General features: G+C 66.4%; 40 protein-coding genes and 1 tRNA gene. 23 read left to right on the top strand and 18 right to left on the bottom strand.

Features of this window, described 5'->3' with window-relative positions; all coding sequences use genetic code 11:
- Positions 1-373 precede the first annotated feature (373 nt).
- The 3 genes from acnA to AAHB16_RS30780 all read left to right on the top strand — a co-directional run bounded on the left by acnA (position 374) and on the right by AAHB16_RS30780 (position 4,688).
- Positions 374-3,079: an aconitate hydratase AcnA gene (gene acnA, locus AAHB16_RS30790; protein ID WP_150371095.1), complete on the top strand. Its 2,706-nt coding sequence runs from the start codon at positions 374-376 to the stop codon at positions 3,077-3,079.
- A 147-nt stretch (positions 3,080-3,226) separates the two neighbouring features.
- Positions 3,227-3,361 (top strand): hypothetical protein, encoded by a 135-nt coding sequence (locus tag AAHB16_RS30785; RefSeq protein ID WP_258307836.1) that lies wholly within the window; start codon positions 3,227-3,229, stop codon positions 3,359-3,361.
- A 124-nt stretch (positions 3,362-3,485) separates the two neighbouring features.
- Positions 3,486-4,688: a DUF2863 family protein gene (locus tag AAHB16_RS30780; RefSeq protein WP_150371094.1), complete on the top strand. Its 1,203-nt coding sequence runs from the start codon at positions 3,486-3,488 to the stop codon at positions 4,686-4,688.
- On the opposite strand, the gene trmB is transcribed toward AAHB16_RS30780, so the two are convergent.
- A complete protein-coding gene (gene trmB, locus AAHB16_RS30775) occupies positions 4,677-5,384 on the bottom strand; it encodes a tRNA (guanine(46)-N(7))-methyltransferase TrmB (RefSeq protein WP_342052770.1) in 708 nt (235 codons plus the stop codon). The genes AAHB16_RS30780 and trmB overlap by 12 nt on opposite strands.
- Positions 5,385-5,494: 110 nt before the next feature.
- Here trmB and AAHB16_RS30770 point away from each other — a divergent pair, with 110 nt between their 5' ends.
- On the top strand, positions 5,495-7,090 hold the full coding sequence (locus tag AAHB16_RS30770) for an ABC transporter substrate-binding protein (protein ID WP_342052769.1): 1,596 nt from the start codon (positions 5,495-5,497) through the stop codon (positions 7,088-7,090).
- Between the two features lie 33 nt (positions 7,091-7,123).
- Here the strand turns inward: AAHB16_RS30770 and AAHB16_RS30765 are convergent, their stop codons facing one another.
- Both AAHB16_RS30765 and AAHB16_RS30760 read right to left on the bottom strand, forming a co-directional pair.
- Positions 7,124-8,020, bottom strand: coding sequence for a spermidine synthase (locus AAHB16_RS30765; protein ID WP_342052768.1), 897 nt, complete (start codon positions 8,018-8,020; stop codon positions 7,124-7,126).
- A 36-nt stretch (positions 8,021-8,056) separates the two neighbouring features.
- Complete coding sequence (locus tag AAHB16_RS30760; protein WP_150371090.1) at positions 8,057-8,818, bottom strand: tetratricopeptide repeat protein; 762 nt, start codon at positions 8,816-8,818, stop codon at positions 8,057-8,059.
- A 205-nt stretch (positions 8,819-9,023) separates the two neighbouring features.
- Here AAHB16_RS30760 and AAHB16_RS30755 point away from each other — a divergent pair, with 205 nt between their 5' ends.
- From AAHB16_RS30755 to AAHB16_RS30745, 3 genes are all read left to right on the top strand, one after another.
- Entirely contained in the window at positions 9,024-9,515 is a 492-nt protein-coding gene (locus tag AAHB16_RS30755; RefSeq protein WP_342052767.1) for a hypothetical protein, read from the top strand.
- 275 nt (positions 9,516-9,790) lie between these two features.
- The gene (locus AAHB16_RS30750; RefSeq protein ID WP_342052766.1) at positions 9,791-10,072 is read left to right on the top strand and encodes a hypothetical protein; all 282 of its coding nucleotides are present in this window, start codon (positions 9,791-9,793) and stop codon (positions 10,070-10,072) included.
- A 49-nt stretch (positions 10,073-10,121) separates the two neighbouring features.
- Positions 10,122-11,357, top strand: a complete 1,236-nt coding sequence (locus tag AAHB16_RS30745) for an MFS transporter (RefSeq protein ID WP_342052765.1) — start codon at positions 10,122-10,124, stop codon at positions 11,355-11,357.
- Between the two features lie 7 nt (positions 11,358-11,364).
- Here the strand turns inward: AAHB16_RS30745 and AAHB16_RS30740 are convergent, their stop codons facing one another.
- From AAHB16_RS30740 to AAHB16_RS30720, 5 genes are all read right to left on the bottom strand, one after another.
- Positions 11,365-11,784, bottom strand: coding sequence for a type II toxin-antitoxin system HicB family antitoxin (locus AAHB16_RS30740; protein ID WP_150371086.1), 420 nt, complete (start codon positions 11,782-11,784; stop codon positions 11,365-11,367).
- Positions 11,785-11,842: 58 nt separating this feature from the next.
- Positions 11,843-12,028: a type II toxin-antitoxin system HicA family toxin gene (locus AAHB16_RS30735; RefSeq protein WP_342052764.1), complete on the bottom strand. Its 186-nt coding sequence runs from the start codon at positions 12,026-12,028 to the stop codon at positions 11,843-11,845.
- A 277-nt stretch (positions 12,029-12,305) separates the two neighbouring features.
- Positions 12,306-12,806: a DNA-deoxyinosine glycosylase gene (locus AAHB16_RS30730; protein ID WP_342052763.1), complete on the bottom strand. Its 501-nt coding sequence runs from the start codon at positions 12,804-12,806 to the stop codon at positions 12,306-12,308.
- 32 nt (positions 12,807-12,838) lie between these two features.
- Positions 12,839-14,740, bottom strand: coding sequence for a molecular chaperone HtpG (htpG, locus tag AAHB16_RS30725; RefSeq protein ID WP_342052762.1), 1,902 nt, complete (start codon positions 14,738-14,740; stop codon positions 12,839-12,841).
- Between the two features lie 102 nt (positions 14,741-14,842).
- Positions 14,843-16,267: an aminotransferase-like domain-containing protein gene (locus tag AAHB16_RS30720; RefSeq protein WP_342052771.1), complete on the bottom strand. Its 1,425-nt coding sequence runs from the start codon at positions 16,265-16,267 to the stop codon at positions 14,843-14,845.
- A 189-nt stretch (positions 16,268-16,456) separates the two neighbouring features.
- On the opposite strand from AAHB16_RS30720, the gene AAHB16_RS30715 reads away from it, so the two are divergent.
- The 10 genes from AAHB16_RS30715 (at position 16,457) to AAHB16_RS30670 (ending at position 25,295) form a co-directional block, all read left to right on the top strand.
- The gene (locus tag AAHB16_RS30715; protein ID WP_150371081.1) at positions 16,457-17,143 is read left to right on the top strand and encodes a VOC family protein; all 687 of its coding nucleotides are present in this window, start codon (positions 16,457-16,459) and stop codon (positions 17,141-17,143) included.
- A 30-nt stretch (positions 17,144-17,173) separates the two neighbouring features.
- Entirely contained in the window at positions 17,174-17,902 is a 729-nt protein-coding gene (locus AAHB16_RS30710) for an alanyl-tRNA editing protein (RefSeq protein ID WP_342052761.1), read from the top strand.
- Positions 17,899-18,537: a LysE family translocator gene (locus AAHB16_RS30705; protein ID WP_150371079.1), complete on the top strand. Its 639-nt coding sequence runs from the start codon at positions 17,899-17,901 to the stop codon at positions 18,535-18,537. The genes AAHB16_RS30710 and AAHB16_RS30705 overlap by 4 nt, the downstream gene beginning before the upstream one ends.
- Before the next feature lie 22 nt (positions 18,538-18,559).
- Positions 18,560-19,567, top strand: coding sequence for a DMT family transporter (locus AAHB16_RS30700; RefSeq protein WP_342052760.1), 1,008 nt, complete (start codon positions 18,560-18,562; stop codon positions 19,565-19,567).
- A 10-nt stretch (positions 19,568-19,577) separates the two neighbouring features.
- Positions 19,578-20,033, top strand: a complete 456-nt coding sequence (locus tag AAHB16_RS30695) for a RidA family protein (RefSeq protein ID WP_150371078.1) — start codon at positions 19,578-19,580, stop codon at positions 20,031-20,033.
- 47 nt (positions 20,034-20,080) lie between these two features.
- On the top strand, positions 20,081-21,268 hold the full coding sequence (locus AAHB16_RS30690) for an aminotransferase-like domain-containing protein (RefSeq protein WP_342052759.1): 1,188 nt from the start codon (positions 20,081-20,083) through the stop codon (positions 21,266-21,268).
- A 95-nt stretch (positions 21,269-21,363) separates the two neighbouring features.
- Positions 21,364-22,008, top strand: a complete 645-nt coding sequence (locus AAHB16_RS30685) for a glutathione S-transferase family protein (RefSeq protein ID WP_150373715.1) — start codon at positions 21,364-21,366, stop codon at positions 22,006-22,008.
- A gap of 264 nt (positions 22,009-22,272) precedes the next feature.
- The gene (locus AAHB16_RS30680; RefSeq protein ID WP_150371076.1) at positions 22,273-23,949 is read left to right on the top strand and encodes an L-lactate permease; all 1,677 of its coding nucleotides are present in this window, start codon (positions 22,273-22,275) and stop codon (positions 23,947-23,949) included.
- 235 nt (positions 23,950-24,184) lie between these two features.
- Positions 24,185-24,874, top strand: a complete 690-nt coding sequence (locus AAHB16_RS30675) for a DUF1120 domain-containing protein (RefSeq protein ID WP_191002177.1) — start codon at positions 24,185-24,187, stop codon at positions 24,872-24,874.
- A gap of 46 nt (positions 24,875-24,920) precedes the next feature.
- Positions 24,921-25,295, top strand: a complete 375-nt coding sequence (locus tag AAHB16_RS30670) for a hypothetical protein (RefSeq protein WP_342052758.1) — start codon at positions 24,921-24,923, stop codon at positions 25,293-25,295.
- A gap of 1 nt (position 25,296) precedes the next feature.
- On the opposite strand, the gene AAHB16_RS30665 is transcribed toward AAHB16_RS30670, so the two are convergent.
- Both AAHB16_RS30665 and AAHB16_RS30660 read right to left on the bottom strand, forming a co-directional pair.
- A complete protein-coding gene (locus AAHB16_RS30665) occupies positions 25,297-25,713 on the bottom strand; it encodes a response regulator transcription factor (RefSeq protein WP_191002176.1) in 417 nt (138 codons plus the stop codon).
- Between the two features lie 299 nt (positions 25,714-26,012).
- Complete coding sequence (locus AAHB16_RS30660; RefSeq protein WP_342052757.1) at positions 26,013-27,623, bottom strand: DUF342 domain-containing protein; 1,611 nt, start codon at positions 27,621-27,623, stop codon at positions 26,013-26,015.
- A gap of 260 nt (positions 27,624-27,883) precedes the next feature.
- Here AAHB16_RS30660 and AAHB16_RS30655 point away from each other — a divergent pair, with 260 nt between their 5' ends.
- Positions 27,884-28,789 carry a class I SAM-dependent methyltransferase gene (locus AAHB16_RS30655; protein ID WP_342052756.1) on the top strand — a complete coding sequence of 302 codons (906 nt, stop codon included), beginning with the start codon at positions 27,884-27,886 and terminating at the stop codon, positions 28,787-28,789.
- Here AAHB16_RS30655 and AAHB16_RS30650 read toward each other — a convergent pair.
- The gene (locus AAHB16_RS30650) at positions 28,780-29,352 is read right to left on the bottom strand and encodes a DUF1415 domain-containing protein (RefSeq protein ID WP_342052755.1); all 573 of its coding nucleotides are present in this window, start codon (positions 29,350-29,352) and stop codon (positions 28,780-28,782) included. The genes AAHB16_RS30655 and AAHB16_RS30650 overlap by 10 nt on opposite strands.
- A 113-nt stretch (positions 29,353-29,465) precedes the next feature.
- Between AAHB16_RS30650 and AAHB16_RS30645 the strand changes: the two genes are divergently transcribed.
- Positions 29,466-30,752 carry a TIGR03862 family flavoprotein gene (locus tag AAHB16_RS30645; RefSeq protein ID WP_342052754.1) on the top strand — a complete coding sequence of 429 codons (1,287 nt, stop codon included), beginning with the start codon at positions 29,466-29,468 and terminating at the stop codon, positions 30,750-30,752.
- A 9-nt stretch (positions 30,753-30,761) separates the two neighbouring features.
- Here AAHB16_RS30645 and AAHB16_RS30640 read toward each other — a convergent pair whose 3' ends face one another.
- Together AAHB16_RS30640 and AAHB16_RS30635 are read right to left on the bottom strand one after the other, a co-directional pair.
- Positions 30,762-32,381 carry an NAD(P)/FAD-dependent oxidoreductase gene (locus AAHB16_RS30640; protein ID WP_150371070.1) on the bottom strand — a complete coding sequence of 540 codons (1,620 nt, stop codon included), beginning with the start codon at positions 32,379-32,381 and terminating at the stop codon, positions 30,762-30,764.
- Complete coding sequence (locus tag AAHB16_RS30635) at positions 32,341-32,751, bottom strand: hypothetical protein (protein ID WP_150371069.1); 411 nt, start codon at positions 32,749-32,751, stop codon at positions 32,341-32,343. The genes AAHB16_RS30640 and AAHB16_RS30635 overlap by 41 nt, the downstream gene beginning before the upstream one ends.
- 176 nt (positions 32,752-32,927) lie before the next feature.
- Between AAHB16_RS30635 and AAHB16_RS30630 the strand changes: the two genes are divergently transcribed.
- Together AAHB16_RS30630 and AAHB16_RS30625 are read left to right on the top strand one after the other, a co-directional pair.
- On the top strand, positions 32,928-34,373 hold the full coding sequence (locus tag AAHB16_RS30630; RefSeq protein WP_342052753.1) for an aminotransferase-like domain-containing protein: 1,446 nt from the start codon (positions 32,928-32,930) through the stop codon (positions 34,371-34,373).
- A gap of 130 nt (positions 34,374-34,503) precedes the next feature.
- Complete coding sequence (locus AAHB16_RS30625) at positions 34,504-36,009, top strand: sensor domain-containing diguanylate cyclase (RefSeq protein WP_223851390.1); 1,506 nt, start codon at positions 34,504-34,506, stop codon at positions 36,007-36,009.
- Positions 36,010-36,027: 18 nt separating this feature from the next.
- Here AAHB16_RS30625 and lpxO read toward each other — a convergent pair whose 3' ends face one another.
- From lpxO to AAHB16_RS30610, 3 genes are all read right to left on the bottom strand, one after another.
- Complete coding sequence (gene lpxO, locus AAHB16_RS30620) at positions 36,028-36,930, bottom strand: lipid A hydroxylase LpxO (RefSeq protein ID WP_342052752.1); 903 nt, start codon at positions 36,928-36,930, stop codon at positions 36,028-36,030.
- A gap of 126 nt (positions 36,931-37,056) precedes the next feature.
- A complete protein-coding gene (locus tag AAHB16_RS30615) occupies positions 37,057-37,386 on the bottom strand; it encodes a hypothetical protein (protein ID WP_150371066.1) in 330 nt (109 codons plus the stop codon).
- Between the two features lie 57 nt (positions 37,387-37,443).
- A complete protein-coding gene (locus AAHB16_RS30610; RefSeq protein WP_342052751.1) occupies positions 37,444-38,907 on the bottom strand; it encodes a DUF2252 domain-containing protein in 1,464 nt (487 codons plus the stop codon).
- Between the two features lie 196 nt (positions 38,908-39,103).
- Here AAHB16_RS30610 and AAHB16_RS30605 point away from each other — a divergent pair, with 196 nt between their 5' ends.
- Positions 39,104-39,403, top strand: coding sequence for a hypothetical protein (locus AAHB16_RS30605; RefSeq protein ID WP_150371065.1), 300 nt, complete (start codon positions 39,104-39,106; stop codon positions 39,401-39,403).
- A 51-nt stretch (positions 39,404-39,454) separates the two neighbouring features.
- Complete coding sequence (locus AAHB16_RS30600; RefSeq protein ID WP_150371064.1) at positions 39,455-39,712, top strand: hypothetical protein; 258 nt, start codon at positions 39,455-39,457, stop codon at positions 39,710-39,712.
- Positions 39,713-39,899: 187 nt separating this feature from the next.
- On the opposite strand, the gene AAHB16_RS30595 is transcribed toward AAHB16_RS30600, so the two are convergent.
- Positions 39,900-39,976 (bottom strand) — tRNA-Met (locus tag AAHB16_RS30595).
- Positions 39,977-40,069: 93 nt separating this feature from the next.
- Positions 40,070-40,384, bottom strand: a 315-nt coding sequence (locus AAHB16_RS30590; RefSeq protein ID WP_342052750.1) for a hypothetical protein, incomplete at its 5' end; no start/stop codon positions are given.

Raw genomic sequence — 40,384 nt, 5'->3', positions numbered from 1 at the left:
TGCCATACCGCCGACTTGCCGGCGGGCGGCCCCGCGCCGACCGCCGCCGGCGCGCTGCGCGCGCCGGTGGCCACGCCGCTGCTGGCCGCCCCGGCCGCACCGCAGGCCGATGCCCAGCAGCAGCAACCGGCCGCCCAGGCACAGCCTGCGGCCCTGGTTGCCCCGAAGCAGTAAAGAAACGCCATTACCGTAGCGTCTCGCCGTCGTGATTGACGATCACGATGGCCTGCAGCGTGGCAGAGTTTCTTCGCCTCGCGCACAATAAGTGTTTGCTGTGACGGTGCGCGCCCCGTGACGAACCTCGGGCGCGCGCCGGGGTCTCTCAAGAACAAGAAGCCGTAGCACCGCGTCATTCCTTCATTGGAGCCAGGTAATGCCCCACAATCTCAAAAATACCCTGAAGTCGTTCAAGATCGGCCGCAACGGTAGCGGCCAGTTCTATTCCCTGCCCCAGCTGGGCAAGGAGCTCGGCGTCGCGATCGAGCGCCTGCCTGTGTCGATTCGACTCGTGCTCGAGTCCGTGCTGCGCAACTGCGACGGCAAGAAGGTGACCGAGGAACACGTGCGGCAGCTGGCTCACTGGAAGCCCAACGCCGATCGCGTGGACGAGATCCCGTTCGTCGTGGCCCGCGTGGTGCTGCAGGATTTCACGGGCGTGCCGCTGCTCGCCGATCTGGCCGCCATGCGTAACGTGGCCGAGAAGATGGGCAAGAACCCCAAGAAGATCGAGCCGCTGGTGCCGGTGGACCTCGTGGTCGACCACTCGGTGCAGATCGACCACTTCCGCGAGAAGAAGGCGCTCGATCTGAACATGCAGCTCGAGTTCCAGCGCAACAACGAGCGCTACCAGTTCATGAAGTGGGGCATGCAGGCGTTCGACACGTTCGGCGTGGTGCAGCCCGGCTTCGGCATCGTCCACCAGGTGAACCTCGAATACCTGGCCCGTGGCGTGCACAAGAAGGGCGATGTCTATTATCCGGACACGCTCGTGGGTACCGATTCGCACACCACGATGATCAACGGCATCGGCGTGGTGGGCTGGGGCGTGGGCGGCATCGAGGCCGAGGCCGGCATGCTGGGCCAGCCCGTGTACTTCCTGACGCCGGACGTCGTGGGCGTGGAGCTGAAGGGCCGCCTGCGCGAGGGCGTGACCGCCACCGACCTCGTGCTGACGATCACCGAGATGCTGCGGCGCGAGAAGGTCGTGGGCAAGTTCGTCGAGTTCTACGGCGAAGGCACCGCGAACATCGCCGTGCCGGACCGCGCGACCATCGGCAACATGGCGCCCGAATACGGCGCGACCATGGGCTTCTTCCCGGTGGACGAGAAGACCATCGACTATTTCAAGGGGACGGGCCGCACGGACGAGGAAATCGCCGCGTTCGAAGGCTACTTCCGCGCGCAGGAACTGTTCGGCGTGGCCGGCCCGGGCGAGATCGACTACAGCGTGAACCTGACGCTGGACCTCGGCTCCGTGGCCCCGTCGCTGGCAGGCCCGAAGCGTCCGCAGGACCGCATCGAGATCGGCCACGTGAAGAGCACGTTCGCGTCGCTGTTCAGCAAGCCCGTCTCCGAGAACGGCTTCAACAAGAAGCCCGAGGAACTGACGGCGCAGTACGAGACCTCCGACGGCGTGAAGGTGAAGAACGGCGACGTGCTGATCGCCGCCATCACCTCGTGCACGAACACGTCGAACCCGAGCGTGCTGCTGGCCGCGGGCCTGCTCGCGAAGAAGGCGGTGGAAGCCGGCCTGACCGTGGCGCCGCATATCAAGACCTCGCTCGCCCCGGGCAGCCGCGTGGTCACCGAGTACCTGACCAAGACCAAGCTGCTGCCGTACCTCGAGAAGCTCGGCTTCGGCGTGACGGCCTATGGCTGCACGACCTGCATCGGCAACGCGGGCGACCTGACCGCGCCGCTGAACGAGGCCATCGTCGAGAACGACCTCGTGGCCGCGGCCGTGCTGTCCGGCAACCGTAACTTCGAGGCGCGCATCCACCCGAACATCCGCGCCAACTTCCTGGCCTCGCCGCCGCTGGTCGTGGCCTACGCGATCGCCGGCACGATGACGCGCGACCTGATGACCGAGCCCGTGGGCAAGGGCAAGGACGGCCAGGACGTCTGGCTCGGCGATATCTGGCCGACGTCGGAAGAAATCCACGGCCTGCTGAAGTTCGCGCTGGATGCCAAGGTCTTCAAGAACAACTACGGCAAGGTCAAGGATCCGAGCCCGCTGTGGGCGAAGATCAAGGGCACGACGGGCCAGGTCTACGACTGGCCGGACTCGACCTACATTGCCGAGCCGCCGTTCTTCCAGGACTTCGACATCGAGCCGAAGGCCGCGAGCGCCAGCGTGCGCGGCGCCCGCGCGCTGGGCGTGTTCGGGGACTCCGTGACGACCGACCATATTTCCCCGGCCGGCTCGATCAAGGACACCTCGCCGGCGGGCAAGTACCTGCTCTCCCACGGCGTGCTCAAGGCCGACTTCAACAGCTACGGTTCGCGCCGCGGCAACCACGAGGTAATGATGCGCGGCACGTTCGCCAACGTGCGCATCAAGAACCTGATGATCCCGCCGAAGGCCGACGGCTCGCGCGTGGAAGGCGGCATTACGCTGCATCAGCCGACCGGCGACGAAATGTCGATCTACGACGCCGCGATGAAGTACATCGCCGAGGGCACGCCCACGGTGGTGTTCGGTGGCGAGGAATACGGCACCGGCTCGTCGCGCGACTGGGCGGCCAAGGGCACGCAACTGCTGGGCGTGAAGGCCGTGATCGCGCGCAGCTTCGAGCGGATTCACCGTTCGAACCTCGTGGGCATGGGCGTGCTGCCGCTGCAGTTCAAGGGCAGCGACAGCGCACAGTCGCTGGGCATCGTCGGCAGCGAGACGTTCGACATCGAGGGCATCGAGGGCGAACTGAAGCCGCAGCAGGATGTGGTGCTGGTGATCCATCGCAGCAATGGCGACACCCAGCGCGTGCCGGTGCTGCTGCGCATCGATACGCCGATCGAGGTGGACTACTACAACCACGGCGGCATCCTGCCGTTCGTGCTGCGCCAGCTGCTGGCGGCTTGATCGACCGCTGATCGACCGCTGATCGGCCACGGCGGCCACGGATCGGGGATTTTCTTAAGGGATTTCCCCGATCCGCCCCGTAAGTTCCACGCAAGCCGGCACTGCCAGACTGCCTCCTGACAATATAACGATTAGCCAGGAGACAGCATGGTCAAGATTGTGATCGCATTCGTGGTCGTCGCGGGCGCCGCCCTCTATCTGCTCACCAAGGGCGGAGACGACGTGTCCATCGCCGGCGAGCAGCACGGCACCGAAACCCACGCCCCCGCCACGCAGAAATAACCGCGCTGGCTGCCATCGTGCGGCATCCCCGCACTCGCGGATACACGAGAGGCCCGACTGGGGCCTTCTTTTGCCAACGCAGCGAGTAGAATACCGTTTTACGCAAAACAGACGGTTTCTATCTATGGCAGGTTTTCGTCCCAAGGCTTCCCCCCGACTCTCGCCCGACGCCGAACGGCTCGTGGCCGATGCACTGGCGCTCGACGCCTCGGGCAGCCGCATGGAGGACGGCTATTGGGAGCGCCGTCTCTCTCAGCGCCTCGGGCGTCTGTTGAAAAATGGCAGCCAGACCGCGCTCGACGCGGCGCTCGAACACCTGTTCAAGCACAATGCCGACGCCTCCGACGTGCTCGCGGAACAGGCCGAGACGCTCGCGGAGTCCGCGACGATCGAGGTGGACGGCGTGCGCTACGACGCGCTGCTGATCGCCGCGCCGATCCTGGCCCATACGCGTTATGCGATTCCGTCGGGCGCGCTCAAGGGCGACGTGGCCCAGACGCTGTCCGTGCATCTGCAGGCCCACGTGCTGGCCAACGGCACCAAGGTCGCGCTGTCGCCTTACCTGTACAGCATCGACCAGCTGCCGCGCACGCATAGCGATACCTTCGCACTGACCCACAAGCTGGCCGCCGCCGCGCTGGCGGGCGCCGTGCCCAAGGTCGATCTGCGCGACCTGCCGGAAACCGCCCCGATTCTCGCCGATCCGCGCTATCTGCTGGCCGTGGTCGTCGCCCCGCACGAAGGCGCGCTGTTCCGCTGGCAGGAAGACGCCAAGGAGCACCACGCCGAGCGTTCGGTCTGCCTCGAACAATGGCGCACGCAGGTGCAACCGTCGGTGGCGATGATGCTGCCGGGCTGCGAATTCGAGCTTCTGCTGCCGGACGCGTTCTTCCTGTCCTGCCGCGAGTCCGACAAGAGCATTCGTCCGCTGACCGTGCGCGCGGCCGTCAACTACCTGAGCGGCACGCTCGATATGCCGGCCGGTCAGCTGGCCGCCGTGGTCGCGTCGTTCGGCGAGGAAGTGGTCGAGGAATACCGCGTGGGCTTCACGATCCGCGGCGAAAAGGACGTGATCTACGGCATCGTCTGGCCCGTGTATGGCCGCGAGGCGGGCGAGGTGGATGCCGAGGAAAAGGGCAATCCGCTCGAGCAGATCTGCGAGGAACTGCGTAACGTCGGCGTGGAAGACATCTTCCGCCACGCCGCGCTGTTCGATCCCGAGTACTGCGAGGACTGCGGCACGCCGCTCTACGCCGATCGCACCGGCGAGATCGTGCATGCGGAACTGCCCGAAGACGCGCCGACGCAGCAGCCGTTATTTCACTGAGCCGCTCGGTGGGACCTTCGGTGGGCTGCTCACGCAGCGCCACAGATCGTGGCCCGATGCGCCGTACTTGCGCTCGAACGGCGTCATCGGGACGGCGGGCAGCCACGGTTCCGTGACCGCCGGGCGGCCCACCATCTCCAGCGCGGCCGCGAACTCGTCGATATAGATCTTCCAGTTGCTGCGGCATTCGAGATAATCGCCCAGCGCCGCCAGCGCGGGAAACACCGCGTGGCCCTGCCAGCGCCGCCCCAGATGCCCGATCTTCGGCCACGGGTTCGGGTACAGCACGTAATGGCGCGCCACCGGCACCCCCTCCGCCACGAGCATGCGCCAGACATCGACGAGGTCCGCGCGCGCCCAGTGGTAATTGCCGGGCATCTTCCCTTCCCACCAGTCCTTGCCCGCGGTCAGCCGTTTTTCGGATTGATCGACGCCGATCACGAAGTGGTCCGGATAGGCGCGCGCGAGGCGCAGCGTGCTCTCGCCGACGCCACATCCGGCATCGAGGATCAGCGGCCTATCCCCTCCCCCACCGCCCGCGCGGCGCCATGCGGACAGCGCCTCGTCCATGGCGTGACGGCTGGCGTCGCCGATGGGCTTGCGGAACGGCTCGGCGAGGTGGCGGGCCACGCGCGCGGCCAGATGATCGTGGATATCGGTCTGCGCGGAGGCGATGGTGCGGGAATTGGCGAACATGGGCGCCGATTTTACTGGCAACCGGCGGGCATTCGTAACTGGCCGGCGCGCTCGCGTCGATGTAAGTTTGGCGGCACAATGCCGAGTTGACGACCGCAGAGGAGCTTCCGATGAAGATCTATCACCAAGTTGGCCAACGGTTCGCACGCGCCGCCGCGGCACTCGCGCTCGGCACGGCCCTGCTGGTCCCGGGCCATGCGGCCCTGGCCGAAGACCTGCGCGTGGGCCTCGCCGCCGACGTCACATCGATGGATCCGCAATGGAACAACGCGGGCCCGAACAATGCCATCGCGCTGCATGTGTTCGAGTCGCTCGTGTTCATGGACAAGAACGCACGCTATATCCCCGGCCTCGCGCTGTCGTGGAAGCCCGTCAATCCCACCACGTGGGAGATCAAGCTGCGGCCGAACGTCAAATGGCATGACGGCTCGCCGTTCACGAGCGCCGACGTGAAGGCCTCGCTCGAGCGCCCCGAGAAACTCGTGAACAGCCCCGGCACGTTCACGAGCTACACCAAGCCCATCAAGAGCATCGACACGCCCGACGCGCTCACGGTCCGGCTGACGATGAACGTGCAGAACTACGCGAACCTCGCCAACGACCTGAACAGCGTGCCGATCCTGCCGAAGGCGGTGGCCGCCACGCTCACGCAGGCGGACTTCGACTCGGGCAAGCTGATGATCGGCACGGGGCCGTTCAAGTTCGTGCGCTTTGCGCGCGGGCAGGAAATCGTGATGCAGCGTAATCCCGATTACTGGGGACCGAAGGTCGACTGGGACCGCGTGACGTTCCGCATCCTGACCGACAACGGCGCGCGCACGGCCGCCCTGCTCTCTGGCGATGTGGACGTGATCGAATCCGTGCCGGCGGCAGACGTCGCGCGCCTCAAGCAGAACACCAAGTTCCGCATCGAGCAGCAGGTATCGTGGCGCACGATCTTCTGGCAGATGGACCAGTCGCGCGACAATCCGCCGTTCGTCACCGACAAGGCCGGCAAGCCGCTGGGCAAGAATCCGTTCAAGGATGCGCGTGTGCGGGCCGCCATCAGCAAGGCGCTCAATCGCGATGCGATCGTCAGCCGCATCATGGAAGGGCTCGCGGTGCCGGCCTCGTCGATCGTGTCGCCGCAGATCTTCGGGCATCCGGGGACGAAGCCCGATGCGTACGATCCCGAAGGCGCGAAGAAACTGCTCGCCGCCGCGGGATATCCGAATGGTTTCGGGCTCACGCTGCATGCGACCAACAACCGCTATCTGAACGACAACGCGGTGGCGCAGGCCACGGCCGCGATGCTGACGCGTATCGGCATTCAGACCAAGGTGGAAACGATGCCCGTGGCCGCGTACTTCACGCGCGCGCGTCAGGGCGAGTTCTCGTTCCAGATGCTGGGATGGGGCTCGGCGGCCGCGGACGTGGCATTGCGCTCGATTACCGGCACGCCGAATCCGCAGACGGGCTACGGCACGTGGAACTGGGGCAAGTACAGCAATCCGCAGCTGGACAAGCTTATCGAGACCTCGCTGACGACGGTCAGCAGCGACAAGGCGCGCGAAGAGAACGCGCGCGCGGCGGCAAGGTTCGCGCTCGACGACCACGCGATCATTCCCTCGCATAGCCAGCTGGCGATGTGGGCGATGCGCAAGGGCGTTCGCTACGAGGCCCGCACGGACGAGTGGTCGCTCGCGCAGTTCTTCCACAAGGAGTAACGGCGAAGGTGCCCGCGCGGGGCACCCTTTCCGTCAGATCACGAGCCGCGCTTCCTGCCGCGCATTCGCCGCGCGCAGCTTCTTCACCCAATCCTTCGCGGGCAATCTGGTCGTCGCCTCGACGACCTCGGCCCGTGCCTCGATCGTGTCCCACGACACATCGATACGCGGGCCGTTGAAAGCCATCGCGATGATGTTGCCGTCGTGGACTTCCGGAAACACGAGCACGCGATTGTCGAAGGCTTCGCAGATGCGCACGATGTTCTTCGGAAAACTCTCGTGGTCGCCGAACAGGTTGATCGTCATCACGCCCGGCGCCTTGAGCACGCGCCGGCATGCGTTGTAGAACGCGGTGGTGTCGAGCACGGGGCCGCGCGCGGTGGCATCGTACAGGTCCACCTGCAGCGCGTCGATGCTCGCGATGTTCGCGCGATCCATCACGAAGTCCCACGCGTCCTGCTCCCGCACGGTCAGACGCGCATCGTCCTCGCGCAGGCCGAACATGCTGCGTCCCGCGATGATCACCGCGGGATTGAGTTCGACGGCCGTCACCTTCGCGCGCGCGAAATGGCGATGGCAGAACTTGGTCAGCGCCGCGGCGCCAAGCCCGAGCTGCGCCACATGGAAGCCGTCGGCGGACGGCGACTGGAACAGCAGCCACGCCATCATCTGCTGCGCATATTCGAGCTCGATGGCATCGGGCTTGCGCAGGCGCATCGCACCCTGCACCCACTCGGTACCGAAATGGAGATAGCGCACGCCGTCCATCTCGGAGAACGTCACCGGCGCGAAGCGCGGCGTCATGCGGGATTCGTCGCCGAAGTCGTGGCGCGCGGCGCGCGGTTCGCGCGTACCCTCGCTGGAGCGGGTGCCCCGGGCGGGACGGCGGGAGGCCACCGCCTCGATCGATTTGCGTTTCAGAAGCGTCATATTGCGGAGGAATGCGCCAATGGCGCGTGAAATCATTCAGCCCAGCGCCGATTGCGCGCGCTGCAGCCATTCGCGATTGTGCTCGCGGGCATGACGCGGCCAGTGGCGCGCGTCGTGGACGATCTCGGTATAGAGCGCCTTTGCGCGTTCCCGGTCCGCTGCGTCGGGCTGTTTGGCCAGCCAGTCTGCGAACAGGCAACGTGCCGCCACGTCGCTGGCGCTCGTCAGCGCCTGCTCGAAGGCAGCCCGGGTGCCATCGGCACCGAGCACCGCGAGCGTGCGCGCATAAAGCAGTGTCGGATCCGACTGCTCGCGCGAGATCGGATTGACCTCGAACAGCCGCTCCAGCGTCTGCCGCGCGGCCGCGTGCTGGCCCGTGGCGAACTGGGCGCGGCCCAGGCCGAGCAGCAGCGCCGGATCGGCGGCGAACGGCCCGTTCGCGGCGGCCTGGTAGTGCTCGAGCGCCTCGGCCGGATTGCCGGCATCGAGCAGCGCGGCGCCCAGGCGCATACGGGCATCGACGGTGGGGGCGCGATCGAACGCGTCGCGCGCCTCGCGCACGGCACGGTTCGGATCGACGATCTGCCGGATGGCGCGGCCGGCCGCCCGGGCCCCGCGCGTCTGGCGCAGGCTCGGCAGATAAATGGCGAAGCAATACACGATGCTGCCGAGGCCCGGGAAAATGAACAGCAGCAGCAGCCAGTACATGTTCTGGTGGGTACGCACGGCATGCACGGCGAAGAAGATCGCCACGATGACATGCAGGCCGATACCACCGAATCCGAGGTAAGAAGACATGGATCAATCCGAAATCGGGTTTAGCACGCGGCGCGGGTCGGGAAGACGGAATGCGGCGCCACGGACGCGATTGTGACAGATGCGGGCCGGCTGGCTCTCGCCGGGCGCGGCACGCCCCTGTCTTTGGTCTCTCGGTGGCCACTAAAGTTTTCGCAGTTTCGTGCCGTTCTCCGTGACAGGCTCTTCCCTCGACAGGATTACAGCAATGACCAGCGTCTCCGGCACCAGCCTCGCCAACATCACGCCACAGGTCCTGACGCCGCGCGACACCATCGCCGCGCAGCAGGCCTCCAATAAGTCAGCGGCCACTTCCACCCCGGACGCCGCCACCGGCACCACCACGGGCGAAGCCGACCGCAGCGGCCGCATCCAGGGCCCCACCCTCGCCGGCGGCGCAGCCTCGGCCGGCGGCGCGGCACAGGGGACCGAGGACGACAGCAACGAGTCGGTCACGATCAAGACGATCAAGGAGATGATCGAACAGATCCAGAAACAGCTGGCGGTGGTGCAGCAGCAGATCCAGAGTATCCAGTCGAGCGACATGGACGAACGCCTCAAGGCGACGCAACTGGCCGGCTTGCAGGGGCAGGCCAACACGCTGCAGGGCGCGTTGAAGGCGGCCATGGCGAAGCTGGCGGAGGCGATTCAGCAGGAAAGTGGCAGCATGGTGGGGAACAACGTCGATACGACGGTCTGAATCCGCCCCCCCCCCTTCGACCCGCCTCGTCCCGCCTCGACCCGCCTTTTCCGATCCGGCCCTACGGATCCTTGCGCGGCGCCAACCACGGCGCCGCGTAGCCCCGCCCCCGACCTCCCCCCTCCCTCGCCAGCCATTTCAACTTCCGTTGAACCGCTATCGCTGCGCGCCTCTGCGTTTCTTAAGCTGATCAGGCAGCCGTAGTGCTGCGTCGGGGCGTGAACACCGCGTCCCATTGCCGCCCCCTTCCTGTTCACGCCAAAGGAGCGCCTTCCATGGGCCAACATCGACTCAATGCCGAAGTGCTATGCGATCACGCAACACCGGACCAGATGTCCGCGTTCCGCATGCATATGGACCTGACCTTTCCCGTCGAAGACCTGGGCATGCTGCACGGCCTGCTGAAGGACGACCACTGGGAAGCATTCTCCGACTATTTCTGCAGGCGGTATCCACAGCACCGGCAACTGATCGAAACCTGGTGCGCGGGCAGCGCGCGACGCCGCGCACAGGGCCGGCATGGCGCCGATGCCGCCACGATGGCTGCCGCCGTCTGACACGACGCATGCATGCGCCGCGGCGAACGACGTCCCGGCGCGTGTCGCCATGCCTGCCATGTCCAGCCATGTCCCAATGCCGCGCGGCGCAAGCGTGGCGCTCGCCTGCACCTGCCTGTACCTGCGCATCATTCTCGTAACGGTCCTCTTCGAAGTCCTGCAACCGCTCCTCCCTCTCATCGGCCGCGATCTCGCCCTCGGCCCGGACTTGCTGCAATCGCTGCTCTCGGCGGCAACGATCATGACGGCGGGTGTCTCCCTGCTTGGCCACCCGATTGTCGACCGTGTGGGCCGACGGACAATGGTGACGATGAGTGCAGTGCTCGTTTGCGCGCTCGGACTGCTGAGCACGGCGGTGACTTCCGGCCTTGGCTACGCCGTTATCTTGCCTGCCATACTCGTCGTGAACGCCATGGGCTCAATTGCCGCACGGGCGTTGCTGCGCGACCTATCCGGCGCGGAAGGTTATGGAAAGGTATATGCATACGGGCAGGCCGCGCTGGAAACGGCGTGTACCGTGGCACCGCTTGCCGCGGGTGTCATGGCAGTCGCGTGGGGCTGGCGTACGACCTTCGCCGTGTTCTGTATCGCGTTGCTGCTGATCGTGCCGATGATCGGATGGTTCGTCCCCGCGCTCGCAGGGACGAGAGAGCGCACTCGCACATGTCGCGCGCGACGTCACGGCACCGGGCAGGTTTGGTGGCACCATCCATCGCTCCCGCCGATCGCGCTGTTATGCGCAACGCATGCCGGCTACACCGCGCTGCTGGTGGCCGCACCATTCCTGTTGATGGACCGCTTCGACATGTCCGTCGTTGCAGTCGGTGCTGTACTGTCCGGCTTCGCCTGCGTCGGCGTCACCGGCTACCTCGCCACTGGCGCACTGATGGCGCGTATCGCCCCGCTTCGCTGCATGCGCGCCGGCGTGTTCCTGCAGGGCGTATGCGCATGCGCACTGATCGTGCTGACCGTGCAGCCACACGTCTCGCTACCGCTGTTCATGCTCGCGCTCGCGACCGCACAACTCGGCTTTTGCATGGTCGTACCCACAGCAAACGCCCGAGCGATGGATGTGCCGGAAGACAGTCGCACCGCCATCGCAGGCACGCTCAACGGATTTCTGGCACTGGTCGGCGGTGCGGCGGCGCTGGTTGCCAGTCTGGCATACGACGGTACGGCGGCATCGCTTGCCATCGTGTATGCCGTCGCGGCACTGGCGGCGGCCGGCGTGCTTCGCATGGGATTCAGTCAAGCACATCGAGCGCCTGACGAAGGCGCTCACTGAATCGTGATCAGACGAGGCTGACTTCGAGATGCCGGCCTAGCGTACCAAGGGCCGTTTCCAGCGATTCAACACGCGTCGCGTGGTTCATCTTCAGCATTCGGTCCACCTGGACTTGATTGATGCCCATTCGGCGTGCCAGGTCGGATTTGCGTACTTTCTGCGCCAACATTTCGTTAGCGAGTAGCACCTTGGTGGCCGTCAGTACCGGCAACTGGACCACCCGCTGGCCTCGCTTCGGCTTGGAGGGCATAGGGATAGGCCGCTTCTCCGCGAAATAGATCTCGAAGGCCGCTTCCAGCGCATCCAAGGCTTGTGTCAGTGCATCGTCTTCCGATTCCCCTGCCGTGATGGCTTCTGGCACGTCCTTGAAGGTAACCAGCAGCGTGCCATTGTCATCGGGCGTCAAATTCACTGGATACGCAAACATGGGAACTCCTGTCGTGGATGGCGAAGAACTGCCGCAAGAACGAGGGGCGAGCATCGCGTCATTTGATCCCGAGCTGCTTCTTGATGGCTTCGACGAGGCCGGTACCGATTTCCTTGGCGCCGTGATCAGGGAAGATCGTTGTCTTGCCATTCAGGGTGACTCGGTAGTGGCTGGAACCAGCCTTGTGCTTCTCGAACGTCGCACCCTGCCTGGCCAGCCAGCGTCGGAACTCGCTGTACTTCATGTATCCCCCGTTTGATGTGGGGGCTAGCGGATAATACAACACCTATGTTGTATTACGCAAGACGCGACAACCCATCAGGCGGAGCAGTGTGCTCCATCATTTTGCGGGGAGATGTGGTTCGTGACGTCATGCGGGCCGCTGCCGAGCACCGCTTCGGCACCGGTGTGAAAGCTCAGCGGAGATCGAATGGCTGATGGGTTGCCGCGATCCGCGCGCAGAGGGCGGAACAGTAAAACTACTGACAACGGTGTCTAGGGAAAGCAGCCGTACCGTCGCGTCACGCGGCAAGGCACGCTCGCAGGCGAAGCCATTCCGACAGCTTCGCCTGATAGGGCACCGCCGCGTAAGCGGGACTACTGGACGGCAACCGCATGACCCGATAGCGCTCCGTCAGCGACCCGAGCGCGCGCGTGCCGATCTTCTCTGCGGTGCCGCCATTGAACGCAATCACTTCCAGCTTCGGCAATGTCTCGATCAACGCGACCAGGTCATTGCTCGCATGATTGCGAATGCTGCTGTCCAGACTGCCTGTGCGCTGCGCTTCCGCTACCACGTCCCAAAGCCCGATGCGATGCTGCAAGAGCGTTTGAAGACGGCTTGCGTACTCCATGCCGACGAGATCCCGTTCGAGGATCTCGCTCATCAGATGCCAGAAGCGGTTCTGCTTGTGCGCGTAATACTGGCTCTGCGCGAGCGAGACTTCGCCCGGCAGGCTGCCGAGGATCAGGACGCGTGTGTTCGCGTCCACCACCGGGGGAAAGCACCGTTTGGTCGTCAATGTGCCCTCACCCCGGCGTTCGTTCCGCTACCTCAGGCCAGCAGACGGTTCACGCGTTGCACGTACGCCGCCGGATCGTCCAGCATCCCGCCCTCCGCCAGCAGCGCCTGATCGAACAGCACCCGCACGCGGTCGCCGAAGGCTTCGCCGTCGGGGATGTCGCGCAGCTTCTTCACCAGCGCATGCTCCGGGTTCAGCTCGAGGATCGGCTGGGCGTCGGGGGCCTTCTGGCCGGCCTGCTTGAGCAGGCGTTGCAGATAACCGCTCATGTCGCCGTCGTCGGACACCAGGCACGAGGCCGATTCGGTCAGGCGCAGCGTCACGCGCACGTCCTTGGCCTTGCCCTCGAGCACGGTCTTGGCGCGGTCTACCACTTCCTTCCATTCGGTCTCGGCCTTCTCCTGCTCGGCCTTCTCCTCGGCATCGGCCAGCGAGCCGAGGTCGAGGTCGCCGCGCGCGACGGAGACGAGGTCCTTGCCATCGAACTGGTTCAGGAACGACAGCATGTATTCGTCCACGCGCTCGGTCAGCAGCAGGACTTCGATACCCTTCTTGCGGAACACCTCGAGGTGCGGGCTCGACTTGGCCGCGGCGTACGTGTCGGCCGTGACGTAGTAAATCTTGTCCTGCCCTTCCTTCATGCGGCCCACGTACGCGGCGAGCGACACCGATTGCTCGGCCGTCTCCGCATGTGTCGACGCAAAGCGCAGCAGCCTGGCGATCCGCTCGGTGTTTGCATGATCCTCGCCCGTGCCTTCCTTCAGCACCTGGCCGAACTGTTCCCAGAACGTCGTGTACTTGGCGCGATCGGCTTCGTCCTCGCTGTCCGCCAGCGACTCCAGCATCGACAGCACGCGCTTCGTGCAGCCTTCGCGAATCGCCTTCACATCGCGCGACTCCTGCAGCAGTTCGCGCGACACGTTCAGCGGCAGGTCCGCCGAGTCCACCACGCCCTTGACGAAGCGCAGGTACGCCGGCAGCAGCTGGTCCGCATCGTCCATGATGAACACGCGCTTCACATACAGCTTGAGGCCGGCCTTGTGATTGCGATCGAACAGATCGAACGGCGCACGCGCGGGAATGTACAGCAGCTGCGTGTATTCGCTGCGCCCTTCCACGCGATTGTGCGTCCACGTCAGCGGCGCCTGGTTGTCGTGCGACAGGTGCTGATAGAACGCCTGGTATTGCTCGTCGGTGATATCGCTCTTGTTACGCGTCCAGAGCGCGCTCGCCTGGTTCACGCTCTCCCACTCGCCCGTGACCTTGTGCGTGCTCGACTCCGCGTCCCACTCTTCCTTGGGCATGCGAATCGGCAGCGAAATATGGTCCGAGTACTTCTGGATGATATGGCGCAGGCGGTAGGCGGACAGGAAGTCGTCCTCGCCCTCGCGCAGATGCAGCGTGATGGTGGTGCCGCGCTCGGCGCGCGAGATCGCGTCGATCGTGAATTCGCCATCGCCCGCGCTTTCCCAGCGCACGGCCTCGTCGGCCGCCAGGCCCGCGCGGCGCGTTTCCACCGTGACCTTGTCCGCGACGATAAATGCCGAATAGAAGCCCACGCCAAACTGGCCGATCAGCGCCGCATCCTTTTGCTGATCGCCCGAGAGTTGCTGAAAGAACTCCTTCGTGCCCGAACGCGCGATCGTGCCGAGGTTGCGAATCGCCTCGTCGCGGCTCATGCCGATACCGTTGTCGGTGATACGAAGCGTGCGCGTGGCGGCGTCGGCTTCGATGCGAATGGCCAGATCGGCGTCGTTCTCGAGCAGCGACGGATTGGCAATGGCCTCGAAGCGCAGTTTGTCGGTGGCGTCGGAGGCGTTGGATACCAGCTCGCGCAGGAAAATTTCCTTGTTGCTGTACAGCGAGTGGATCATCAGGTGCAGCAGCTGCTTCACTTCCGCCTGGAAGCTCATCGTCTCGTGCGGCGCGGTCATGGTTCTCCTCTTGAAAACGAAACAATCGACAGGTCAATGCCCCGGCCGGTCAAAGCAGCGCGGGGTCGATGTGCGGTGAAATAGGGACGCGGCCCGGGGATTTCAAGGCCGGCGGTCGAGCTGGCCGGCCAGAAACCGCAGCATCCCGGGATCCGAACTGCTGGCCACGTTGAACCGCATCCAGCCCGACGGCAGCTGCGACGGCGAGAACAGGCTGCCCGGCGCGAACAGATACCCCTCCTCGTGGCCGGCCGTGGCAATGGCATTGGTGTCCACGCCCGTATCGGCCCACAGGTACATGCCGGCCGACTGCCCCGGGAACATGCGCAGGCCCAGATCCTCGAGCGCGCGCCGGGTCTCGTCCCGCGCGCGGTCCAGCCGCATGCGCACGCGTTCCACGTGCTTGCGGTAGTGGCCCTCGGTCAGCACCTTGTAGAGCACGCGCTCGTTGATCTCGGGCGTGGCCATGCCGGTCAGCAGCTTGCTGTCGGTCAGCGTGACCGCGAGGTCCGGGCTGGCCGCGATAAAGCCCACCCGCAGGTTGGCCGCGAGCGTCTTGGAAAAACTGCCGAGGTAGATCACGCGGCGCAACTGGTCGAGGCTGGCCAGCCGCGTCGCCGCATGGCCGGGCGGGCACAGGTCGCAGTAGATGTCGTCCTCGACGATCAGGAAGTCGTACTGCTCGGCCAGTTGCAGCAGCCGGAACGCGCGCGCCGCGGAAAGCGAGGTGCCGGTCGGGTTGTGCAGCACGGAATTGACCACGAACAGCTTGGGCCGATGCGCCTGCACGATGCGCTCGAGCGCTTCCAGATCCGGCCCATCGGGCGTGTACGGCACGCCGATCACCTGGGCACCCTGCGCGGCAAAGCGCGCGAACATCACGAACCACGCGGGATCGCCCACGAGGACCGCATCGCCGGGATGCAGGAACTGCCGCGCGATCAGGTCGAACGCCTGCGTGATGCCCGACGTCATGACGATCTGCTCGGGTGTGACCCCGATCTCGAGCTCTTCCAGCCGCGTCCGCAACTGCTGCCGCAGCGGCAGAAAGCCCTGGGGCGTGCCGCTGGCGAGGAAGTGATTGCCGGGCTGGCGCCCCAGACCGCGCAGCGCGCTGCCGACGAGCTCGCCGTCGAGCCAGTCGTTGGGCAGGAACCCCCACCCGGGCGCCTTGTGAGGCTCCGCCGAGTGGAACATGCTGCGCAGCAGCCATGTGACGTCAATGGCACGCGAGGTCGGCGGCGTGGCCGCGATGGCCGCCGCATGCTGGCTCGCGCGCTCCCGCACGTAAAAGCCCGAACCGCGGCGCGACTCGAGGTAGCCGAGCGCGACCAGCCGCTCGTAGGCTTCCACCACCGTAAAGCGGGAGATGCCCTTTTCCTGCGCCAGTTGCCGGATGGAGGGCATGCGCATGCCCGCGCGGAACACGCGCTCGTCGATGCGCAGCCGGGCCCATTCGGTCAGCTGCTCGACCAGCGTCATCTGGGCCGATGGCACCGGGTCGGGCAGGCGCTCGGTCCCGGGCATGACGAGACGCAAGGATCGGGCGCCAGCGCTAGCTTTTCCGGCGCCTTTTTCACTATCCTTGCGGTCTTGGCCGGCACGCTCGGTGCCGTCCTGGATGCTTTCCATGTGGTGCTCCCGCAACTGTACAGAATACGATCCGCAGAACTGTACCGGTACTGTACCGAGAACCTTGTCTACCATCAACCCACGATGACACTCGCCCTCGACCACCTCGTGATTGCCGCGCCGGACCTCGACACCGGTGCCGACTACGTAGCCGCCGCGCTCGGCGTTGCGCCGGCCGGCGGGGGCGCCCATGCGCGCATGGGCACGCACAACCGCGTGCTCGGCATGTATGGCGGCGTCTATCTCGAAGTCATCGCCATCGATCCCGCGGCAACGGGCCAGCACGCGCCCGAGCGGCCACGCTGGTTCGGTCTCGATGGCGAACTCGTGCAGCAGCGCCTGCGCGACGGCCCGTTCCTGCTGCACTGGGCTGCGCGCGTGGAACGCCCCGCCGACCTGTCGCGCTGGCAGGCGCAGTATCCGGACCGCATCGCCCCCGCCATTCCCATGTCGCGCGGCCATCTGCACTGGCGCCTCACGGTGCCGGACGACGGCTCGCTGCCCGCGTGGCGCGGCGAGGCGGCCAGCGCCGGCGAGGGCGTGTTCCCGACGCTGATCCAGTGGGACGTGGCCGACTATCCCGGCAGGAGCCTGCCGCGACAGGACCTCGCCCTGCGCAGGCTGCACGGCAGCCATCCGCATGCGGAACTGCTGCGCCAGGGCCTCGCGTGGATCGGCGCCGACCACCTGATCGCGATCGAACAGACCGATGGCGTGCCGTTGCTGCGCGCCGAGATCGAAACCCCGAACGGCGTGAAGACGCTGCAGTAGCCCCAGCACCCAGAAGAACGGAGACCCCGGATGTCCGCCCCCACCCGCAAGCGCTTCGACGACGATGCCTACCTGACCTCGTGCGAGGCCACCGTGATCGCCGCGAGCGACGACGGCATCGAACTCGACCAGACCGTGTGCTACGCGCGCAGCGGCGGACAGGCTGGCGACACCGGCACGCTCACGCTCGCCGACGGCAGCACGCTGGCGATCGCCGATACGGTCTACGCCGACGATCGCACGCGCATCGTGCACGTGCTGGCATCCGATTCCCCCTCGAACCCAGCCCGCCCCGCCGTGGGCGATCGCGTGACGGTGACCATCGACTGGACGCGCCGCCATCGCCTGATGCGCCTGCACACGTGCCTGCATCTGCTGGGCTCGCTGATTCCCGTGCCCGTGACGGGCTGCGGCATCTCGCCCGACTCCGCGCGCATCGACTTCGATCTGCCCGAGTCGACGCTCGACAAGGCGGACCTGACCACACGGCTCAACGCCCTGATCGACGCGCAGACGGAACTGCGCATCGACCGCATCACGCCGGAAGCGCTCGCCGCGCAGCCCGACCTCGTGCGCACGATCGGCGCCGCGCCGCCGGCCGGTACCGAGACCATCCGCATCATCGAGATTCCCGGCGTCGATCGCCAGCCGTGCGGCGGCACGCATGTGGCCAACACGCGCGAGATCGGCGCGATCGTCGTCACGAAGATCGAGAAGAAGAGCCGCACCAACCGACGCGTGGTCGTGAATTTCGCATGAACAACGCCTGGCTTGCCGGTCTGCCCCCCGAACAGTTTCTCGCGCTCGTCACGCTGCTGGTCGTCGGTACGTTCACCCCCGGCCCGAACACGACCATCGCCGCCGTCACCGGCGCGAACTTCGGCGCGCGCGCCACGTTGCCGCACAGCCTCGGCGTATCGATCGGGTTCGCGAGCATCGTCGCGCTCTGCGCGGCCGGTGTCGGCGCGCTGATTCTCGCAAGCCCGTGGCTCGCCACGCTCATCCACGTGGCCGGCGTGATCTATCTGCTGTGGCTCGCGGCACGCATCGCACGCGGCACCAGGCTCTCGGAGAAGCAGGTCCTGCGCCCGATGACCGTGTGGCAATCGGCGGCGCTGCAGTACGCGAACATCAAGGCGTGGATGCTGTCGCTGGCCGTCGCCGCGTCCTATATGGCTGGCGCGCCCTCGACGCTCCATCGCGCGGCGCTTGTCAGCGCGGTGTTCGCGACGCTCGGTTTTATCAGCAACGGGTTCTACGGCGTGCTCGGCGCGTCGCTGCGCCAATGGCTCTCGCACGGCAACCGCGTGGCGTGGTTCAACCGGATCATGGGACTCGCGCTCGGCGCCACGGCGCTGTGGATCGCCATGGGCGCCCGCCCCGGTGCCCATTAGCACGACGACGGAGACCTGCGCCATGACACAACACACGAACACCCCCGCCGGCGGCGGCATGCTGCTGGGATTCATCGGCGTGGCCATCTTCAGCCAGACGCTGCCGTTCACGCGCATGGCCGTGGCCGAGTTCGATGCGCTATTCGTGGCGCTCGGGCGCGCGGTCATCGCCGCCGTGCTCGCACTCGGCCTGCTGGCCCTGCGCGGCGCGCTGGCGGCGGACCGGCGGCCGCGCGGCCGGCAATGGGCGCGGCTGATCGTCACGGCCGTCGGCGTCGTGGCCGGTTTCCCGGTGTTCTCGTCGCTGGCCATGCGCGAGGTACCCGCCGCGCACGGCGCGATCGTCATCGGCCTGCTGCCGCTGGCCACGGCCGTGTTCGCCGCATGGTTCGGGCAGGAGCGCCCCTCGTTCGCCTTCTGGCTGTCCGCGCTGGCGGGCAGCGCGCTCGTGGTCGGCTTTGCGCTGTGGCAGGGTGCGGGCGGCCTGCAGCACGCCGACTGGTATCTGTTCGCGGCCGTGGTGCTCGGCGCGCTCGGCTATGCCGAAGGCGGCAAGCTCTCGCGCGAACTCGGCGGACTGGAAACCATCAGCTGGGCGCTCGTGGTGTCGCTGCCGCTGCTGCTTCCCGTGGTGGGCTGGCTCGCGCACGCGGACGCCGCCGCCATTGCCGCCGCGTCTCCGCGCGCATGGCTCGGCATGGCCTATGTGTCGGTGTTCTCGATGTTCGTCGGCTTCCTGTTCTGGTACGCCGGACTGGCAAAAGGCGGCGTGGCCCGCGTCGGCCAGATACAATTGCTGCAACCGTTTCTTACACTCGCGGGCGGCGCCCTCATTCTGGGCGAGCCGCTCGACGCCGCGACGATCGGTTTTGCCATCGCGGTCATCGCCGTGGTGGCGCTGGGCCGGCGGGCGGCCGTGGGCGGCGCGGCCCCGGCAGGCCAGCCAGGTCCTGGCCCGGATGCCAGACCGAATACCAGCCTGAACACCCGCCTCGATACCCGGCCCACGGCCCCGGGACGTTTTCACTGAAGGAGAATGCATGTCCGTCTATGACACCCTCTCGCGCCTCGGCGTGGAACTGCCCACCGCGGGCGCACCGGCCGCCGCCTACGTGATGGCCGCGCAGACCGGCAACACGGTCTTCCTGTCGGGCCATATCGCGAAGAAGGATGGCAAGCCCTGGGTCGGCAAGCTCGGCAAGGACGTCGATACCGAAACCGGCAAGGCCGCCGCGCGCGCGATCGCCATCGACCTGCTCGCCACGCTGCACGCCCATGTGGGCGACCTGAACCGCGTCACGCGCATCGTCAAGGTCATGAGCCTCGTCAACTCGACGCTCGAGTACACCGAACAGCATCTGGTGACCAACGGCTGCTCGGAATTCCTCGTGGAGGTGTTCGGCGACAAGGGCAAGCATGCGCGTAGCGCGTTCGGCGTGGCGCAGATTCCGCTCGGCGCCTGCGTCGAGATCGAAATGATCGTCGAAGTGAAGTAACCTAGCACCCCCACACGATTCACCCCCACGACCAGTAGAGACACATCATGAAATGGGCTATCTCCCGCCGGGCACAGCAACTGACCAGCTCGGCCATCCGCGAAATCCTGAAGGTCACCGAGCGTCCGGAAGTCATTTCCTTCGCCGGCGGCCTGCCCTCTCCGGCATCGTTCCCGGTAGCGGCAATGGAAGCCGCGGTAGCCCGTGTATTCGCCGACAACCCGCAGGCCGCGTTGCAGTACGCCTCCACGGAGGGGTATCTGCCGCTGCGCGAGTTCGTGGCGAAGCGCTACAACGTGGGGGTGGAGCGCGTGCTGATCACGACCGGCTCGCAGCAGGCGCTCGACCTGATCGCGAAGGTCATGATCGACCCGGGCAGCCCCGTGCTGGTCGAGACGCCGAGCTACCTCGGCGCGCTGCAGGCCTTCTCGCTGTTCGAACCCGAATTCGTGTCGGTGCCGACCGACGAACGCGGCCTGCTGCCCGAGGCGCTGACGCGTGAACTGACCAACGGCGCGCGCTTCCTGTACGCGCTGCCGAACTTCCAGAACCCGACCGGCCGCCGCCTGCCGCTCGAGCGCCGCCAGGCGCTGATCGCGCGCGCGAAGGAACTGGACCTGCTGATCGTGGAAGACGATCCGTACGGCGAACTGAGCTACACCGGCGACCAGCTGCCGACGCTGCTGTCGATGAACCCGGACGGCGTGATCTACATGGGCTCGTTCTCGAAGATCCTGGCCCCCGGCCTGCGCCTCGGCTTCGTGATCGCCCCGCCCGAGCTGCATTTCAAGCTATGCCAGGCCAAGCAGGCCTCGGACCTGCACACGCCCAGCTTCACGCAGCGCCTCGCGTACGAGAGCGTGCGCGACGGCCTGCTCGAGCGCCATATCCCGACCATCCGCGACCTGTACGGCAAGCAGTGCGAGTGCATGCTCGACGCGCTGACGCGCCATATGCCCGCGGGCGTGACGTGGAACCGCCCCGAAGGCGGCATGTTCATCTGGGTTGAGCTGCCCGAAGGCCTGGACAGCATGAAGATCCTCGAGGAAGCCGTGCGCCGCAACGTGGCCTACGTGCCGGGCGCGCCGTTCTATGCGGGCGCGCCGCGCAAGAACACGCTGCGCCTCGCGTTCGTGACGGTACCGCCGGAACGCATCGAGCAGGGCGTGACGATCCTTGGCGAGCTGTTCCGCGAAGCGATCGCGCAGGCCGCGCCGCAGGCCCGCGCGGCCTGATCGAACGATCGACCGATCGACCTCACATAGCGAACACGGGAACCCGCGCGATGGCACAGCCAGACTTCGGTGCAGACGACGGACAGGGCCAGGGCATGCTCCGCATCTGGGGCCGGCTCTCGTCGATCAACGTGCAGAAGGTGGTCTGGTGCGCGCGCGAGCTGCACCTCGACCACGAACGCATCGATATCGGCCACGTGCGCGGGGAGCTGGACACCGAAGCCTATGTGCGGCTCAACCCGAACCGCCTGATTCCCGTGATCGAGGATTTCCGCGGCACGGACGTCGGTGGCGAACCGTTCGTGCTGTGGGAGTCGAACGCGATCGTGCGCTATCTGTGCGCGCGCTATGGCGAGGGCACGCTGTGGCCCGCCGACGTCAAGGCGCGCGCGTCCGCGGACCGGTGGATGGACTGGCAGACGACCGCTTTCAGCCCCGCCATGGGGCCGGCCTTCCTGAACCTCGTGCGTGCGCCGGCCGACGCCCGCGACGACGCCGTGATCGCGGCCTCGTGCGCCCGTACCGAGCCGCTCGCGGCCATGCTTGACGCCGCGCTCGAAGGCAAGGAATTCATCGGCGGCGACCGCTTCACCATGGCCGACATCTCGCTCGCCTGCGCCGCCCATCGCTGGTTCGGCACACCCGCGCCCCACGCCGCGCGACCGCATCTCGAGCGCTGGCTTGCCGCCATGCGCGCCCGCCCGGCCGCAACCGGCATCCTCGTCCTCCCCCTCCAGTAATTTCCCTAGAAATCGAACGCGCGTTTGAGGTGTACCCTCCCGTTGGGTCCCAGGAACGTGCGTCGCGATGCCCTCGCTCCCCCGAGCAAACCCTGATCCCTGAATCCGATTCACGGAGTCCGTGACCGGAATTTGGGCCGTTCGCGATAGACCGCTCCTTAAAATCCGACATTTGCCATACAAGCGGCGGTCGCCGCACGTGGCAAAACGGTCGTCCAGGCACAAAGAGGCAAGGCGGCCGCCAACACCAGAGGAGGAGTCATCGTGTGGAGTCAAGTCTATGACCCGCTAGGCAATATGGCGCTGTCGACCATTGCCGCGGGTGTCCCTGTCGCCGTGCTGCTCGCGGCGCTCGCATTTTTCCATCTGCAGGCCCACTTCGCCGCCGGCCTGGCGCTGGTGGTCGGTGTCATCGTGGCGTCGTTCGTGTTCGGCATGCCGGCGGAGATGGCCAGCAAGGCGGCCGGTCTCGGCATCGTATCGGGCCTGTTCCCGATCGGCTGGATCGTGCTCAACATCATCTTCCTGCACCGGCTCACCACCCTGAACGGCTCATTCAAGGTGTTGCAGAACTCGATCTCGGGCATCACCGAGGATCGCCGGCTCCAGCTGCTGCTCGTGGCCTTCAGCTTCGGCGCGTTCTTCGAAGGCGCGGCGGGCTTCGGCACGCCGGTGGCGGTGACCGGTGCGATCCTGATCGGCCTCGGCTTCTCGCCGCTCGCGGCATCGGGCCTGGCGCTCATCGCCAATACCGCGCCCGTGGCCTTCGGTGCGCTCGGTGCGCCGATCATCGGCCTGTCCGCGGTCACGGGCCTGGAGCAGACCGCGCTGTCCGCGATGATCGGCCGCCAGCTGCCGTTCTTCTCGGTGCTCGTGCCGTTCTGGCTGATCTGGGCGTTCGCGGGCTTCCGCGGCATGCTCGCGATCTGGCCCGCGATTCTCGTGGCCGGCGTCAGCTTCGCGATTCCGCAGTTCCTCGTGTCGAACTTCCATGGCCCGTGGCTCGTGGACGTGATTTCGGCCCTGATCTCGATGGGCTGCCTGGCAGGCTTCCTGAAGATCTGGCAGCCGAAGGAAATCTGGACCTCGACCAAGATTCTCGGCCGCGATGACGACTCGAAGGTCGATCACGCGGAAGCGATCGAGGCCGATGCCAGGGCGACCGCTGCGTCGGCGGGCATCTCGGTGGTCAAGGCATGGATGCCGTGGGTCATCCTCACCGTTTTCGTATTTATGTGGGGGATCCCGGAGTTCAAGAAGCTGATGGACGGCCTGTGGCAGTGGAAATTTCCGATTCCGGGCCTCGACAAGATGGTCCTCAAGGGGCCGCCCGTGGTGCCGAAGGAAACCGCCGAAGGCGCGGTCTTCACGTTCAACGTGCTGTCGATGGCCGGTACCGGCATCCTGGTATCGGCCATCGTCGGCGGCCTGCTGATGGGCTACTCGGTGCCGCGCCTGATCAAGGAGTACTGGGAGACGATCAAACTCACGCGTTACTCGCTGCTGACGATCTGCGCGATGTTCGGCATCGGCTACCTGACCCGTTATTCGGGCCTGGACGCGACGCTCGGCCTCGCGTTCGCGCAGACGGGCGTGCTGTACCCGCTGTTCGGCACGATGCTGGGCTGGCTCGGCGTGGCGCTGACCGGTTCCGACACGGCCTCCAACGTGCTGTTCGGCGGCCTGCAGAAGACCACCGCGGAGCAGCTGGGCCTGTCGCCGATCCTGATGGCCTCGGCCAACAGCTCGGGCGGCGTGATGGGCAAGATGATCGACGCGCAGTCGATCGTCGTGGCCTCCACCGCGACGAAGTGGTACGGCCACGAGGGCGACATCCTTCGCTACGTGTTCTTCCACTCGATCGCGCTCGCGATTCTGGTCGGACTTTTCGTAACGCTCCAGGCCTATGTGCCGCCGTTCACGCACATGGTCGTTCATTGAATTTGCACTTCCCTGCTCGCGTCAGCGGGCAGGACACCTTCGATGCCGCCTCGGTCTGCGCCGGGCGGCATTTTTGTTTGCGCGTCACTTTGCGTTCGTTTTAAAGAAACAGCGATTCATCGAGGCCGCGACGGCAACGAGAATGCATAGGTCTTCGCCATTCCGCCCCCGCACCATCATGCACACGCGCTTAATCCATCCCGTCTTTCACCATTCCAACGTTCCCCATCCCGACTTGCGCGGCCCTCGCCGGATCGCGCGCGCCGCGGCTGTCATCGCCGCCGCGGTGTCTTGCCTCGCCCCCATCGGCGCGCACGCAGCCGGTTCCGCCGACCTCACCGTAACCGGCGTCATCCGTCCCGCTGCCTGCAGTACCGCCCTGTCCGGCGGTGCCATCGCGGATTTCGGCACCATCTCCGCGCGCGCATTGAGCGCGACCGCGGCCACGGTGCTGCCCGCGCAGATCGTGACGCTGACCATCACCTGCAACACGGCCACGAAGGTCGGCATCACCACCACCGACAACCGCGCCGGCACCGTCAACGAGGCCGCGGGCACCGCGCTGATTTCCACGCCGGGGTACACGTTCGGGGTCGGCGCGATCGGCGGCAAGACCATCGGCGCCTATTCGCTGATGCTCGGCTCCAATGCCGGCGTGCAGGCCACGGCCGATGGCGCCAGCGTGACGGCCGTCTATTCGCAGGATGGCGGCAAGCAATGGATCAGCTCGCTGCTGGGGCCCGCGCAACCGGGCGTGCGGCTGCACGCATGGGCGCCGTCGAGCTCCAGTCCCCCAGCCGCGTACAAGGTCATCACGCAACCGATCAAGGTCACGCTCGCACTGGGCAAGACCGGCGATCTGCCGCCGCTCGATCAGGAAGTGCAGATCGACGGCCTGGCCACGATCTCGCTCAGTTATCTGTAATCGCGCTACCATCGCGGGCTGATGGCAGACAACCGGGAGCCCCGCAGTGAAGATCAGATTGGCGCTGGCCGCAACGACATGCGCGCTGGCCACGGCGTGCAGCACGACGACACCCCCGCCGCCGGCCTCCACACGTCAGATGTCGACGTACGACATGTCCACCGAATACACGGTGGAGTATGTCGCGGATGGCTTCATGCTGACGATGAATTACCGCTACCCGGATTTCGTGTTGCGGCGTAGCACCGCGGAGACGCAGTGCCGGACCGTCGCGACGAACATCGCGAACAATCTGGCGGAGCGGCGTCAGCGGCTGATCGCCATGCCCGAGGCACAGCAGATCCGGACCGTGACGGAGAGAAAGTGGACGGGCGCGATGGCGACCTGCGCCGCCGTCGCGCACGTGGTGTGGCGTCAGTAATTCACTGGTGCTGCACGGCCTCCCATGCGTGGCGGCCCGGCATCGGCAGCGGCATGTAGTCGTCTTCCAGGATGTTGCGGATAGCGGCTTCCATGCGCTCGATGGACGCGGACTTCGGCAGGTGTTCCACCACGCCGCAGGTCTGCAGCGACGACGGCACGCGCAGCCACATGTTGTCCGACAGCAGCAGGATGCGCGCATTCGGCATCGCCTGATGCAGGCGTCGCAGCAGATACCAGTTGTCGGTCGCATCCTCGGACATGCCGAAGAGGACCAGCGCTTCCTCGGGGCTCTCCCGCAGGCCCATCACGGCGCTGGGCTCCAGGCTGCGCACGGCGCCCACACCCGGCATGCGTTCGAGCATGCGTTGCATGCCAAGGCGCACGAGCGGATGCGATTCGATGACCATCGTCGACATGTTTCCTCTCCCCGTAGTTGTTTTCTGTCGGGAGACATACCGCAAACCCCGTGCCAGCCACATTGCCAGAATTCGTCACCCATTCCGACCCGCGTTCGGCTCTTGCGCTTCGCGCGTTCCAGCGCGCGCCGCGACCGGCAATCCCTTGTAACGACTGGCTTTCGCACCCGGACGCGCGGCGCGCCGGGCGACGCGGCACGTGGCCGCGCGCGGAGCCGGCGCTCGGGACACCCCGCGCGCCCAGGGGCGCGTTACGTTACGCCTGACGTAACGTGTCACGACACCCGTAACGTAGGCTGTCAGTTCACCTGGATCCGGTCGTCGAGCACGCGCACCTGGCCGCCGGGCTTGTCCTCCATGACCTTGAGCACCTTGTGGCCCACCTGCAGCGTGACGCCGCCATGGATACGCCTGCCCGCCACGATCACCGCGTCCGCGGCCGGCTTCATCTGCTCGGTCATGCGCGCGATCTCGGCCTCGAGTTCGAACAGGTCGCGGTTGATCTTGTGCATGGTCGCGCGCGCCTTCTCGCGGACCTCGCCCGTGGCCCGCTCGGGATGCTTGGCGAAGAACGCCACCAGTTGCTGGAGCTTGGCCTGATCCTCGAGCACCTTGCGCCGTTGCGCCTCGAGTTCGGCGCGCTGCTGGTCCGCGAACGGGTTGAGGCCCACCTGCACCGCGGTCGCGGTACCGGCCGGCGCGCCCAGCGTGGCCACGCTGACGGTGGCCATCGCGCGCGTGCGGCCGCCGCTGATGCTGCCCTGGCCCGTGGGCGTGCCGACCACCACGCGCTCGCCCGCCGAGACATCGCTCTGGCGGATGCCGGACTCCACGATCACCTCGGTCACGGCCTCGACGATCGCGTTCTGGATATAGCGCGCATGCACGGCGCCCCGGCTGCGCACGCTCGCGATCTCGTCGCTGTCGCCATGCGCGCTCTCGGCCTTGCCGATGATGCCGCCCTTGACGATCACGTCGCCACCCGCTTCCACGTGCGCGGCCTCGATCGTGCCATTGACCACGACGTCGCCCGTCACCTTCACGGACATGCCCGTGCGGATGTCGCCGGACACGCGCAGCGAGCCGTCGAACGTCACGTTGCCCGAATGCAGGTCCACCGCCTCCACGTCCACGACGGGGCTCACGGTCACGCCGCGCGGCATGACCTTGGGCGAGCCCGCGATCACGGCGAGCAGCAGATTGGCATCGTTGGGGTCGGCCGCGACGCCCGTCAGATCGTCGTCGAACGGCACGTCTTCCACGGCTTCGGCGGGAATCGGCTTGCCGAAGAGATCGACGCCCTCGCGGCCGGGCACGGCCGGCGTGCGGCGCATCAGCGCGGTGCCGGGATTGACGAGCAGCAGGCTGCCGAGATCGCGCAGATCGAAGCGGCCGTCCTCCCCTTCCGACATGACCGGCTTGCGCGGCTGCACCATGCTCGTAAAGCGGGCCGGCGTGCCTGGGACCGGCGCGGTGCCGCGCGCGATGTCCACGTTCTCGCAGCTGCCGGCGGCAAGCGCGGACGTGATGGCTGGCAGGTCGAGCGGCGCGGTGACCTGCAGTCCCGCGATGGCCGCGCGGATATCCTCGAGCTCGATCGGCTTGCCGCCCTCGGGCGGCACGAGCGTCAGCCGCAGCACGAGCTTGTCCTCGGACACCTCGAGTTCGAATTCGCCGTCGAGCAGCGTGCCGATGACCGCGTCGATCTCGTGCTCGGCCAGCTGGCACTGCGCGAGAAACGCGTTGACCGCGTCGGCATCGAGCCGCGCGTCCTGCCAGCCCTGCGCCACGAGGCTTTCCTGCAGCGCGGTGCGGTCCGGCGGCATGCGATCCGCCACCGGCGCGAAGCAGGCACGAACCTGCTCCCCAGGCTGACTCAACTCCAGACGCAAACCCCCGTCGGCAATCATGTGTCCCCGCTTCTTTCTGGCCATGCCGGACGCCGGTGCGGCCTGTCGGCCCACGACCCCTCCGCTCGGGGTCCACCTTGGTCGTCCTGCTAATAGTTGTCGTCGATCTTTGGTTGACGGACGGTTCTGGGTGAACTTGAGCCCACAAAAGTGGGGAATCACATAAAAGCCACGAAAGCGCCTATTACTTCATATTTTTGCCGGGCAGCGCCTGCGCGGCGGGACTTCGGTAAACTGTCGCCTTGTATTCCCGCCTCGCCATGCCAGCCAACTCCCCCAAGCCCGCCAGATCCGGCAAGTCCGGAAAGTCCGCCACGCCCGCCACGGCGCCGTCGGATCCCAACGATATCCGTCCCGGCCAGTCCATCGAGCTGCTGAAGGCGCTGCACATCCTCACGCGCGACGGCAAGATGAATCAGGACAGCCGCCGCAAGCTCAAGCAGGTCTATCACCTGTTCCAGTTCATCGAGCCGCTGCTGGCGGACGTGAAGGCAGCGAAGGGCCGCGTCTCGCTCGTCGATCATGGCGCGGGCAAGTCGTACCTGGGCTTTATCCTCTACGACCTGTTCTTCAAGGCGCTCGAGGACGATTCCCATATCTTCGGCATCGAGACACGCGAGGAACTGGTCGCCACATCGCGCGAACTGGCCGACCGGCTCGGCTTCGGGGGCATGTCGTTCCTGAACCTGTCCGTCGCGGACTCCATCACCTCGCCCGCGCTGCCGGAGACCATCGACGTGGTCACGGCCCTCCATGCGTGCAACACGGCCACCGACGATGCCATCCGCTTCGCGCTCGCCAAGCAGGCGCGCCATATCGTGCTGGTGCCGTGCTGCCAGGCCGAGGTGGCCGCGGTGCTGCGCAAGAACAAGGGCGTGCAGCTGGCCGGCAATCCGCTGACGGAAATCTGGCGGCATCCGATCCACACGCGCGAGTTCGGCAGCCAGGTGACCAACGTGCTGCGCTGCCTGCAGCTGGAAGCGCACGGATATCAGGTCAGCGTGACCGAACTCGTGGGCTGGGAACACTCGATGAAGAACGAACTGATCGTCGCGCAGTTCAAGGACCTGCCGCGCCGCCGCCCGGCCGAGCGGCTAGACGACGTGCTGGCCACGCTCGGCCTGCAGGAGATGCGCGAGCGCTTCTTTACGACGGCTCAGGCCTGAGCGTCGCCGTCCATCCATTGGCGCCAGCCTTCGGGGCCGAGTTTCCGCATCGTGGCCTCGTTGCGTTCGTAGATATCGGCCGCATCGGGAAACGCGTCGACAGCGCGCTCGATGCTGTCCTCGCGCAGCAGATGCAGGATCGGCCACGGGGAACGGTTCGTGAAGTTCTCGATATCGTCGGGGCCGGTACCCTCGAACTGGTAACGCGGATGGAAGCTGGCGATCTGCAGCACGCCATCGAGCCGCAGGCTCTGCAGCACACTGTCGGCCAGATAGAGAAAGTCGTTGTAGGCGAGGAAGTCCTGCAGCACATCGGGCAGGATCAGCAGCGTCGTGTCGGTCTGCGCCGGATCGGCCTCCGCAAGCCAGCGCAGTTCGCGCTCGAGGTCGTCGATCAGGGCGCCCTCTTCCGTGGCGCGGCTCACGACGTAGCGCACCTGCTCCTTCACGTACACGCTCTTGGCGAACGGGCACAGGTTCAGGCCGATCACGGCACGCGAGAGCCAGTGGCGCGTGTCGGCGACGACGCGTTCGTCGGTGGGCGTGGAAGATTCTGGGAACATGGTGGCACGGCGCGGCAAAACGCCATTCTACTGCCGACAATGCGGACCAACGCTTATAATCGGCCCGCCCCACCCGCCGCGCATCCCCACCGCTCACGCCACCCTCCTCCCACATGTCCGCTGCCGCTCCCCACGCCCCCCATGCCGACGACGATCGCCGCGATGCCATCGTGATCGGCGGCGGTCCGGCCGGCCTCATGGCCGCCGAGATGCTTGCAGCAAACGGGCAGCGTGTGGACGTGTACGACGCCATGCCCTCGGTGGGCCGCAAGTTCCTGATGGCCGGCAAGGGCGGCATGAACCTCACGCACGCGGAAGCGGCCGATGCATTCCTGGGCCGCTACGGCAGCCGCGCGCCGGACATCGCGCCGTGGCTCGAAGCCTTTGGCGCACAGGCGTTGCGCGACTGGGTGCATGCGCTCGGCATCGACACGTTCGTCGGCAGTTCGGGCCGCGTGTTTCCCGCCGACATGAAGGCCGCGCCGCTGCTGCGCGCGTGGCTGCACCGGCTGCGCGAGCGCGGCGTGCGCTTTCACATGCGGCACCGATGGCTCGGATTCGATTCCGCCCGCGACGGACTGGCCGATGGCAGGCACGCGCTGCGCTTTGCCACAAAGGATGGCGAGGCGACCGTCCATGCGCGCGCCGTGGTGCTCGCGCTCGGTGGTGGCAGCTGGGCGCGACTGGGTTCGGATGGCGCGTGGATACCGATGCTCGCCGCGCGCGGCGTCGATATCGCCCCGCTGCGCCCCGCGAACTGCGGCTTCGAGATTGCGTGGAGCGATGTCTTTCGCGCGCGCAACGCGGGCGAACCGGTGAAGTCCGTGGCGATGTCGGTGACCGCCAGCGACGGCACCCCCTGGCATCGTCTCGGCGAGTTCGTGATCAGCGAGTCCGGCATCGAGGGCAGCCTCGTGTACGCGCTGTCCGCGCCGATCCGCGATCGCATCGAGGCCGACGGCCATGCCACGATCACGCTGGACCTCGCACCGGGCCGCGCCGCGGAAGACGTGGCGCGCGAGATCGGCCGGCCGCGCGGCTCGCGTTCGGTTTCCAGCCATCTGCAGAGCCGCCTCGGCATTGCCGGCGTCAAGGCCGGCCTGCTGCGCGAAGTGCTGTCGAAAGAGGCCATGCACGATCCCGTCGCGCTGGCGGCCGCGATCAAGGCGCTGCCGCTGCGGCTCGAGCGCGCGCGGCCGATCGACGAGGTCATCAGCTCGGCCGGCGGCGTCCGCTTCGAGGCGATGGACGATCGCCTGATGCTGAACGCCCTGCCGGGCGTGTTCTGCGCGGGGGAAATGCTCGACTGGGAAGCGCCGACCGGCGGCTATCTGCTGACCGCGTGCTTCGGCAGCGGGCGCGTGGCGGGCATGGGTGCCGCCGACTATCTGAAGCGATAGCGGCCGCGCTTATGCGCCGTGGGTGATGGCCAGCGCCACCGCTTCCGCGACCTCGATGCCATCGATCGCCGCGGAATAGATGCCGCCCGCATACCCGGCGCCTTCGCCGGCCGGATACAGGCCCTTGACGTTGACGCTCTGGTAGCTGTCGTCGCGCTCGATGCGCAGCGGCGACGATGTGCGCGTCTCCACGCCGGTCAGCACCGCGTCGTGCATCGCAAAGCCGGCCACCTTCTTGTCGATCTCGGGCAACGCTTCGCGAATCGCGTCGATCACGTAGTCCGGCAGCGCCGTGCTGAGGTCGGTCGGCGTCACGCCGGGCTTGTACGACGGCTCCACCGAACCGAGCGATGTCGAGGGACGCCGCGCGAGGAAGTCGCCCACGAGCTGCCCCGGCGCGCGATAGTCGCTGCCGCCGAGCTCGAATGCGCGCTCTTCCCACTTGCGCTGGAACGCGATACCCGCGAGCGGGCCGCCCGGGTAATCGCGCTCGGGCGTGATGCCCACCACGATGCCCGCGTTGGCGTTGCGCTCGGCACGGTAATACTGGCTCATGCCGTTGGTCACGAGGCGCCCAGGCTCCGATGCCGCGGCCACCACGGTGCCGCCCGGGCACATGCAGAAGCTGTAGACCGCGCGGCCATTGCTGCAGTGATGCACGACCTTGTAGTCGGCCGCGCCAAGCAGCTTGTTGCCCGCGAACTTGCCGAAGCGGCTGCGGTTGATCATGCCCTGCGGATGCTCGATGCGGAAGCCCAGCGAGAACGGCTTGGCCTCCATGAACACGCCGCGTTCGTGCAGCACCTCGAACGTGTCGCGCGCGCTATGGCCCACCGCGAGTACCACGTGCTCGCACGGCAGATAGTCGCCGGTCGACAGCTTGAGGCCGCGCAGTTGTCCCTTGTCGATGTCGAAATCATCGACGCGCGTCTCGAAGCGGATCTCCGCGCCCAGCGACAGCATCTCCGCGCGCATCTTCTCGACCATGCTCACGAGGCGGAACGTGCCGATATGGGGCCGTGCCTTGAAGAGGATGTCGTCCGGCGCGCCCGCGCGCACGAACTCCTCGAGCACCTTGCGGCCGTAATGCTTCGGATCCTTGATCTGGCTGTACAGCTTGCCGTCGGAGAACGTGCCCGCGCCGCCTTCGCCGAACTGCACGTTCGACTCCGGATTCAGCACGCTCTTGCGCCACAGCCCGAACGTGTCCTTCGTGCGCTCGCGCACTTCCTTGCCGCGTTCGAGGATGATGGGACGGAACCCCATCTGCGCGAGAATCAGCCCGGCCAGCAGGCCGCACGGCCCGAGCCCGATCACCACGGGACGCTTCTCCGGCCCGCCCGCGGGCGCCTGCGCCACGAAGCGGTAGGTCATGTCCGGCGTGATGCTCCAGTTCGGCTTGCCCGCCATGCGGCGGATGGCCGCCGCCTCGTCCTTCACCTCGATATCGATGATGTAGGTGAGCTTGATGTCGGAACGCTTGCGCGCATCGTGCGCGCGCCGGAAGACCGTGAACCCGACAAGACCGTCATTCTTGACGCCGATCTGCGCAAGAGCCGCGCGCACGGCGGCCTCGATCGCACCCTCGTCATGGTCGAGCGGGAGTTTTACTTCGCTGAGTCGTAGCATGGGGACCTGATGAAACGTCGGCCTGTGTGTCTGGTGGCCAGGTGTTACCCGGCAGGAGTCCAGAACGGCCAGGCCGCGATTTTATCAGCCAGTGCCACCATCGATGCGGCGCCGGCAGAATCAATCGCAGCGAAGCCGGACCGGCCGCGGCGATCGTGACCCAGCCGCCGTGCCCGGCCACCTCGGTCGCGCCCCCGCCCAGGGTCATGAAGGGCCGCACCACGGTTTCCGCCAGCCATTCGGGCGCGCCCGTCAGCGTCACGCGGCCCAAGGCCACATGCAGCACCGCGCCGCGCGGAAGATGCGTACGCAGCACCTGACCCGGTGCGAGATCGATATGTTGGGTTGTCAGTCGCGGTGGCCTGTCCATGGCGTGCTCCGGTGGGGATGGCATGGACTCCAGCGTATCGGCCCGCCACCGGCCGAGACAGACACAAGGATTGGCGCCCTGAATCGGAACAGATAAGAAAAATCTGCTCTGTTACGATACAGAGCCCCCGCGTCTGTATCTGTTCCTGTCGCCCGCGTTCACCGATCATCGCCAGCATGACCGCCCCGCTCTATCAGCAACTCGCCACCCGCTACCGCCAGGCCATTCACGCCGGCACGCTCGCGCCCGGCGACCGCATGCCGTCCGTGCGCACGCTGATGGGCCTGCACGACGTGAGCCTCTCCACGGCGCTGCAGGCATGCCGCGAGCTCGAAGCCGCGGGGCTGCTGGAGGCCCGGCCGCGCTCGGGCTATTTCGTCTGCGCGCCCATGCGTCCCGCATTGCGGCCGCTGGCGGAGCCCGACCTCTCGCTGCCCGATGCCGATCAGCTCGCGGGGCAGTTCGCGGGCATCCATGCGCGCATCTCGTCGATCATGGCCAGCTGGCAGCGCCACGAGATCCGCGTCGATTTCGGCGGCGCGTTCTGCGCGCCCGCGCTATATCCGAACGACGCGCTGCGCACGGCCGCCACGCGCGCGCTGCGCCGCCATCCCGACCTGTACGGCCATGTCGTGCAGGCCGATGGCCACGCGCCCTTCCGCGTGGCCGTGGCCCGTCATGCGATGCGCGCGCGCATTCGCGTGGCGCCCGAGGATATCGCCATCACCTACGGCTGCACCGAGGCGCTGCACCTTGCCCTGCGCGCGGTCACGTCGCCCGGCGATGCCGTCGCGGTGGAGTCGCCCACGTACTACGGCCTGCTGCAGACGCTGGAAAGCCTCGGCCTGCGCGCGGTGGAGGTACCCTGCAGCCCGCAGACCGGCATCTCGCTGGAGGCGCTCGAACTCGCGGCGCAAACGCATGCGGACATCAAGGCCGTGGTGGTGGTGCCGAACCTGCAGAATCCGCTCGGCTGCATCATGCCGGACGCGAACAAGGCGCGGCTGGTCGCCTGGTGCGAAGGGCGCGGCCTCGCGCTGATCGAGGACGACTGCTTCTCGGGCACCGTCGATGACGACGTGCCGCTCGCGGCCGCCAAGGCGTGGGATACGACCGGCAACGTGATCTATTGCGCGTCGCTCAACAAGGTCCTCGCGCCGGGCCTGCGGCTGGGCTGGATGGCCGCGGGCAAGTGGCAGGCGCGCGTGGAGATGCTCAAGATCGGCATCACCCGGCCCAACGCGGCGCTGCCGCAGATCATTGCCGCGGACTTCATGCACGACGGCGGCCTCGAACGCCATCTGCGCCGCCTGCGCGTGCAATTGCGCGCGCAGCGGGAATGGGTGGCCGGCAGGATCGCGCGCACGTTCCCCGAAGGCACGCGGCTGACGCTGCCGCGCGGCGGCATGCACCTGTGGATCGCGCTGCCGGAAGACCTGTCGGGCTCGCGCATCGCTGACCGCGCGCTGCAGCAGGGCATTCGCGTGCTGCCGGGAGCGATGTTCTCCAATTCCACGCGCTACGACCGCTATCTGCGCGTCAATTGCGGGGCGCCGCGGTCGGACGAGATCGAACGCGCGCTCGATACGCTCGCCACCATCGTCCTGCAGGGCGCGCGCTGAGCGGATTCCGGCCGCGAAGTGTTGGAAGCAGGCATCGACCTGCAAGTTTTCTCCCCCAATCCGGGCGCGCTCGCCTATCCTAATGCGCTAGTACAGACAGGCCGCCCCAGCGGATTCCGGGAGAAGAGATTTGCATAGCGAACGCGCTGCCACGCCGCTCGAAGACACCATCAACGCCACGATCGATAACGACTACGAGACGCTGTTCCAGCTGGCGCCGGTATCGCTCTGGCTCGAGGATTTCAGCGCCGTGCGCGAGGCCTTCGAGCAGTTGCGCGCCGAAGGGGTGACCGATCTGCGCGCCTACCTGCGCGCGAACCCCGCGGAAGTGGCGCGCTGCTCCGCGCTCATCCGTGTCGTCTCGGTCAACCGCCGCACGCTCACCCTCTTCCGCGCGGCGGACTTTGGCGATCTCGTGGCCAACCTCGATGCGGTGTTCCGTGACGACATGTTCGACCAGCATGTCGAGGAACTGGGCCAGCTCTGGGACGGCGGCAATCATTTCTCGAGCCAGACCGTGAACTACACGCTCGACGGCGAGCGGCTCGACATCCGGCTCGAAGCCAGCGTCATGCCCGGGCACGAATCGGACTGGTCGCGCGTGCTGCTGTCGGTCGAGGATATTACCGCGCGCGTCCGCACGGAACGCGACCTGCGCCGGAGCCAGCAGTATGCGGTGGGGCTGTTCGAACATTCGCCGGTCTCGCTGTGGGTGGAAGACTTCAGCGCGGTGAAGATGCTGCTCGACGAAGTGCGCGCGGCGGGCATCACCGACTTCCGCACATTCCTGAACGTGCATCCGGACTTCGTCACGCGCTGCATGCAGGAAATCCGCGTGCTCGACGTCAACCAGCAGACACTGTCGATGTTCAGCGCGCCGACCAAGGACATCCTGCTCTCCCGGCTCGGCGACGTGTTCCGCGACGACATGCGCATCCACTTCGCGGAGCAGCTCGTCGACCTGTGGCACGAGAAGCTGTGGCAGCAGCGCGAGGTCATCAACTACGCGCTCGATGGCCGCGCCGTCGACGTGTTCATGCAATGGTCGGTGTTTCCGGGCCGCGAGGCGGACTGGGACCAGGTACTCGTATCGCTGACCGATATCACCGCGCGCAAGAAGGCCGAGGCCTACGTCGAATTCCTCGGCAAGCACGACGTGCTGACCAAGCTGTTCAACCGCGCGTACTACGAGGACGAACTCGCGCGCCTCGGCCGCAAGGGACCGTGGCCGGTCAGCGTCATCGCGGTGGACCTCAACGGGCTCAAGGTCGTGAACGACCAGTTCGGCCACAGCGACGGCGATGCGCTGCTGCGCCGTACGGGCGAGGTCCTGAAGAAGGCGGTGGGGGAACAGGCGTGCGTGGCCCGGACGGGCGGCGACGAATTCATGGTGCTGCTGCCCGGCCGCGACGAGCGCGGCGCCTCGACGGTCGTCGAGCAGATCGAACAGGTCGTGGAACTGAACAACAGCTTCTACCCGGGCGTGCGGCTGTCGTTCTCGATCGGCGCCGCGACCTGCGCGCAGGGCGAGCGCCTGACGGACACCTGCAAGATCGCCGACGCGCGCATGTACGAGGCCAAGCGCGCGCACTACGCCAAGATGGGCAACGAACGCCGCCAGTCCGGCGACGAGTGAAGTCTGGCGGAGAAGCGATCAGACGAAGACGATCAGTGCGACGCCGCCGATGATCAGGCCGAACTTGGTCACGTAATAGAGGGGCCGGTTCCACGCCTTGAAGCGGCGGCGATACTGGCCGCCGAGCCACACGAAGCGGAACAGCTTGTTGATCGCGCCGGTCTGGTCGGCCTCGTCGTTCGGCGAACTGGCGGCCGTCATGACCTTGCGGCCCATCCAGTGGTTGAACGCCGCGGCCCAGCGATAGCGCATCGGGCGCTCGATATCGCAGAACAGGATCAGCCGGTCGGTCTCGCTCTTGTTCTCGGCCCAGTGCAGATAGGTCTCGTCGAACACCACGCCATGCCCGTCGCGCCAGCTATGGCGCTCGCCATCGACTTCGATGAAGCAGCGGTCGTCGTTCGGCGTGGACAGCCCCAGGTGGTAACGCAGCGAGCCCGCGAACGGGTCGCGGTGCGGGTTGAGCTTGCCGCCAGGCGGCAGCTCCGCGAACATCGCCGCCTTCACGGTCGGCAGTTCGCGCAGCAGCGCCACGGTCTTGGGGCACAGCGTTTCCGCGGACGGATGCTGCGCTTCGTACCACTTGAGGTAGAAGCGCTTCCAGCCGTACTTGAAGAACGAGTTGAAGCCGGCGTCGTCGTTCTTGTCCGCGGCCTTGATCTTGCGCATCGCGATCAGCGCCAGCCCCTCGTCGCGAATCTGCGGCCAGGCGGCGCGCAGCTTCTCGAGATCGGGAAAACGCTCGGTCGGGATATACGGCGTGGTCGGGACGCCCGAGAACATGTACATGAAGCAGTTGACCGGCGCGACCAGGGCGGAGTGGTCCAGCAACTGACGCATGAACGGCAGCCTCACCTTGCCGCGCAAATGCACGTACAGAATAGCGCCGGCATAGACGGCGACGATTAGCCACTTGATCACCCGAGAATCCTCCAGTCAGGCACCGCGAGACGCGGCCTGACAAGGCGTCCCCGGCGAAAGATCGGTATTTTAGCGAAATGATGACGGCGCCGCACTGTGTGCACGAGCCGGCACCTTTGATTCCGATCAAGAATCTTCCGATCCGGGCGGTGTGTCGCGCGACTGGCGGGCAATCCGGTCGATCAGCGCACGCGCGTCCTCGGGGGCCCCCTGCAACGTCAGCAGGCGCGCGTTGAGCACGATGTTCTCCAGCACGAGCTTGGCGGTGGATGCCCACAGCGTGGCCAGCAGCGCGTCCACGGACATGCCGGACGCCTCGATTTCCTGCGAGCGGGCCGCGATCAGGCGGCAGGCGATCTCGCGCAATCCGGCGTCGTCGAATGGCAGGTCCGCATAGTCGATCGGGTCCTCCTTCTCGACTTCGGCCATCAGTTGCAGCAGCATTTCCTCGGTCATCGGCAAGCTCCTGTCGTCCCTCTGTGATCAAACCCTGCTAATCCCTGCTACACCCTGCTAGACCCTAAACTCGGCGGCCATGTCCTCGTCGGTGCGCGCGGGCAGATCGCCCTTGCGGCACGCTTCCACAAAGCGCGCATAGTCGCGCTCGACCTGATCCGCGTACGCGTTCGCATACTCCACCAGCGCCTCGGCCATGCGATCGCCGCTGCCCAGGTAGCCGCTGATCTCCGCCGCCTGCCCGCCGGCCTTCCCATGCGCGCGGGCGAGCACCCACCCGCAGGTGGACGCGTAACGGCCCAGCAGGTTGGCGTCCATGAGTTCGAGCTGCGGCGACAGTTTCATGTCGCGCAGCTGGCGCAGATAGAAACACCGGCCGAAGGGCCCCTTGGCCCAGCCCAGGAACAGATCGCTCGCGGCCTGCATCAGGCGCTGCCCTTCGACCACGCGCCGGCCCTCGTGCACGGGTGCCGCCGCCGGCCGGACCGACCGCCCTGCGCCGCGCTTCCCCGCGGCCGCGCGCCGGGCCTTGAAATACCGCGCCACGACCGACTGCCCCGCCTCCTTGACCTGCAGGAACAGCGGCTTGCCGTGGGTATCGATCATCAGCTGGATGAGGCAGCGCGTGCCCACGCTGCCCACGCCCACCACCTTGAACGCCATGTCGTGCCGCGTGAAATGCGCGAGCAACTGACGGCGGTCGGGCGCGAGCGTGGTCAGGTACTCGGCGTGGAACTTGTCGAGCACCGCCTCCACATCCTTCACGCTCATCCAGTCGTCGCTCGCCGCGAACAGGGTCTGATTGCCGCGCACGTGGAACACCGCGGGCGGCGCGTCGAGGATATGCCAGCGGCCGTTGACCTGCACGCCGAGCTTGGGCAGCAATGCCGCATGCGTGCGATCGGCCGCGCGCTCCATGCCACGGCGGATCGCGCGCTGCGCGTCGGGGTCGGTGGCCTCGTTCAGCAGCCGCTCGAACGTGATGTGGTCATACCAGGTATCGAGGATGCCCATATCCGCGTACGTCGCCATGCGGGCGCTGTAGCTGGACGTGGCCTGCCGCACGAGCGTATCGGCGGTCGCGCGCGAATGGCGCAGATGGCGGGCCGCCACGACGAAGCTCGCGACCAGCCGTTTCAGGTCCCATTCCCATGGCCCCTCGGCGGTCTCGTCGAAGTCGTTGACGTCGAGCAGCAGCGCGCGCTCGGGCGTGGCAAAGCCGCCGAAGTTGGCCACATGGCAGTCGCCGCAGATCTGCTGGACGATGCCCGAATACGGCGTGCCGGCCAGGTCGTGCGCCTGCACGATCGCGCTGCCGCGGAAGAATGCAAAGGGGGATTCGAGCATGCGCCCGTAGCGCAGCGGAATCAGCCGATCGACACGGCCGGCGCTGCTGATCTCGAGCAGCCGGATGGGGTCGCGATCCACGTGGCCGATGGCGGCGTGCAGACTGCGCGGCGCATGTTGCCGCAATGCCTTGCCGCGCGCCCGTCTTGCGTCCGAACCTGCCACGATCGCCACGATGCCTCCATGATGGGCCCGATGTGATCGAACGTAATGCAAGGTCCCGCGATTGTCAATTTGACAGCCCACAGAGCCTGCGTGTGACGCATCGTGCGCGAATGGGAAAAATCAGACGCTCCCCTACAAGACCGTCACAACTTCTTGTGTAAGCTGCTGTCTCAAACATCGCATAGACACAGGAAGAGTCGAACTCATGACCAAAAGTTTTCTTGCTGCCATGCGTCAATACGTGTGGTTCAGGGGTGTGAAACATCATGTGGTCCAGGGCGTCGAAGCGCTGGCCGATCTGTTGAAGTCCCCGTCCGTCGCGGCGCGTGCCGTCGCTGCCATCGTCTCGGAAACCGAGCATGGCGTCCAAGTGTGGGTGTCCTATTTCGGCAAGCCGATGGACCCGCATACCAACTACGTGCTCTGGCCCGCTCGCGCGATGAAACCCGCCCGGCGGCGCATGACCGCGAACTACCCCGGACAATTGCCGCCGCCGCGCGACTAACGTCCTGCCTCTGGCCGGCGCCACCCTCTTCATCATTCAGGAGCATGCAATATGTCCGAACCGAAACACGATGAGGCGCTGGTCAACAATTTCCTCGAACGCATTTCCGCCCTCTCCGTCAGCGCCTTCGATGGCGCCGACGTGAGCAGCGAACTCGCGCAGACGATGCGCGAGGCGACATCGCGCGCCGATGCGGCCACGCTTCAGGTACTCACGCAGCGGCTGCACGAACGCGCGGAAGCGGCCGAACGCGAAGGACAGGCACTCGTACGCGATACGTTCGCGAAAGCGGCGACGCTGGCGAAGTAAATCTCAACGGCGTCGCAACGGCGATCACATCACTGCTGGGAAGTTTGCGAAGAGGGAAGTTCGCGAAAAAGGAAGTTTGCGAAGACGGGTCGCAGGAAACTGACTTGGCGCGCCCCAGGGATCTGTGCACGCTACACCCGAGAGGGCTGCACTGCGACGACCACTGAGAGACTGTACTGCAGAGGATTGGTTGCGGGGGCAGGATTTGAACCTGCGACCTTCGGGTTATGAGCCCGACGAGCTGCCAGACTGCTCCACCCCGCGTCTGAAGAAGGCAATTATGTCTGAAACCCATCGCTAACGCAATCGTTATTTGCACAGCGATGGGGATTGCCGCGGCGCGCGTCCCGTTTCAGGTCATGCGATGCGCCGCAGTTGTGCGCCATGCGCATCGATGAGCGTCTCGATATGTCGATTGACGTGTCCGAGCGCTTCGAGCTTCGTGTCGAATGCGTGCACGGGAAATGGGTTGTGCCGCTCTGCGATCGTCGTGCCGCTCTCGCGATGAATGACCTCGATCATGATGGCCCACTTGCCCTTGGGCATGGCGATCACTTCATAGAGGATCTTGTATCCGTCATACTCCTTCATGGTTGGCTCCTGCCACTGCGACGCGCAACTCCGCGTCCAATTCCAGCGTAGGTCCAACCCTTCGCGACAAAAATGATCCGC

It is taken from the genome of Cupriavidus sp. OTU4054 (assembly GCF_038440175.1).
GTDB lineage: Bacteria > Pseudomonadota > Gammaproteobacteria > Burkholderiales > Burkholderiaceae > Cupriavidus > Cupriavidus pauculus_D.
This window is presented reverse-complemented; position numbering and strand designations above follow the sequence as displayed.

Excerpts from the sequence above, each read along its gene's own strand:
- acnA (WP_150371095.1), top strand. The coding sequence starts at position 374 with ATGCCCCACAATCTCAAAAATACCCTGAAGTCGTTCAAGATCGGCCGC.
- AAHB16_RS30785 (WP_258307836.1), top strand. The coding sequence starts at position 3,227 with ATGGTCAAGATTGTGATCGCATTCGTGGTCGTCGCGGGCGCCGCCCTC.
- AAHB16_RS30780 (WP_150371094.1), top strand. The coding sequence starts at position 3,486 with ATGGCAGGTTTTCGTCCCAAGGCTTCCCCCCGACTCTCGCCCGACGCC.
- trmB (WP_342052770.1), bottom strand. The coding sequence starts at position 5,384 with ATGTTCGCCAATTCCCGCACCATCGCCTCCGCGCAGACCGATATCCAC.
- AAHB16_RS30770 (WP_342052769.1), top strand. The coding sequence starts at position 5,495 with ATGAAGATCTATCACCAAGTTGGCCAACGGTTCGCACGCGCCGCCGCG.
- AAHB16_RS30765 (WP_342052768.1), bottom strand. The coding sequence starts at position 8,020 with ATGACGCTTCTGAAACGCAAATCGATCGAGGCGGTGGCCTCCCGCCGT.
- AAHB16_RS30760 (WP_150371090.1), bottom strand. The coding sequence starts at position 8,818 with ATGTCTTCTTACCTCGGATTCGGTGGTATCGGCCTGCATGTCATCGTG.
- AAHB16_RS30755 (WP_342052767.1), top strand. The coding sequence starts at position 9,024 with ATGACCAGCGTCTCCGGCACCAGCCTCGCCAACATCACGCCACAGGTC.
- AAHB16_RS30750 (WP_342052766.1), top strand. The coding sequence starts at position 9,791 with ATGGGCCAACATCGACTCAATGCCGAAGTGCTATGCGATCACGCAACA.
- AAHB16_RS30745 (WP_342052765.1), top strand. The coding sequence starts at position 10,122 with ATGCCTGCCATGTCCAGCCATGTCCCAATGCCGCGCGGCGCAAGCGTG.
- AAHB16_RS30740 (WP_150371086.1), bottom strand. The coding sequence starts at position 11,784 with ATGTTTGCGTATCCAGTGAATTTGACGCCCGATGACAATGGCACGCTG.
- AAHB16_RS30735 (WP_342052764.1), bottom strand. The coding sequence starts at position 12,028 with ATGAAGTACAGCGAGTTCCGACGCTGGCTGGCCAGGCAGGGTGCGACG.
- htpG (WP_342052762.1), bottom strand. The coding sequence starts at position 14,740 with ATGACCGCGCCGCACGAGACGATGAGCTTCCAGGCGGAAGTGAAGCAG.
- AAHB16_RS30720 (WP_342052771.1), bottom strand. The coding sequence starts at position 16,267 with ATGCCCGGGACCGAGCGCCTGCCCGACCCGGTGCCATCGGCCCAGATG.
- AAHB16_RS30715 (WP_150371081.1), top strand. The coding sequence starts at position 16,457 with ATGACACTCGCCCTCGACCACCTCGTGATTGCCGCGCCGGACCTCGAC.
- AAHB16_RS30710 (WP_342052761.1), top strand. The coding sequence starts at position 17,174 with ATGTCCGCCCCCACCCGCAAGCGCTTCGACGACGATGCCTACCTGACC.
- AAHB16_RS30705 (WP_150371079.1), top strand. The coding sequence starts at position 17,899 with ATGAACAACGCCTGGCTTGCCGGTCTGCCCCCCGAACAGTTTCTCGCG.
- AAHB16_RS30700 (WP_342052760.1), top strand. The coding sequence starts at position 18,560 with ATGACACAACACACGAACACCCCCGCCGGCGGCGGCATGCTGCTGGGA.
- AAHB16_RS30695 (WP_150371078.1), top strand. The coding sequence starts at position 19,578 with ATGTCCGTCTATGACACCCTCTCGCGCCTCGGCGTGGAACTGCCCACC.
- AAHB16_RS30690 (WP_342052759.1), top strand. The coding sequence starts at position 20,081 with ATGAAATGGGCTATCTCCCGCCGGGCACAGCAACTGACCAGCTCGGCC.
- AAHB16_RS30685 (WP_150373715.1), top strand. The coding sequence starts at position 21,364 with ATGCTCCGCATCTGGGGCCGGCTCTCGTCGATCAACGTGCAGAAGGTG.
- AAHB16_RS30665 (WP_191002176.1), bottom strand. The coding sequence starts at position 25,713 with ATGTCGACGATGGTCATCGAATCGCATCCGCTCGTGCGCCTTGGCATG.
- AAHB16_RS30660 (WP_342052757.1), bottom strand. The coding sequence starts at position 27,623 with ATGATTGCCGACGGGGGTTTGCGTCTGGAGTTGAGTCAGCCTGGGGAG.
- AAHB16_RS30655 (WP_342052756.1), top strand. The coding sequence starts at position 27,884 with ATGCCAGCCAACTCCCCCAAGCCCGCCAGATCCGGCAAGTCCGGAAAG.
- AAHB16_RS30650 (WP_342052755.1), bottom strand. The coding sequence starts at position 29,352 with ATGTTCCCAGAATCTTCCACGCCCACCGACGAACGCGTCGTCGCCGAC.
- AAHB16_RS30645 (WP_342052754.1), top strand. The coding sequence starts at position 29,466 with ATGTCCGCTGCCGCTCCCCACGCCCCCCATGCCGACGACGATCGCCGC.
- AAHB16_RS30640 (WP_150371070.1), bottom strand. The coding sequence starts at position 32,381 with ATGCTACGACTCAGCGAAGTAAAACTCCCGCTCGACCATGACGAGGGT.
- AAHB16_RS30635 (WP_150371069.1), bottom strand. The coding sequence starts at position 32,751 with ATGGACAGGCCACCGCGACTGACAACCCAACATATCGATCTCGCACCG.
- AAHB16_RS30630 (WP_342052753.1), top strand. The coding sequence starts at position 32,928 with ATGACCGCCCCGCTCTATCAGCAACTCGCCACCCGCTACCGCCAGGCC.
- AAHB16_RS30615 (WP_150371066.1), bottom strand. The coding sequence starts at position 37,386 with ATGACCGAGGAAATGCTGCTGCAACTGATGGCCGAAGTCGAGAAGGAG.
- AAHB16_RS30605 (WP_150371065.1), top strand. The coding sequence starts at position 39,104 with ATGACCAAAAGTTTTCTTGCTGCCATGCGTCAATACGTGTGGTTCAGG.
- AAHB16_RS30600 (WP_150371064.1), top strand. The coding sequence starts at position 39,455 with ATGTCCGAACCGAAACACGATGAGGCGCTGGTCAACAATTTCCTCGAA.